Origin of the sequence: Caulobacter sp. AP07, from assembly GCF_000281955.1 — a bacterium.
Classification (GTDB): Bacteria; Pseudomonadota; Alphaproteobacteria; order Caulobacterales; family Caulobacteraceae; genus Caulobacter.
On record NZ_AKKF01000200.1, the window covers coordinates 1 to 40,545 of the forward strand.

At 70.2% G+C, this 40,545-nt stretch carries 33 protein-coding genes; 14 read left to right on the plus strand and 19 right to left on the minus strand.

Translation table 11 applies throughout. From position 1 onward, the window contains the following. Positions 1 to 252: 252 nt before the first annotated feature. Complete coding sequence (locus PMI01_RS17480; RefSeq protein ID WP_007671853.1) at positions 253 to 873, minus strand: TetR/AcrR family transcriptional regulator; 621 nt, start codon at positions 871 to 873, stop codon at positions 253 to 255. A 105-nt stretch (positions 874 to 978) separates the two neighbouring features. Between PMI01_RS17480 and PMI01_RS17485 the strand changes: the two genes are divergently transcribed. Next, positions 979 to 2,007 carry a saccharopine dehydrogenase family protein gene (locus PMI01_RS17485; RefSeq protein ID WP_007671855.1) on the plus strand — a complete coding sequence of 343 codons (1,029 nt, stop codon included), beginning with the start codon at positions 979 to 981 and terminating at the stop codon, positions 2,005 to 2,007. 33 nt (positions 2,008 to 2,040) lie between these two features. Here PMI01_RS17485 and PMI01_RS17490 read toward each other — a convergent pair whose 3' ends face one another. Then, on the minus strand, positions 2,041 to 2,760 hold the full coding sequence (locus tag PMI01_RS17490) for a M48 family metallopeptidase (protein ID WP_007671857.1): 720 nt from the start codon (positions 2,758 to 2,760) through the stop codon (positions 2,041 to 2,043). A gap of 106 nt (positions 2,761 to 2,866) precedes the next feature. Here PMI01_RS17490 and PMI01_RS17495 point away from each other — a divergent pair, with 106 nt between their 5' ends. Further along, positions 2,867 to 3,178, plus strand: a complete 312-nt coding sequence (locus PMI01_RS17495) for a hypothetical protein (protein WP_007671859.1) — start codon at positions 2,867 to 2,869, stop codon at positions 3,176 to 3,178. A gap of 10 nt (positions 3,179 to 3,188) precedes the next feature. Here PMI01_RS17495 and PMI01_RS17500 read toward each other — a convergent pair whose 3' ends face one another. Next, entirely contained in the window at positions 3,189 to 4,445 is a 1,257-nt protein-coding gene (locus PMI01_RS17500) for a polyhydroxyalkanoate depolymerase (RefSeq protein ID WP_007671861.1), read from the minus strand. 88 nt (positions 4,446 to 4,533) lie between these two features. Then, positions 4,534 to 5,127, minus strand: coding sequence for an SCO family protein (locus PMI01_RS17505; protein ID WP_007671863.1), 594 nt, complete (start codon positions 5,125 to 5,127; stop codon positions 4,534 to 4,536). A 54-nt stretch (positions 5,128 to 5,181) separates the two neighbouring features. On the opposite strand from PMI01_RS17505, the gene PMI01_RS17510 reads away from it, so the two are divergent. Further along, on the plus strand, positions 5,182 to 6,582 hold the full coding sequence (locus PMI01_RS17510; protein WP_007671865.1) for an ActS/PrrB/RegB family redox-sensitive histidine kinase: 1,401 nt from the start codon (positions 5,182 to 5,184) through the stop codon (positions 6,580 to 6,582). 89 nt (positions 6,583 to 6,671) lie between these two features. After that, positions 6,672 to 7,229, plus strand: a complete 558-nt coding sequence (locus tag PMI01_RS17515; protein ID WP_007671868.1) for an ActR/PrrA/RegA family redox response regulator transcription factor — start codon at positions 6,672 to 6,674, stop codon at positions 7,227 to 7,229. A gap of 49 nt (positions 7,230 to 7,278) precedes the next feature. Here the strand turns inward: PMI01_RS17515 and PMI01_RS17520 are convergent, their stop codons facing one another. From PMI01_RS17520 to PMI01_RS17530, 3 genes are all read right to left on the minus strand, one after another. After that, positions 7,279 to 8,064 (minus strand): SDR family oxidoreductase, encoded by a 786-nt coding sequence (locus tag PMI01_RS17520; protein ID WP_007671871.1) that lies wholly within the window; start codon positions 8,062 to 8,064, stop codon positions 7,279 to 7,281. Between the two features lie 231 nt (positions 8,065 to 8,295). Then, on the minus strand, positions 8,296 to 8,583 hold the full coding sequence (locus PMI01_RS17525; RefSeq protein ID WP_007671874.1) for a 4a-hydroxytetrahydrobiopterin dehydratase: 288 nt from the start codon (positions 8,581 to 8,583) through the stop codon (positions 8,296 to 8,298). A gap of 29 nt (positions 8,584 to 8,612) precedes the next feature. Next, the gene (locus tag PMI01_RS17530; RefSeq protein ID WP_007671877.1) at positions 8,613 to 9,254 is read right to left on the minus strand and encodes an HAD-IA family hydrolase; all 642 of its coding nucleotides are present in this window, start codon (positions 9,252 to 9,254) and stop codon (positions 8,613 to 8,615) included. Positions 9,255 to 9,440: 186 nt separating this feature from the next. Here PMI01_RS17530 and PMI01_RS17535 point away from each other — a divergent pair, with 186 nt between their 5' ends. From PMI01_RS17535 to PMI01_RS17545, 3 genes are all read left to right on the plus strand, one after another. Then, positions 9,441 to 9,848, plus strand: coding sequence for a hypothetical protein (locus PMI01_RS17535; RefSeq protein ID WP_007671878.1), 408 nt, complete (start codon positions 9,441 to 9,443; stop codon positions 9,846 to 9,848). A 564-nt stretch (positions 9,849 to 10,412) separates the two neighbouring features. After that, the gene (locus PMI01_RS17540) at positions 10,413 to 12,416 is read left to right on the plus strand and encodes an AsmA family protein (RefSeq protein ID WP_007671880.1); all 2,004 of its coding nucleotides are present in this window, start codon (positions 10,413 to 10,415) and stop codon (positions 12,414 to 12,416) included. A 348-nt stretch (positions 12,417 to 12,764) separates the two neighbouring features. Further along, entirely contained in the window at positions 12,765 to 13,040 is a 276-nt protein-coding gene (locus PMI01_RS17545) for a YjhX family toxin (RefSeq protein WP_007671881.1), read from the plus strand. A gap of 210 nt (positions 13,041 to 13,250) precedes the next feature. Here PMI01_RS17545 and ybaK read toward each other — a convergent pair whose 3' ends face one another. The 6 genes from ybaK to PMI01_RS17575 form a co-directional block, all read right to left on the minus strand. After that, positions 13,251 to 13,730, minus strand: coding sequence for a Cys-tRNA(Pro) deacylase (ybaK, locus tag PMI01_RS17550; RefSeq protein WP_007671882.1), 480 nt, complete (start codon positions 13,728 to 13,730; stop codon positions 13,251 to 13,253). Positions 13,731 to 13,773: 43 nt separating this feature from the next. Next, positions 13,774 to 16,242, minus strand: coding sequence for a glycoside hydrolase family 3 protein (locus PMI01_RS17555; protein WP_007671883.1), 2,469 nt, complete (start codon positions 16,240 to 16,242; stop codon positions 13,774 to 13,776). A 373-nt stretch (positions 16,243 to 16,615) separates the two neighbouring features. Continuing rightward, positions 16,616 to 18,118 (minus strand): tryptophan halogenase family protein, encoded by a 1,503-nt coding sequence (locus tag PMI01_RS17560; protein WP_007671884.1) that lies wholly within the window; start codon positions 18,116 to 18,118, stop codon positions 16,616 to 16,618. Positions 18,119 to 18,183: 65 nt separating this feature from the next. After that, on the minus strand, positions 18,184 to 21,153 hold the full coding sequence (locus PMI01_RS17565) for a TonB-dependent receptor (RefSeq protein WP_007671885.1): 2,970 nt from the start codon (positions 21,151 to 21,153) through the stop codon (positions 18,184 to 18,186). A gap of 235 nt (positions 21,154 to 21,388) precedes the next feature. Beyond that, positions 21,389 to 24,841 (minus strand): glycosyl hydrolase 2 galactose-binding domain-containing protein, encoded by a 3,453-nt coding sequence (locus tag PMI01_RS17570; protein ID WP_007671886.1) that lies wholly within the window; start codon positions 24,839 to 24,841, stop codon positions 21,389 to 21,391. 50 nt (positions 24,842 to 24,891) lie between these two features. Continuing rightward, positions 24,892 to 25,812: an ROK family protein gene (locus PMI01_RS17575; RefSeq protein ID WP_007671887.1), complete on the minus strand. Its 921-nt coding sequence runs from the start codon at positions 25,810 to 25,812 to the stop codon at positions 24,892 to 24,894. A 170-nt stretch (positions 25,813 to 25,982) separates the two neighbouring features. On the opposite strand from PMI01_RS17575, the gene PMI01_RS17580 reads away from it, so the two are divergent. After that, complete coding sequence (locus PMI01_RS17580) at positions 25,983 to 27,206, plus strand: ROK family transcriptional regulator (RefSeq protein ID WP_007671888.1); 1,224 nt, start codon at positions 25,983 to 25,985, stop codon at positions 27,204 to 27,206. A gap of 224 nt (positions 27,207 to 27,430) precedes the next feature. Here the strand turns inward: PMI01_RS17580 and PMI01_RS17585 are convergent, their stop codons facing one another. From PMI01_RS17585 to PMI01_RS17600, 4 genes are all read right to left on the minus strand, one after another. Next, complete coding sequence (locus PMI01_RS17585; protein WP_157223805.1) at positions 27,431 to 27,910, minus strand: hypothetical protein; 480 nt, start codon at positions 27,908 to 27,910, stop codon at positions 27,431 to 27,433. 145 nt (positions 27,911 to 28,055) lie between these two features. After that, the gene (locus PMI01_RS17590; protein WP_007671890.1) at positions 28,056 to 29,651 is read right to left on the minus strand and encodes a flavin monoamine oxidase family protein; all 1,596 of its coding nucleotides are present in this window, start codon (positions 29,649 to 29,651) and stop codon (positions 28,056 to 28,058) included. A gap of 197 nt (positions 29,652 to 29,848) precedes the next feature. Beyond that, complete coding sequence (locus PMI01_RS17595) at positions 29,849 to 30,883, minus strand: aldo/keto reductase (protein ID WP_007671891.1); 1,035 nt, start codon at positions 30,881 to 30,883, stop codon at positions 29,849 to 29,851. 17 nt (positions 30,884 to 30,900) lie between these two features. Further along, the gene (locus PMI01_RS17600; RefSeq protein ID WP_007671899.1) at positions 30,901 to 32,067 is read right to left on the minus strand and encodes an MFS transporter; all 1,167 of its coding nucleotides are present in this window, start codon (positions 32,065 to 32,067) and stop codon (positions 30,901 to 30,903) included. A gap of 100 nt (positions 32,068 to 32,167) precedes the next feature. Between PMI01_RS17600 and PMI01_RS17605 the strand changes: the two genes are divergently transcribed. Continuing rightward, positions 32,168 to 33,097, plus strand: a complete 930-nt coding sequence (locus PMI01_RS17605; RefSeq protein ID WP_007671901.1) for a LysR family transcriptional regulator — start codon at positions 32,168 to 32,170, stop codon at positions 33,095 to 33,097. 16 nt (positions 33,098 to 33,113) lie between these two features. Here the strand turns inward: PMI01_RS17605 and PMI01_RS17610 are convergent, their stop codons facing one another. Then, complete coding sequence (locus PMI01_RS17610; RefSeq protein ID WP_007671903.1) at positions 33,114 to 34,031, minus strand: alpha/beta fold hydrolase; 918 nt, start codon at positions 34,029 to 34,031, stop codon at positions 33,114 to 33,116. A 235-nt stretch (positions 34,032 to 34,266) separates the two neighbouring features. Between PMI01_RS17610 and PMI01_RS17615 the strand changes: the two genes are divergently transcribed. Continuing rightward, complete coding sequence (locus PMI01_RS17615) at positions 34,267 to 35,637, plus strand: FAD/NAD(P)-binding protein (protein ID WP_007671905.1); 1,371 nt, start codon at positions 34,267 to 34,269, stop codon at positions 35,635 to 35,637. On the opposite strand, the gene PMI01_RS17620 is transcribed toward PMI01_RS17615, so the two are convergent. Then, complete coding sequence (locus tag PMI01_RS17620; RefSeq protein WP_007671907.1) at positions 35,609 to 36,442, minus strand: LysR substrate-binding domain-containing protein; 834 nt, start codon at positions 36,440 to 36,442, stop codon at positions 35,609 to 35,611. The genes PMI01_RS17615 and PMI01_RS17620 overlap by 29 nt on opposite strands. A gap of 130 nt (positions 36,443 to 36,572) precedes the next feature. Between PMI01_RS17620 and PMI01_RS17625 the strand changes: the two genes are divergently transcribed. Genes PMI01_RS17625 through PMI01_RS17640 form a run of 4 tightly spaced genes read left to right on the plus strand, consistent with a single transcriptional unit; the run spans position 36,573 to position 40,361 of the window. Further along, positions 36,573 to 37,382, plus strand: a complete 810-nt coding sequence (locus tag PMI01_RS17625; protein WP_007671909.1) for an ABC transporter permease — start codon at positions 36,573 to 36,575, stop codon at positions 37,380 to 37,382. Then, positions 37,379 to 38,218, plus strand: a complete 840-nt coding sequence (locus tag PMI01_RS17630) for an ABC transporter ATP-binding protein (protein WP_035036950.1) — start codon at positions 37,379 to 37,381, stop codon at positions 38,216 to 38,218. Before PMI01_RS17625 ends, PMI01_RS17630 begins: the two co-directional genes overlap by 4 nt. Then, positions 38,215 to 39,414 (plus strand): acyl-CoA dehydrogenase family protein, encoded by a 1,200-nt coding sequence (locus PMI01_RS17635; protein ID WP_007671913.1) that lies wholly within the window; start codon positions 38,215 to 38,217, stop codon positions 39,412 to 39,414. The genes PMI01_RS17630 and PMI01_RS17635 overlap by 4 nt, the downstream gene beginning before the upstream one ends. Continuing rightward, a complete protein-coding gene (locus PMI01_RS17640; RefSeq protein ID WP_007671916.1) occupies positions 39,411 to 40,361 on the plus strand; it encodes a D-isomer specific 2-hydroxyacid dehydrogenase family protein in 951 nt (316 codons plus the stop codon). Before PMI01_RS17635 ends, PMI01_RS17640 begins: the two co-directional genes overlap by 4 nt. Positions 40,362 to 40,545 lie beyond the last annotated feature (184 nt).

Genomic DNA, 40,545 nt, shown 5'->3' on the forward strand with positions numbered 1-40,545 from the left:
CGGGTTTTGGAGGGGAGGACCGGCGGGGTGTGGGTTGAGGGATTTCAGCGGGTTGGGCCAAATCAGCGTGCGGGCCTGGACGAAACCCTCTCCCTTTGGGAGAGGGCTTCAGGAACGCGCCGCCCCAAAGACGCCCTGCACCGGACCCCCACCCGACCTCCTTCGGAGGCCACCCTCCCCCAGGGGGGAGGGAGTTTCCGTGAGGGAGGGAGAGGCCAGTGGTAGGGGGGCGAGCGCCCTTCTCCGATCCGCCTACGCCCCCGGATGATCGTTCCGCGCCGCCGCGACCAGGGCGCGCGTCATCTGGAGGAGGATCGACGTCGCGTCGTCGTCGGCCAGAACCTCGGAGCTGACGAACGCCCCATTGATGACCACCGACAACTGGGCCGCGAGGGTGTCGGGCCGGTTGACCCGAGCCCGCTCGGCGATGCCCCGCAGGCGGTGGCGTAGCTGCTGCTTGTGCGATCGGGCCACCACCCGGGCGGGGTGATCCTCCTCCGGAAACTCCGCGGCGACGTTGAGCTGGGGGCAGCCGCGATAATGGGGCCGGCCGACCCGCTCGCCGATCCAGGCCATGTGCGCCTCGAGCTCGGCCTCGCCGTCCTGCGCGTGGCGCGCCGCCACGCCGTCCCAGTGCGCCCAGAAGTCCTCGTCCTCCCGCCGCAGGAACGCGGCGATGAGGTCGTCCTTGGTGCGGAAGTACCGATAGAGGCTGGTCTTGGCGACGCCGGCCGCCTCGACGACCGTGTCGACGCCGACCGCGCGCACGCCCCGGCGGTAGAAGAGGTCGGAGGCGGTCTCGAGAATCCGCTCACGTACGTCGACCTGGCCTGGTTCCTCGCCAGGCCGCCCGGCCTCCTGCTCCGTCCTCATGCGCTGTTCTCCTTGCATGGACGGAGAATAGCAGGTCTCGGCTTGACGCGCTACAGACCTGTCTGTATCTGATGCGAACAGACAGGTCTGTAGCGCGAGGATATCATGAACGATCACCCTTCAACGGCAGGGAGCGTCCGGCCCACGGTCGCGGTTTACGGGGCGTCCGGCCATACGGGCCGCTTCGTGGTTGCGGAGCTGTCGCGACGCGGGTTCGCGGTCATCGCGATCGGACGCGACGCGGCGAAGCTGGCGGGGGCGGACTTTCCGGCGGACGTCAGGCGAGAGGTCGCCGACCTCGGGGACGTCGCCGCGCTGGCTCGCGCCCTCGACGGGGCCGGCGCGGTCATCAACTGCGCCGGGCCGTTCCTCGACACGGCCGAACCCCTGGTTTCGGCGGCGTTGCGGGCGCGCATCCACTATCTCGACGTGACGGCGGAGCAGGGCAGCGCCCAGGCGGTCTTCGAGCGCCATTCGGCGGCGGCGGAAGAGGCCGGCGTCGTCGTCATTCCGGCCATGGGCTTCTACGGCGGCCTGGGCGACCTGCTGGCGACGGCCGCGATGGGCGACTGGACCCGCGCCGACGAGGCCCGCGTCGGAATCGCCCTGGACAGCTGGCAGCCGACCGAGGGGACGCGCGTCACCGGGCGGCGCAACACGGCCCGTCGCCTGACGCTCTCCGAGGGGGAGCTGCGGCCGCTGGCCGACCCGGCCCCCAATATCGTCTGGTCGTTCACCGGATCCTTCGGCGCGCAGGAGATGGTCGAGTTGCCGTTCACCGAGACGATCCTGATCGGCCGCCATCTCCAGGTGTCCGAGCTCCACAGCTACCTGAACACCGCGCCGCTGCGCGAACTTCGCGACGCCGCCACGCCGCCGCCGGTCCCGGCCGACGCGTCCGGACGTTCGGCGCAGACGTTCCGCGTCGAGGTCGAAGTCCGCCAGGGAAGCACGGTGCGCCGGGCGGCGGCCCACGGGCAGGACATCTACGCGGTCACCGCGCCCCTGGTGATCGAGGCCGTCGAGAGAGTGCTGAACGGTTCGACGGCGCGGGGCGGCGTCTTCGCGCCGGGCGCGCTGTTCGACGCCCGGGATTTCCTGGCGGCGCTGGCCCCCGATATCCTGTTGTCCTGATCGCCGATCGCACCGGCCGAGCTGCACGCCATCTCAGGCGGAAATGGCGTGCAACTCGGCCGCGTGGGCCCGCAGCCAGGCCCGGTGCGGGGCCGGATCGCCGGCCAGCCGCTCGCACAGCGCCCAGAACCTTGGCCCGTGGTTGGCCTCGATCAGGTGGGCGCATTCGTGGGCCGCGACATAGTCGGCGACCGCGTAGGGCGCGAGCACCAGCCGCCAGCTGTAGCGGATCGCCGCCGGCGCGCCGGCGCGGGCCGGGCGGCAGGAGCCCCAGCGGGCCTTGGGGTCGGCGATGGCCACCGACGGCGTCGGACGGTTCAGGGCGGCGGCGTGGTGGGCGGTGCGTTCGGTCAGGCGGGCCAGGGCCTCGCGCTTGGCCAGGCGCAGGATGCGCAGGGACCAGGCCGCGTCGTCGGGAGCGATCAGCGCCTCGTCGGTCATCCTGGGCCGGCCGGGGCCGACCTCCAGGCGGTAGGGCTTGCCCAGCAGGCGCAGGGTTCCGCCGGGTGCGATGACCTGGCGGCCGGGCAGGGCGGCCAATTGGCCGGCGATCCACTCGGCCTTCTCGTGGGCGAAGGCCACGGCCTCGGTCAGGCGGCGCGGGGTGGGGGCCAGGGCCACCACCTCGGACTTGGCGCGGTCGACCCGCAGCGAGATCCGCCGGGCCCGGCCGTCGACCTTCAGCCGCACCGCGCAGCCGCGCACGTCCAACCGGTCACCGTCGGCGTAGCGCTGCGGGCGGAAGAGATTCATGTCCTCTAGATCGCCCCTCGCCGTGCATCGCGCAAGACGCGCGATCTTGACCAGACCCCAGTATGCCCGATGATCCGTCCCGCGATGCCGGGCCGTGGAGACGAGGATGGCGGCGATCGATCCCGACAGCGCCAGGGCGCGCGCCAGGCGCTGGCGCTTGACGGTCTGGTATCTGGTCTGCGCCCTCAGCGCCCTGCACGTCTATCTGCATTGGATCGACTGGCCGTCCCGCCCGATCTGGGAGCCGCAGGCCCCGCTTTGGCGCGCGCAGCTGATCGTCAGCCTGTTCCTGGCCGTCCTTGCCATCGGGCTCAGGCCCGGGCTCGGCGGTTTCCTGGCCGGCCTGGCGCTGAACCTCCTGCTGGCCGGCGCCATGCTGTTGGCGCTCGGCGCGGCGATCGTGGCGGGGTTCAGCTGAGCCGCGAGCCTCAGCTCTGGAAGTTCGGGTCGTTCTTGCGGATGAAGTCGCGGACGCGCGGATAGATCTCCTCGCGGAAGCGGCGACCGTTGAACACCCCGTAGTGGCCGACGTTCGGCTGGACGTAGTCTTCCTTCATGGCCTCGGGCAGGGCCGAGCACAGAGTGTGCGCCGCCTGGGTCTGGCCGATACCGGAGATGTCGTCGTTCTCGCCCTCGACGGTCATCAGGCCAATGTCGGTGATCGCCTCGGGGTTCACCAGCCGGCCGCGATGGGTCAGCTCGCCCTTCGGCAGCAGGTGCTGCTGGAAGACGATGTCGATGGTCTGCAGGTAGAATTCCTCGGTCAGGTCGAGCACCGACAGATATTCGTCGTAGAATTCCAGGTGCTTGTCGGCGCTGTCGCCGTCGCCCTTGACCAGGTCCTGGAAGTAGCGGCGGTGGGCGTCTTGGTGCTTCTCGGCGTTCATGCTCATGAAGCTGGCCAGTTGCACGAAGCCCGGATAGACGCGCCGGCCCATGCCCGGATAGGGCGCGGGCACGGTGTAGATCATGTTGGACTGGAACCAGGCGAAGGGCTTTTCCTCGGCCAGGTTGTTGGTCACGGTCGGCGACAGGCGCGCGTCGATCGGCGAGCCCATGAAGGTCATGCTGGCCGGACGCGAGGGATCGTTGTCCTCGGCCATCAGGGCGGCGGCGGCCAGGACCGGCGGTCCGGGCTGGCAGACGGCCACGACATTGGGGCGCGGGCCCATGACGCCCAGCATCTGGCGGATGTGGTCGATATAGTCGTGGAAATCGAAGCGGCCCTCCAGCACCGAGACCTCGCGGGCGTTGACCCAGTCGACGATGAACACCGCGTGGTCAGGCAGGAAGGCCTCGACCGTGCCGCGCAACAGGGTCGCGTAGTGACCCGAAAGGGGCGCGACGATCAGCACGGCGGGGTCCAGCGAGAACTTGCCGGCCCGGCGCATGTCGGACATGTCGCGGTCGAACTGGACCAGCCGCGCCCACGGGCTTTCCCAGACCACGGTCGGGCGCACCCGTACGTCGACCTGGCCGACCTTGACGGTGTCGATGTTCCAGGCCGGCTTGCCGTAGCGGCGGGTGACGTTCGAGAACAGATCGGCGCCGGCGTGGATGCGGCGGCCCAGATCGCTGTTCGCGGCCGGGTTCAGGGCCGAGCCCCAGAAGTCACGGGCGGCGCGGGCCGCCAGGCGAAGGGGCGTGGAGGCGTAGAAACTCGCCTCGTGCAGGGCGTACAGCATGGGAGATCCAGTATGTTGCGATGCAGCATAACATGCCGCAGCGCCAGAAAGTACCGCCTTCCGGTAGAGCTATGAGGTCGTCTCCCGGCTACCGCCCCGCCATCGCGTCCTTGATCTGCCGGGCGATCTCCTCGGGCGGCAGATTGTAGGCGATCACCCGGTCGAAGCGGCCCTTGGGGTCGACCAGATAGACCGCCGTCGAGTGGTCCATGCTGTAGTCGGGACCGTCGCCGACCTTCTTGGCGTAGACGCGATAGGCCTTGGCGGCGGCGGCCGCCTGCTCGGGCGTGCCGGTCAGGCCCAGGGTGTTCCTGGGCAGGTAGTCGCCCGACAGGTAGGTCTTCATCTGGGCGGGGGTGTCGCGGCCCGGATCGACCGAGATCATGACGATCTTCAGGTCCTTGGCCTTGGGACCCAGCTGGTCGCTGGCGGCGGCCAGGGCCTGCAGGGTGCCGGGGCAGACGTCCGGGCAGTAGGTGAAGCCGAAGAACACCGCGTTCCACTGGCCTTTCAGCGCCGCTTCGGTGGTGGGGCGTCCGTCCTGGTCGACCAGCGAGAACGGCCCGCCGACCGCCGCCGGCGGCGGGGCGGACTTGAAAACGCCGGCCTTGAAGATCAGGCCGCCGGCCAGAAGCACGGCCGCCAGGCCGGCCAGAATGGCGATTACGCGATGACGCGGCATGGCCTTGAACCTTTCGCTCTCGCCAGACGGGAAAATCTAGCTCTATGGTGCGACATGGCAGACGCTTCTTCCAGGAATGCGCCGCATGACTCGCCTCGGACCGGGCTCGATAAGCCCGACGCGGAGACGGCGCAAGACGAGGACTGGTCGTGGGCGGGACCCGGGCTGCGCCGTGGCCGCCTGAGGGTTCGCACCCTGATCGCCCAGCGCTGGCTGATGGTGGCCGGCCAGACCATCGCCGTGCTGTTCGCCGGCGTGGTGCTGGACCTCAAGGTGCCCTACGCCCTGTGCTTCAGCCTGATCGCCCTGTCGGGCTGGCTGAACGTGCTGATCGGCCTGGCGTTCGGCGGCCAGCGCATGGCCCGCGAGGGCGAGGCCACGGCCCAGATCGCCTTCGACATCCTGCAGCTGGCCGGGATGCTTTACCTGACCGGCGGGATCATCAATCCGTTCTCCCTGCTGCTGATCGCGCCCGTGACCCTGGCGGCGGCCACCCTGCCGGCCCGGTTCGCCGCGGCGATGGGCGTCCTGGCGGTGGCGGTCTGCGTGATCCTGGCCTTCGTCCACATGCCGCTGCCCTATCGGGCCGCGGCGGGCCCCGGCGCGGTTCCGGGCTTCCTGACCCAGATGACCATCGTGCTGTCGCGGGTGCTGGGGATCGCCCTGACCGGCGCCTATGCCTGGCAGGCGGCGACGGAGTCGGCGCGGATGGAGCTGGCGCTCAACGTCACCGAGACGGTGCTGGCCCGCGAACAGCGGCTGTCGGCCCTGGGCGCCCTGGCCGCCGCCGCCGCCCATGAGCTGGGCACGCCCCTGGCCACCATCTCGGTGGTCGCCCGCGAGATGGTCCGCAACGCCCCCGACGCGCAGACCCGCGAGGACGCCGAACTGATGATCGGCCAGGCCGCCCGCTGCCGCGAGATCCTGCAACGCCTGACCGAGATGCCCGAGGCCAAGGACGCCGTGCACGAGCGGATGAGCCTGGTCCAGCTGGTCCACGAGACGATCGAGCCGCACATGATCCACGGGGTGCGGGTCGAGGCGGTGGTCAACGGCCCGTCCGGCGAGGCGGCGCCCGACATCTGGCGGCGGGCCGAGATCATCCACGCCCTGACCTCGATCGTCGAGAACGCCGTCGATTTCGCCCGCGCCGAGGTCATCGTCATCGCCCGGTTCGACGCGAGGGCGGTGGTGATCGAGGTGCGCGACGACGGCCCCGGCTTCTCGCCGGAGGTGCTGGCCAAGCTCGGCGAGCCCTATGTCACCTCCCGTCCGGGGGCGGAAGGCTCCAGGACGGGCCACATCGGCATGGGCCTGGGATTCTTCATCGCCAAGACGCTGTTGGAACGAACTGGCGCCACCGTGGATTTCAAGAACGGTCGACGTGGCGGCGCGGTGGTCGCGGCGCGTTGGCCACGATCGGCGCTTGAAGCGCCGGGCTTCATGGGTGCGTGACATGAAAGACTTGCAGCGATCCGGAATCGGGCGACAAGATGCCCAGTACGACACCCGGTTGAGTATTGGCGCGGGGAGGCGCTGAATTCATGGCGGACATCGGTGAACTGGTTTCGGCCCTGCCGGACAAGAGCTTGCTTCTGCTGGACGACGACGCGCCCCTTCGGACCCGTCTGGGCCGGGCCCTCGAACAACGAGGGTTTTCGGTGACGCTCTGTGCTTCGGTCGCCGAGGCGATGAGCTCCCTGCGAAGTCATGCCCCGGCCCACGCCGTGCTCGACATGCGTCTCGAGGACGGCACCGGCCTCAAGGTCGTCGAGGCGGTGCGCGACGCCCGCGCCGACGCCAAGATCATCATGCTGACCGGCTACGGCAACATCGCCACGGCGGTGGCGGCCGTGAAGGCGGGGGTGGTCGACTATCTCTCCAAGCCGGCGGACGCCGACGAGGTGGCCCGCGCCCTGCTGGCCGCCAAGGACGCCGCGCCGGTCCCGCCGGAAAACCCGATGAGCGCCGACCGCGTGCGGTGGGAGCATATCCAGCGGGTCTACGAGATGTGCGGCCACAACGTTTCCGAGACGGCCCGCCGTCTCAACATGCACCGACGGACCCTGCAGCGGATCCTGGCCAAGCGCGCGCCGCGGTAGCGCTTGCCTATGGGGACATGCGCATGCGCATGTCCCCAAGCGTTGTTCCTCACATCGCCGAGATGCCGCCGTCGACCTTGATCTCGGCGCCGGTCATGAACTTGCTCTCGTCGCTGGCCAGGTAGAGCACGGCGTTGGCGATATCCAGGGGCTCGCCGATGCGGCCCAGTGGGACCTGCCGGGCCAGCTTGGCATGGGCCTCCTCCTTGCCGAATCGCGCCGTGAACCCGTCGAGGATCGGGGTGTCGATGAAGGTCGGGTGGATCGAGTTGGAGCGGATGTCCAGCTTCTGCTTGGCGCAGTAGAGGGCGATGTTCTTGCTCAGCAGCCAGACCGCCGCCTTGGAGGCGTTGTAGGCCGGCGAATTGCCGTTGGCGATCAGGCCGGCGATCGAGCTGAGATTGATGATCGAGCCCGGCTGGTGGGCGCGCATGTGGGTCAGGGCGTGCTTGGCGCCCAGGAACACCGAGTCGACATTGACCGACATCACCTTTTTCCAGAGGCCGAAGTCGAGGCTCTCCAGCGGGCCGTCGCCGCCGATCCCGGCGTTGTTGACCAGCACCGACAGGCCGCCCATGGCCTGCGTCGCCTCTTCCAGCACCTCGATCCACTGCTCTTCGCTGGTGACGTCCAGTTCGAAGGCGAAGGCCGTGCCGGCCCCGTGGGCGGCGTTGATCTCGGCCGCCACGGCCTGGGCCCCGGCCAGGTTGATGTCGGCGACGCAGACCTTGGCGCCTTCCCCCGCCAGCCGCCTCGCGGCCGCGGCGCCCAGGCCCTGGGCCCCCCCGGTGATGAAGGCCTTCTTGCCGGCGACCCGGCCCGTGCTCTGCGCCATGCGGCGTCCTCCCGATTATAATTCAAACGATAGTTTGAACTGGATGGGGGCGGAGCGGAAGGGGGAAACGGTGGGCGGCGCACCAAGGTCCTCCCCCTGTGGGGGAGGGGTCGGCGCAGCCGACGGAGGGGGGAGTGATGGGGAGATTGCCACAGCCCGGATCGACGATCCGTAACTCCCCCCACCGATCGCTACGCGATCGCCTCCCCCACAGGGGGAGGGACTAGAGGATCAGCCCGCCACGCCGTCCATGAACCGCGCCATGGTCACGTCCAGCTCGCTGACCCCGTCGGCGTCGTGGGTGGTCAGCACCACCTCGACCCGGTTGTAGACGTTGAACCATTCGGGATGGTGGTCGAGCTTGTCGGCCATCAGGGCCACGCGGGTCATGAAGCCGAAGGCGGCGTTGAAGTCGGCGAACTTGAAGGTCTTGCTGATCGCGTCCTTCTCGGACACGGCGGCCCAGCCTTCGAGCTGGGCGAGGGCGGCGGGCGCGCCGATCTTGGCGGGGCGGGACATGGCGGCTCCTGCTTCGAGGTTTTCTCCAGTCAGAACGCCAAACCGGTCGCCGCCGCAAGGTCCTCGAGCGCCTGGGCCTCGGTGGAGACCTTGATGGCGGTCATGCCCAGGGCCGCCGCCGGCTTGCAGTTGACCCCCAGGTCGTCGAGATAGACGCAAGACCCGGGCGCGACCTTCAGCGCCTCGCACATCATCAGGTAGATGCGCGGATCGGGCTTTCGCACCCCGACCTTGGAGCTTTCCAGCACCACCTCGAACGCGCCGATGATCTCGGCGACGGCCGCCGCCTTCTCGGCCGAGCCCGCCATGCCGGTCCCGTGGCCGGTGACCACGTTGTTGGTGATGCAGCCGACCTTGAAATGCGCCTTGCAGGTCTGCAACGCCGCCACGACGCGCGGCCGGATGTCGCCCGACAGCAGGGGCAGCACCTCGGCGCCGGCCAGGGGATGGCCCAGGCGAGTCGATTCCTCGAGGAACATGGCGTCGAAGCCGGCGGCGTCGATCTCCGAGCGCTCGAACAGCGCCCAGGCGTTGGTGTCGGGATCGGTGGCGTTGACCGCGCGGATGAAGTCGGCGGGCAGGCCGCGCCGCGCCTCGAACCGCCGGAAGGCCTCGAAGGGCGAGGTGGTGAACACCCCGCCGAAATCCCAGATCACCGCTTCGATCGCCATGGTCGCCTCAAACAACTGTTTGATCGCACGCTAGAGCATCGTGCGGAAAAGTGGAGACCGGTTTTCCGCAAAAGCGATGCGAAAACAAAAACCCGGAGCAACGCCGATGGCGCCGCTCGCGTTGCGGGTGAAACCGGCGGCGCATCGAACCGGCCTCTGGTTTGTTAACCTTCTGGAGTGTTCGCCATGGTCCGCCGCCGCATCGTCGCCCTGGTCCTGATCCTCGCCGCCGGCCTGGGCGGCGGCGTCATGGCCCATGATCGTCCGGGCCTCTATCTCGATCCCCAGTTGCTGCCGGCCGACACCCGTCCGGGCGAGTGCGTGGTCCGCCGGGTCACCGGCCCCGGCGGCGCCTATCGCTGGGAGCGCATCGAGTGCGAGGGCGGGTGGAGCGACTTCGACCGCTGGGGTTATGGCCGCCTGCCGCTCGACGTCGAGGAGGGCCCACCGCCGCGCGGCGATCGCTACGGCGGCCGCTACGACGGCCCAGCCCATGGCGGCGAGGGCCGTGGGTACTGGCCGCCCTACCCGACCTACCGCGTGGCCGGCCGCGACGAGGCCGGCTTCCTGGTCTGGCCGGGCAAGCGGCCGTAGAGCGTTTTCGAACGAAGTGGATACCGGTTCGCGTGAAGAAAATGCGCCAAAACAAAAGGCTAGAGCGCCCGGCCTGATGCAGTCAGGTCGGGAAGCGCTCTAGAGCATTTTCGAGTGAAGTGGATTCCGGTTCGCGTGAAGAAAATGCGCCAAAACAAAAATCTAGAGCCCCGGCCTGATGCAATCAGGTCGGGAAGCGCTCTAGAGCGTTTTCGGGCGGGGTTTTGGCCCGGAGATTGCGGCAAGCGGGGGCTTGCGCATCAAATCGGGACGGGGGACTACCATCATGCGATCGCCTAATGGGCCGCTTTTCAAGACCTACGAGGTCGTCGCCATCGTGGCCTTCCTGCTGGCGGCGGTGGCCGTCGGCAGCCTGAGGCTCGTCTACTAGGGGGGGCGAAGGGCCGGGTTCGGGACACTAGGACCCCCTCCACGCGTTGTGGAGGGGTAGCCGGAGGTTCCGCCCTGTCGTCCCCGTCGCCAACGTCAGCACCCGCCGCCGCGCCCTGGCATGGCAGGGTCGCGGCGCGTTGGCGCGGCCTGCCGCCCGGCGCGCGTTGGGGGATGATCGGCGCGACGCTGCTGTTCGCCGTGACCGTCGCCTTCCTGATCCTCTTCGACTGGAACTGGCTCCGCGGACCGGTGGGCCGGATGGCCTCGGCGCGCCTGAACCGCGAGGTGGTGATCGCCGGCGACCTGAGGGTCCATCCCTGGTCGTTGTCGCCCGAAGCCGAGGCCCACGGCGTTCGCATCGCCCAACCCGACTGGGCGGCCCCCAAGACCGGCGATCCGAAGACTGGCGAGGGGGCCGGCAAGCCGATGGCGGCGGTCGATCGCATCGCGGTGCGGATCAAGCTGCTGCCCCTGCTGAGGGGCGAGGTGATCCTGCCGCTGCTGGTCGTCGACAAGCCCGACGTGCGCCTGCTGCGCGACGCGTCGGGCCGCGCCAACTGGGTGTTCGGCGACCCCAAGGCGCCGCCAAGGCCCCTGAAGTTGCCGGCCATCCAGCACTTCGTGATCAATGACGGCGCGCTGCGCTACGACGACCGGCGGCGAGACATCTTCTTCCTCGGCACGGTCAGTTCCAACGAGCAGGCCACCGGCGACGGGCGCGGCCGGTTCGTGCTGGAGGGCAAGGGCCAGCTGAACCGCGCGCCGTTCGCCGCCGTCGTCACCGGCGGCCCGCTGCTGAACATCTCGCCGCGCCGACCCTATCCGTTCGACGCCCGGGTCGAGGCCGGCTCGACCCGGGTGCTGGCCAAGGGCCGGGTCACCAGGCCGTTTGACCTCGGCCGCTTCGACGCCCAGGTGACCGTCTCGGGCGCCGACCTGAACCGCCTCTACGCCCTGACCGGCCTGGCCCTGCCCAACACCCCGCCCTACCGGATCAACGGCCACCTGACCCGCGACGGCCAGCGTTTCGACTTCAGGAAACTGACCGGCCGGGTCGGCGACAGCGACGTTGCGGGCGACCTGTTCGCGCTGATGGGACGCCAGCGGCCCTATCTCGAGGCCGACCTGCGGTCGCGCCGCCTCGACTTCGACGACGTGGGCAGCCTGGTCGGTGCGGCTCCAGCCACCGGGCGCGGCGAAACCGCCTCGGCCGGCCAGAAGATCGAGGCCAGTCAGCGCGAGGCCACCCAGCGCCTGCTGCCCGACGCCACCCTGCAGGTCGAACGGGTGCGGGCCATGGACGCCAAGGTCAGGTACCGCGCCCTGGCGGTCAACGCGCCCAACCTGCCGCTGAAGAAGGTGCGCGTGGACCTGACGCTCGAAAAAGGCGTGCTGACCCTGGACCCGATAGCCTTCACCTTCTCGCGCGGCGACCTGGCCGGAAAGGTGCGGCTGGACGCCAATCCCGGGACGCCGCGCACCGATCTCGACCTGCGCCTGACGAACGCCAAGCTGGAGGACTTCATTCCGATCCGCAGCGGTGGCCAGCCGGCGATCGAGGGCGGGGTGATGGCGCGCGCCCGGCTGACCGGCTACGGAAATTCGGTGCATCGCGCCGCCTCCAGCGCCAATGGCCAGGTGACGATCGTCTCGCCGAGGGGCGAGATTCGCCAGGCCTTCGCCGAGCTGCTGGGGGTCAATGCCTCCAAGGGCCTGATCCTGCTGCTCAGCAAGGACAACCGCCAGACCAGCGTCCGCTGCGCGGTGGCCGATTTCAGCGTCAAGGACGGGGTGATGCGCGCCAATCGGATCGTCGCCGACACCGGCGTGGTGCTGGCCAAGGGCAGCGGCGCGATCGACCTCCGGAACGAGCGGCTCGACCTGCGGATCGAGGGCGACAGCAAGAAGCCGCGCCTGGTGCGGCTGTTCATCCCGATCCAGATCAAGGGGCCGCTCCTGGCGCCGAAGGTCGGGCTCGACAGCGGCGGCGCGGTGGCCCAGAGCGGCGTCGCCGTGGCGCTGGGGACGCTGCTCTCGCCGCTGGCCGCCATCCTGCCGTTCGTCACCGGCGGCGAGGCCAAGGACGCCGACTGCGCCAGCCTGATCGCCGAGGCGCGCGGCGACGGCGCCCCGGTCAGGGTGGCCCAGACCACGCCGGCCAAGGTGAAGAAGTAGGTCCGTCCCACTCTCGTCCGTCATCCCCCGCTTCATGCGGGGGACCCATGCGGCGTTGCCGTGCGGACACAGGCCGGCTCGGCCTGGGTCCCCCGAACACGTCGGGGGATGACGCGTGGTGAAGATGCGGTACGATCCGCATCTACCCTCCAACGGTGGTTTTATGTCCGAGATTGTGTGTGAGGCCCGGGCCTAAGGCTCCGAACCTCGGTTCGTAAGTCGATCAGGCCCCGATCCGTCCGCTTGCCGTGCCCGGACGCGCCTTTGGCGCGTCCAGACTTGAGGGCCCGGAGCCTCGTAGAGGCTCCAGAGCGAGCGTTCTCACGCCTCGATCCTCGGACCATTTCCTTGAACATTTCCAAGCCGCAGCAACGCACGCTGCACGCGCTGGCGCAGGGCGCCCGCATCGAACTCCTGCGCGACGACCAGGGCCGCGTCGTCGGCGTCGACTGCCTCACCCGCGAGGGCTGGCGTCTGTCCGATTGCACGCTCGCCGTCTTCAAGGCCCTGAAGAAGCGCCGGTTCATCGCCAGTGCCGGCGGCGCGCCCTACCGGATCACCCGGTCGGGCGCGGTCAACCTGCGCTCCCAGCTCGACAACCGGGTGACCGCGCGCGGTTGGTAGCGTCTTGGGTTCGGACTCAATTGGCGCCCACCCACCTGTTGTCATCCCGGCCGTAGGACCGCGCAGCGGGCCGAAGCGCCGGGACCCAGGGCAACCGCATTGCGCCGGCCCCTGGGTCCCGGACAGCCTCTGCGAGGCTTCCGGGATGACAACTGTTATTGAGAGCTTTGACTTCGCTCAGGAATCCAAGCGTTCAATCGAGTACGGACCCTAGGACGCGGTCGAGACCGGGGCGGTCACGGCCTTGAGCAGGGACACGGCGACCTTCGGGTCGAGCCGCACCTGCAGGCCGCGCTGGCCGCCGTTGATGTAGACATAGGGTTGCGCCAGGGCGTCGGCCTCGATCACCACCGGCAGCGGCTTGCGCTGGCCGAACGGGCTGATGCCCCCGACCTTGTAGCCGCTGATCCGTTCGGCGTCGGCCGGCTTCATCATCGTCGCCGACTTGCCGCCGACCGCCGCCGCCAGCTTCTTCATGGCGACCTCGCGGTCAGAGGGCGCGACCACCAGCACCGGCTTGCCGTCGACCAGGGCCATCAGGGTCTTGAGCACCCGGCCGGGGTCCTCGCCCAGCGCTTCCGCCGCCGCGAGACCGATGCTCGCCGCATCGGGGTCGTAGTCGTAGGCGTGGACCGTGAAATCGACGCCGGCCTTGGCCAGGGCGAGCGTCGCGGGCGTGGTGCGGGACATGGCGTCACTATAGCCAAGCCCGCCGCACGCTCGCCAGACCCCTCTACTTCGGACAGACCGCGTCGCCCTCGTTGGACGCCAGCTTCACCTCGGCGACCGACAGGGCGAACGGTCCGTCCGTGCCGATCACGAACGGCGCGGTGACGTGGTCCATCTTCGCGCCCGCCGCCTGGAAGCAGGACAGCTTGATCTTGACGCTGCGCCACTCGGCCCCGGCGGACTTCACCATCAGCGGGGTGACGTCCAGCGTCCCGCCGCACGAGGCGTCGTCGCTGCATCCGATGCTCATCGTCACCGGCTTGGCGGGGCCGGTGTCGACGCGGTAGCGGACCTGGACCGCCATGTCCCCCGTCGTCTGCCGCGACAGGTCGGCCGGCGGTCCATGGATGGCCAGCATGCCCTGGCCGGTCCAGACGGCCTGGCGGGCGTTCTCCTGCGCCCCGGCGTCGACGGCCTTGACGCTGCCCGCGCCCAGGAAGTCGATCATCCACGGGGGCGGGGCGCGACCGGCGACGAAGTAGCGGTCGACGCTGCCGGCGGCCGCCACCTGGCCCGGGTCCTCCGGCAGGGTCGCGACCTGGCCGCCGTGGGCGTAGGATAGGCCGTAGCCATAGGCGAACTGCGGGTCATAGCCCGACTGGCCGCGGTTCAGCGGGCCCTGGTCGGCGCGCTTGGGCCAGGAGAAGCCCAGCTTGCCCTGGAAGTCGCGCTTGGGCTTGCCGTCCTTGCCGGCCACCAGCACGTCGGCCACGCCGCCGCCCTCGCTGCCCGGCAGCCAGGCGGCGACGAAGGCGTCCGAGGCGTTGATCTCGGGATTGGTCCACAACGGCCGGCCCGACAGGAACACCGAGACGACGGGAATGCCCTGGGCCTTGAGCGCCTTGAGCAGGGCCAGGTCGGTCTTGTCGGCGAGCTGGTAGCCCAGGTTGGCGACGTCGCCCTGGAACTCGGCGTAGGGGTCCTCGCCGAACACCACGATGGCGACGTCCGGCCGGGTCTTGAACTTGCCGTCCGGCGCCAGCTCGGCCTGGCCGCCGCTGGCCGCCACCGCTTCCGACAGGCCGGCCCAGATCGACTGGCCGTGCGGGAAGTCGCTGTTCTTGTTGCCCGTGCCCTGCCAGGTCAGGGTCCAGCCGCCGGCCGCCTTGCCGATGTCGTCGGCGGCCCCGGCCACCAGCACCCGGGCTCCGGGCTTGATCGGCAGCACGCCCTGGTTCTTCAGCAGCACCAGCGACTTGGCCACCGCCTCGCGGGCCAGGGCGCGGTGGTCGGGGGCGCCAAGCCGGTCGAACCGGCCCTGGGTCGTCGGGGCGACCCGCTCGAACAGGCCGGCCTTGACCTTGACCCGCAGGATGCGCCGCACGGCGTCGTCCAGCCGCGCCATCGGGATCTCGCCGGACTTCACCTGGGCCAGGGTGTTGTCGAACAGGCCCTTCCAGCTGTCGGGCGCCATGTACATGTCCAGGCCGGCGTTCATCGCCTGCGGACAGCTGGCGTTGGTGCAGCCCGAAAGCTGTCCGTGGGCGTTCCAGTCGCTGACCACGAAGCCCTCGAAGCCCATCCGGCCCTTCAGGACGTCGGTGATCAGGCTCTTGTCGCCGGTGATCTTCTGGCCGTTCCAGCTGGAGAACGAGGCCATGACCGTCAGGATGCCGGCGTCGATGCTGGGCGGGTAGCCCTGGGCGTGGACCCGGACCAGCTCTTCTTCCGAAATCCGCGCGTCGCCCTGGTCGCGGCCGCCCTCGGTGCCGCCGTCGGCCAGGAAGTGCTTGGCCGAGCCGGCGATATGGCCGGCGCCCAGGGTCTGGCCGGCCTTCAGCTCGCCCTGCAGGCCCAGGGTCATGGGCCCCGCATAGGACTTCACCACCTCGGGGTCCTCGGCATAGCCCTCGTAGCTGCGGCCCCAGCGGTCGTCGCGCGGCACGGCCACCGTGGGGCCGAAGGTCCAGTCGCCGCCGACCGCCGCCACCTCCTGCGCCGTGGCGACGCCGATGCGGCGGATCAGGTCGGGGTCGCGGGCCGCGCCCAGGCCGATATTGTGCGGGAAGATGGTCGCGCCGACGATGTTGTTGTGGCCATGCACGGCGTCGATGCCGAACAGGAGGGGGATCGGCGTGTGGCCAGGCCGCGCCGCCAGCGACTCCGCCCGATAGGCGTCGATCAGGTCGGTCCAGGCCTTGGGCGGGGCGCGGTCGTCGCCGCCGGGCGCCGAGTTGCCGCCGGCCAGGATCGAGCCCAGCGGATAGGTCCGCAGGTCTTCCGGCTTCATCGAGCCGATGTCGCCCTGGATGGTCTGGCCGACCTTTTCCTCCAGCGTCATCTTGCTCATCAGGTCACGGACGAAAGCCTCGGTCCTGGGGTCGGTGATGGCCGCCGGGCTATGAGCCTGGGGCCAGCGGGCCGGCGTGGCCACGGGCGACGCGGTCTGGGCCGAGGCCGCGACCCCGGCCAGGGCGGTCGAGGCCGCGAGGGCCACAGGCAGGACGCGACGGAGCGGACGGCGGACGATCATTCAACACCTTCGAGAGAGCAGCGCGGCGGTCGGCGCCGTGGCGAAAAAATCGGCGCGGCGAGGAGAACTTCGCCGCGCCGAAGGTTGGAGAGCCCCCGATGACAAGGGGTCCAGCCGCTTGCCCGCCGAAATCGGCCGGACAGGCGTCATCCCCGCCGCATGGCGGCGCTGGAGCGGGATGAAGGTCGATCCTGAACGCGCCCGCGACGCGCCATGCGGGCGCGACACGGGAGGCGTGAATGGTTTCCTTCCCTGTTCGACGGGGGCCTCTCGGTCCTCTCGTTGCGTGAAGCTCACCACACGCTGACAGCGCTGTCCATGTAAAAGGTACCGGTATCTTTCCAGAAATGCGAGTTCGGCGCTTCCTCCGGGGCTAGGCGGCGACGGACCGGCCCGCGTCGAGCGCCGCCTGGTGGGTGGGACTCTGCGCCACGACGGCGGCGACCTGCTGGGCCAGGCGCGGCAGGATCGCGCGGACCTGGCGGAAGTCGGAGGCGTCGACCAGCGGGTCGTGAGCCCGCGGCCGCAGGCCCATGCCCTCGAGCACGTAGAACCAGGACAGGTCGGTGAACAGCTCGCCGGGCCGGGTGTTGATCCGTCCGCAGGCCCGGTAGAGCTCCATCCGCTCGGCCAGGCTGGCCGGGACCGGCGCCTGGGCCCGGTGGCGCCAGAACGGCGTGTCGTCCCGCGCGGTGGCGCAGTAGTGCAGCACGATGAAGTCGCGGAAGGTCTCGTACTCGGCGATCAGGGCCTGGTTGTAGGCGGCGATGTTGGACGGCGCGAAATCCCGGTCCGGGAAATGGTCCAGCAGCTTGTAGAGGCCGCTGCACACCAGGTGGATGCTGGTCGATTCCAGCGGTTCGAGGAAACCCGAAGCCAGGCCCAGGGCCACGCAGTTGCGGTTCCAGAACGCCTTGCGCCGGCCGGTGGTGAACCGCAGCTTGCGCGGCTCGGCCAGGGGCTCGCCGATCGCCGCCAGCAGTTCGCTCAAGGCCGTCTCGTCGTCGATCGCCTGGCTGGCATAGACATAGCCGTTGCCCACCCGGTGTCGCAGCGGGATCTTCCAGCGCCAGCCGGCGTCCTGGGCGGCGGCCAGGGTGTAGGGCGCGGGCGGACCGGCGTGGGCGGTCGGCGCGGCGATGGCCCGATCGCAGGGCAGCCACTTCGTCCAGTCCTCGTAGCCGGTTTCCAGGGCCTGCTCGATCAGCAGGCCGCGAAAGCCGCTGCAGTCGATGTAGAAGTCGGCCTTGACCTGCCCGCCGTCGGTCAGGGTCAGGGCGTCGATGAAGCCGTCGTCGCGCAGGACGGCGCGGGCGACCTCGCGCTCCAGCCGCCGCACGCCGCGGCGCTCGGCGTGGTCGCGCAGGAACTTCGCCACCAGGGCGGCGTCGAAATGCAGGGCGTGGCGCAGGCCGGCCAGCGGGCCGCTGGCTCGCGGGTCGGGAGGCGCGAAGCGCCCGGCCTCGCCCAGGGCGGCCGCCAGGCTGAAATCCGCCACGGCCATGTCCAGGCCCTCGGCCCGCGCCTTGTGCCAGACATGGTGGAAGGGGCGGCGGTCGATCGACACGCCGAACGACCCGAACGGGTGCCAGTAGCTTTCGCCGACCCGGCTCCAGTCCTGGAACTTGATGCCCAGCTTGAACGTGGCCTGGGTGGCCTGGAGGAAGGCGTCGAGGTCGGCCTCGATCAGCTTCAGGAAGTCGAGGATCGGCGGAATGGTCGCCTCGCCCACCCCGACGATGCCGATGTCCGGCGACTCGATCAGGGTGATGGCGCAACCCGTTCCCCGCAGCGTCTGGGCCAGCAGGGACGCGGCCATCCAGCCGGCCGTGCCGCCGCCGACGATGGCGATGGACTTGATGGCTCTGTCGATCATGACGCGCTCCAGGGCGACAACGAGATCGGCGTGGCGACGGACGACCCGCCGCCACGCCAGCCCTGCTACATGCCGAACTTGAACCGCGCGCCCAGCACGATCCGGCGGTCGCCGGTGGCGTAGCGGAACGGCAGGTTTTCCCACTGCAGGTAGCGGCCGGTCTCTTCCTTGGTCAGGTTGATGCCTTCCAGCACCACCTTGATCTGGTCGTTGATCGCGTAGCCGACCTGACCGTCGAGCTGGCCATAGGCCCGTTCCCAGGTGCCCAGGGAGTGGGCGTCGTCGACGCCGCCGGTGGCGCTGTTGTCGACGCCGAAGGCGAAGTTGCCCTGGTAGCTCTTGTCACGCCAGGCGTAGGACAGGCGCGCCTCGAACCCGTGGCCCTCGTAATAGCCCTGGACGTTGAAGGCGTGCTTGGCCACGCCGGGGATCGGCAGGTTCTTGTCGTAGTCGTTGAAGTTGGACGACTTGGAGTCCGAGTAGGTGTAGTTGGCCGTGAAGCCGAAGCCGTTCGCGAACGCGTATTGCGCGGCCAGTTCGACGCCCCTGATGGTGCCGCCGTCGCCGTTGACCGGCTGGGTGAAGATTCCCGTCGTCGAGCCCGCCACCGAGCCGTCGGCCACCGTCCGCGAGACCGTGTCGGTCTGGATGAACGAGTCGACGTTCTTGTAGAAGAAGGCCCCCGAGAACAGACCTTGCGAGCCGACATAGCGCTCGTAGGCGATATCGAACTGCGAGGCGCGGTACGGGTCGAGTTCGGGGTTGCCGCCGCTGCCGTTGGTATAGAGGAAGCGGTTGAGGTTCGGCCCCGGGGTCGAGCTGCGGGTGAAGTTGTAGCTGGAGCCCGTGCCCAGCTGGAACAGGTTCTGACGCGACACCACCCGGGCGGCCGAGACCCGCACCTTGTCGGTGTCGTTGATGTCGAACACGCCGCTGACGCTGGGCAGGACGTCGGTGTAGGAGCGCGAGGTCGTGACGTTGTCCGGGTTGGCGATCACGCCGTTCCACGCGTCGGTGCCGTAGTAGTTGGGCACGGTCGGCGTGGCGCTGGAGTCGATGGTCAGCTCGGTCTTCACCACCCGCACGCCGCCGTTCAGGTGGTAGTTGTCATCCGCGCCGCCCGCGTCGGCCATCATGTAGCCGGTGGTGGTCTTTTCCTTGATCTTGAAGGACTGGATCGGGTCCCGATAGTACTTGAACGGTGTCGAGGGATAGAGCGCCGACAGCCAGCCGACCGGATTCTTCATCTGGTCGCGGTTCTGGAACAGGGCGGTGATGCCGCCGACGGTCAGGGTCTCGAAGCGTTCGGGGTTGGTCGCCGCCGTCTGGTACGGGGTGATCAGGGCCGGCGAGGCGCCGAAGCGGCCGTCGTCGGTCGGGGTCTGGCCGCAGTTGGGCCGTCCGGGCGTGCCGGCCGGCAGGCCGCACGACTTGAAGCCGATCGCGCCGTCCTGGAAGTAGCCCAGCGGCGTCCAGTCGCCCAGGCCCAGGGCGTGGGCGTCAAGCTCGCCCTTGCCGGAATAGTTGGCCAGCAGCTGCATGAAGTCGGAATCGACCTTGCGTTCGGCGTAGCGGGCGCCGGCGCTGATCAGCAGGTCGCCGTTCTCGCCGAATTCCGGACGATACTTGAAGTCGGCGCGGACCGAGGTGTTCTCGACGCCCGTGCGCTCGCCGAACACCCAGTGCGACTTGGCGAACACGCTGGTGGGGGTGGTGAACTGCGACGGGTTGGCCGGGGTGAAGGTCGGGTTCTCGCCGTTGGCGTAGGTGTAGGTGAAGGTCGCCGGGGCGGTGGGGTTGGGGACGAAGCCGGCCGCCGTGCCGTTACGCACCGTGTATTGCGTGTAGCGGACGTCGTTGTTGGCGCTGTCGCTGGTGTAGTCGCTCTTCGAATAGGCCCCGCGGACGCTGCCGGTCAGGCGGCCGCCGTTGTCCCAGTTGGCCGCCAGCTGGAAGTTGTCGGTCTTGGCCTCGGCGTTCTGCACGAAGGAGGTGCCTTCGGCCGAGTTGGCGGTGACCGTGCCGGTCTGCAGGACGCCGTTGGTGTCCTTCGAGAAGCCCGCCGCGGAATAGGTGGCGCCTTCGTTGGCGAACGGGAACTTGATCGAGGCTTCGCTGGTCAGGATCTTCAGGTCGGAGTGGAACCAGTCGGCCGTCAGCTGCAGCGAGTCGGTCAGGGCGAAGTCGACGTTGACCGAGGCGCCCAGGCGCTTGCGCGACTGGTCGCGATAGGTGGCGTAGCGGTATTCCGGCGACCAGACGTCGACCGTGCCGGCGCCTTGCGGACGGTTCTCATAGGCCCAGCCGCCGCGGTTCTCGCCGGCCAGCACGTCGGTGTGACTGTCGGTCTTGTCGTAGGACACCGTGCCCAGCACGGCGAAGCGGTCGCTGAACTTGTGGCCCAGGACCAGCGAGCCGGTCGGGGTCCAGTCGCCGTGCTGGCCCTTCTGGCCGCGGAGGTCGCCGGCGATCGTCGTGTCGTCCCGCAGGCTGAGGGCGTTGCGGGTCTTCAGGTTGATGATGCCGCCCAGACCGCCTTCCAGCAGCGAGGCGTCCGGCGACTTGTAGACGTCGACGCCGCCGATCAGCTGCGAGGGGATGCCCTCCAGCGAGTTGTCCTGGGCGATCTTGCCTTCGTAGAGGCGGAACAGCTCCAGGCCGCTGACGAAGATGTCGTTGTTCAGAACCGTGACGTTCTGGTCCAGGCCGCGGATGCGGACCTTGGTGCCCTGGCCGTTCTCGCGGTCGATCTGCACGCCGGGCATGCGCTGCAGGGACTCGGCGATGTTCTGGTCCGGGAACTTGCCCATGTCCTCGGCGGTGACCGACTCGATGATCAGGTTCGAGTTCTTCTTGAGGTTCAGGGCGTTGGCGAGCGAGGCCCGGAAGCCGGTGACGATGACCGCTTCAACCTCAGCGGGTTTTTCGGCGGGGGCCGAAGCGGTCTGCGCCGCGGCCTGGCCGGCGGCGAGCAGCACCAAGGCCGAGGCGGCCGAGAGTAAGGCCGTGCGTGATCGATAAGACGTTGTAGTCATTATGCATTCCCCTGATTTGCGGCAGCAGTTCTCGTTCTCGATCAGCGGAGCCGAGCGAGCCGAGACGCGGAGGTTGAGGGATGCCTGCGCATCCTCCCGTGGAAGTCCGGCTTTTTGGCATGCCGGTAGCTTCAACCTATGAGCACTAGACAGCGCTGTCAATCCGGGTCGATATCTTTCCTAAATTGACTTTCGTTATGGGGCTTTTGGGCCACGTCCCGGGGCCGGCCCGGCGTCACCGCACCGGGGCCACGGCCGGCGTCACGTTCCAGCCCCGCAGCGCCACCTTGGCCCCGACAACCGGGCCGGCCGGATAGCGGATCTCCACCGTCCGCCGTTCGCCGGGCAGCAGCGAGACGTAGTTGTCGGCGTAGTAGGCCGGCAGGATCCGCTGGCCCTCGCCGTCGACCAGGGTCAGCTTGCCGTTCAGGGCCGGGGCCGCGCCGGTGTTGGCCAGCGACACGGTGACCACCGTTTCGTCGCCCGCCCTGGCCGCGCTGGCCGCGATCGACACCGGTTGGGCGGTCATCGCCGACAACTTCCGGCTACCGGCCGCGTCGCGGGCCAGCCAGTAGAGATTGCTCGACAGCGGCGTCCCGTCGGCGGCGGCCAGATCCAGCCGCACGATCACCGCGCCCTGGTCGGCCAGCGGCCCGGCCAGGTCCAGGACCTCGCCCTGGGCGACGCTGTTGGCGGCGGCGTCGATCCGGCTCGAACGCTCGGCCAGCGGCTGGCCGTCCAGGCCCAACACCCGGGCTCGCAGGGTCGCCCCGGTGATCGCGGCGGCCCCGTTGTTGACCAGCTCCAGCCGGTGATCCGGGAAGTTCATCTGGACGTGGACGATCTCCGAGCCCTTCGCCGTCCCGTAGTACGAGGCGTGGGTGTCGTAGTCGTGGCTGAGGATCTGCCACATGGTGCTGGGCCAGGCCGGCTGGGTCATCCACAGCAGGCGGCCCGACGACTTGGTCCACAGCTCGGCGTTCATGCCCTCGAAGATCGCCCGGTGGGTCTCGTAGTTCATCAGCTGGGCCTTGCGCTCGAAGTCCTCGAGGCTGGTGGGCGCGCCCAGCTTGGCGGTCATGGCGTCGATGAAGCTCTTGGTCGCGCCGTTCCCGGTCGGGTGCCAGTCGTGATAGGCCCAGACGTCGCTGATCGGCCAGCGATCGGGGGCCGGCACGGCGGCCTCGAAGGCCTCCAGGGTCGGGAACGACGGCGTGCCGACCTCGACCGAGAAGCCCTTGGCGTGCTCGGTGTAGTAGGTCTCCGGCTCGCGGTAGTTATAGGGCCCGCTGCCCTGCAGGTTCACCCGGTTGGAGCTGCCGGTGTACCAGCGTGTGCCGTCCAGGTCGTGGACCAGCTTTTCCAGGCCTTCGTTGAGGATCGGCTGCGGCACCCCCTCGTTGCGGCCGAACCACAGGGCGATCGAGGGGTGGTTGCGGTAGCGGGCGATGACGTCTGCGGCGTTCTTCAGGAACAGCGGCACGTCCTGCGGTTCCAGCTGGTAGTCCTGGGTCGAGGCCCAGAAGTCGTTCAGCACCAGCAGGCCGTACTCGTCGGCCAGGTCGAAGAACACGTCCTCGGTGTTCTGCCCCACCCAGTTGCGGATGGTGTTGAGGTGGGCGTCCCGGTGCAGGCGGAAATAGGGCTCCAGCCGCTCCCGCGACACCCGCTTGCGCCAGTCGTCGGTGCCCCAGTTGCCGCCCTTGGCGGCGATCTTCACGCCGTTGACCTTGAGCACCAGGTAGGGCGTCAGGCCGGTGTCTGGCACGTCGCGCACGGCCGGCGAGGTTTCGCCTTCCGGGGTCAGCGAGGTGGCCCAGCCGTCGGTGACCTTGCGGACGCCCTCGTGGCTGCCGTCGGTGACGTCCTGACCCAGCTGGCGGGCCTTGGAAAAATCGACCTCGACCCGCCGCAGGTCGCCGTCGCTTTCCATCAGCGACAGCTCGTAGGTCATCTGGCGGATGCCGAAACGGCTGTCCTGCCGGTCGGACGCCGTGCCGTCGACCAGGGCCGACAGCCGCAACTCGTGCAGGGCCGGCTGGCCGTAGCCGTTGGGCCACCAGAGCTTGGGATTCTGGATCGACAATTGCGGGAACTCGGCGAGCGCGAAACGCACCTCGCCCGCGCCGGGCGCCAGGGTCACGACCTTCTCGACGGCCACGGCGTCGAAGGCGGCGCGGACCGTGGCCTGAACCGGCGACCCGGTCAGGTTCTCGACCGGCACGGTGATCTCGACCTCGGCGACGCTGTTGTCCGGTTTCGGAAGCGTGGTGACGACGTGCGAGTCGCCGATCCGCACCGGGCCGGTCGAGCGCAGCACCACGTCCTGCCACAGGCCGGTGTTGCGGTCGCGGACGCTGGGGATCCAGTCCCAGCCCTCGCTGGCGATGAAGGTCGGGCCGTCCAGGGCCTGCATTCCGCCGTTCTCGCCGACCCCGGCGGTCAGCGACTCCTCGTGGGCGATGCCCGGATGCGGCGGCGGCGAGACCCTGACGGCGATGGCGTTGCGCGCCCCGGGCTTCAGCTTGCCGGTGACGTCGAACTGGCCGCGAATGAAAGCGCCCTTCAGCTCACCCAGCTTCTCGCCGTTCAGCCAAATCTCGGCGGCGTAGTTGATCCCCTTGAAGATCAGCTGCTGGTGGCGGCCCTCCTGGCCGCCGGGCGCGTCGAACTCGGCGCGGTACCAGTAGTCCTGCTTGTTCAGCGACTCCGGGATGGCGGTGTTGTTGAGGGCGTAGTCCGGGTCTGGATAGACGCCGCGATCGACCAGGGTGGTCAGCACCGTGCCGGGCACGGTGGCGCGATACCAGGTCCGGGTGTCGAATCCCGGTTTGGACAGCGCTGTCTTTTCAGCCGTGACTTTCGGCGCCTCGGCCAGCGACCAGCTGGCCACGATCCAGGCCTGGTCGCCGCCGAACTCCGGGGCGGGGCGCAGGGCGGGACCGGCATAGGGGGCGACCGCGACCGGCCTGGAGACCGGGGCCTTGCTCTTCGGCCGGGTCCACGCCTCCTGCGGCGCGACCTGGCCGTACATCTGGCGCACCTGCACCGGCCAGGACGGACTGCCGGTCTCGAACACCGTCAGGTCGGGATCGGGCTTGGCGGCGGCCAGGGCCTTGAGCGCGGCGGCGCTCAGCGCCCGGCCTTCGACGGTGAAGCCGGCGATCTGGCCGCCGAACGGCGCGGTCCCGGCCAGCTTGCGCGGACCCAGCTGCACCGCCGTCGCCGCGCCGACGGCGCCCGTCGGGCCTTCGCCGACCTTGGCGCCGTCCAGATAGAGCGAGACTCTGCTTCCGTCCGACACCGCCGCGAGGTGACGCCAGACGCCGGGCTTCAGCGCGCCTTGGCCCTTCACCACCGACCCGCCGGCCGTCACGGCCGGGGCGCCGTCGTCCAGCACCAGGAAGCGGCCGCCGGCCGTCGTGTCGCCGACCCCGGCCACCACGACCCGCCCGATGGTCGACGCCGCCACCTTCACCCAGCCTTGCAGCGTCCACGGCCCTTCGGCGGGCAGGGGCGTGGGCGACGGGCCGGCCAGGGGCCTGGTCAGGCCGTCGCCGCCGCGCGGCAGGTCGGCGTTGTAAGGTCCGTAGACGGAAGATGTCTGGGCGTGGGCCTGAGCTGTCAGGAGCAAGGCGCAGGACGCCAGCAGCGACAGGCGTGAAATCCGGCGGGCGAAGGTGGTCATGACAGGGTCTCCTCCTCGGGGCCGGCCTCTATGGGCCGCTTGTCTTCAAGTCAGGCGTCGGCGGCTTGCGCCTCCGCCGTGGTCCACAGGCGCGCGGCGCCCCGCACGCCCGACGAGTCGCCCCAATGGGCGGGCGCCAGCCTGGCGCGCCAGCCGTCGGAGAACACGTGCGGTTCGATGAGACCCGGCAGCCGCTCATAGAGCTCGCCGACATTGGAAAGCCCGCCGCCGAACACGAAGGCGTCGGGGTCGGCGATGTCGCAGATCACCGCCAGGCCGCGGGCCAGGCGATCGAGGTAGCGGTCGAAACTGACCACGGCCTCGGCCTCGCCGGCCCGGGCGGCGGCGATGATCGCCTCGCCGCTCAGCTCGCGGCCGGTGCGCGCGGCATGGTCGCGGCGCAGGCCGGTGCCGGAGATCCAGGTCTCCAGGCAGCCATGCCGCCCGCACCAGCAGGCCGCCCCGGGGGCCTCATAGGTCTTCGGCCAGGGCAGGGGCGTGTGGCCCCACTCGCCGGCCACGCCGTTGGCGCCCTCGACCAGCTTGCCGTCGACCACCAGCCCGCCGCCGCAGCCGGTGCCGATGATCACCGCGAAGGTCACCTTCAGGCCCGCGGCCGCGCCGTCGACGGCCTCGGACAGGGCCAGGCAGTTGGCGTCGTTGGCCAGCCGCACGGGACGGCCCAGGCCGGCCTCCAGGTCCTCGCGAAAGCGGCGGCCGTTCAGCCAGGTGGAGTTGGCGTTGCGCATGACGCCGGTGCGCGGCGACACCGACCCGGGCGCGCCGACCCCGATCGAACCGCGCGCGCCGGCCTGCTGTTCGACCTGGGCGATCAGGTCGCGGACCGTCGCGATGGCGGCGTCATAGGATCCGGGATTGGGGGCGCGGACGCGGGCCAGGAAGTCGCCGTCCGGCGCCAGGGCGGCGGCCTCGATCTTCGTGCCGCCAAAATCAACGCCGACCTGGATCAACCCGCCGTCCTCCGCCCTTTCGGCGCGCGTGCTGTGGCGCGTCGCCAATTTCGCTCATAGCCAGGGACGGCGAATAAAGAAAGCTATTTAAATAATCCCACAGGACGCCGCTCGCTATCGCCGCCGGCCGAGGCGATGCTACTAGGAACGCTCTTGCTCAAGATCACCGGATGCCGCCCTTGGAAGCCCCGCGGAAGTCGAACCGGAAGCGCACCGCCGGCGCCAGCCTGTCGGGCGCCAACCTGGAGCGGGTCGGCGACCACAATCAGCGGGTCATCCTGCAGGCGATCCGGGTCGGCGGACCGATCACCCGCGTGGCCCTGGCCCAGATCAGCGGCCTGACGCCGCCGGCCGTCGCCAACATCACCAAGCGGCTGCTCGACGACGGGCTGATCCTCGAGGCCGGACGGGTCCAGGGCCCGCGCGGCCAGCCGGCGATGAACCTGACGATCAATCCGGACGGCTGCCTGTCGATCGGGGTCAATATCGACCGCGACCACATCACCGTCGTCATGCTCGACCTGCTGGGCGCGGTGCGGGCCCGCGCCAGCCAGGAGATCGAATTTCCGCTGCCGGACGACGTGGCCCGGTTCTGCAAGACTCAGATCCGCAAGATGCTGGCGGCCTGGAAGGATCGGCCGCCGCGCCTGGCGGGCATCGGCGTGGCCCTGCCCGACGACCTGGGCCGCGTGGACCTGCCGCACCGGCCGGAAAACTACGACGTCTGGAGTTCGGTCGACGTCGGCCAGCTGCTGGCCGACGTCCTGCCGTTGCCGGTGTTCCTCGAGAACGACGCCGCCGCCGCCGCCCTGGGCGAGCTGCAGTTCGGGCACGGCCTGCGCAAGCCCAGCTTCTTCTACGTGCTGATCTCGTCGGGCCTGGGCGGCGGCCTGGTGGTCGAGGGCAACTATTTCCGGGGCGCGCAAGGGCGCAGCGGCGAAATCGGCTTCCTGCCCGTCCGCTCGCCCAAGACCAAGGCGCGGTCGCTGCAGGAAGTGGTGTCGCTGTCGGCCCTCTACGCCCACCTGGCGGCCGGCGGCGTCACGGTCGGCCGCCCCGACCAGCTGGCCGGCCTGTCGCGAAAGGGCCAGGCCCTGGTCGAGGCGTGGATCGCGCTGAGCGCCAAGCTGCTGGTCCAGCCGTTCGTGGGGATCAGCTGCGTGGTCAATCCCGAGGCCATCTATATCGGCGGGCGCCTGCCCACCGACCTGATCGACCGGCTGGTCGAGGCGGTCAACGCCCGCCTGGCTCGACTCGAGGACCTGCCCGCCCTGGCCTCGGTCGAGCGCGCCGCGACCTCGGCCGACGGCCCGGCGGTCGGCGCGGCCCTGCTGCCGTTCATGGACCAGCTGCTGCCGTCCCGCGCCGCCCTGATGAAGACCAGCCAGGGGTGAGGGCTGGAGACCGGGATGACGGCACGCCCAGCTAGCGGGCCCCGGCCTGGGCGCACTGCTTCAACTCAAAAATTCCGTCATCCCCCGCTTTATGCGGGGGATCCAAGCGGCGTTGGACATAGCGTCAGGCGCCGCTTAGGTCCCCCGAACAAGTCGGGGGATGACGACTGTGGGTGGGCGTGGGCGCCGGAGTATCCGCGTGAAATCGCTCCACCGGGCGGCACTCACGGCCCCGGCTTGAACTGGCCCTTCTTGCCCGCCACGCAGTCCTGGCGCTGGTCGGCCAGCGACACGCCGCCGGCGTAGTAGTTCACCGTCGTCTCCAGGCCGTCATAGGGCCGCAGGCCGGCGCCGATCCCGTTCATGTTGGCCCTGATCCGGTCGGCCATCTCCTTGGGCATCTTGGCCAGGTATTCCGGCGACAGCGACGAGGCCGAGGGCGCCGCGAACCTGGCGCCCGTGCATTGCGCGACCTTCGGCGCGGGGCAGGCGCTCACCGGCCGGGTCTGGACCTCGCCATCGCCGCCGCCCAGGGCCGTCTTGCAGAACGACTGGGCCTTGGCCTCCGGCCACTTGGACAGGTCCCAGCACTCGTGGACCTCGACGGAGCGGTCGCCCAGCATGACGGTCGCCCGGTAGTCGCACGACGTCGCCTGGACCTGGCCGGCGAAGACGCCGGCGACGGAAAACGCGGAAGCCAACACCAGATGTCGCACGGGAACCTCACCCTCTGTTCGGCCGATCCTTGTGCTGACGACCCAGGACCGGCGCTCTACAACCCCAGGGAGGCTAGCGGGCGCGCCACGGGCGAGGCGAGTGAAATCTTCGCAACGCCCGGGCGCGCCGCGTTCAGATCACCCGCTGGGCGGTGACCGGCTGGGCCCTGCGGTGCTGGGCGTCGAGCATGACGATGGCGCGGTGGGCCGCGCGGATCGCGCCCTCCTGCCAGGCGCCGACATGGCTGAGATATTCGCCGGCGAAGTGGATCGGACCGTCCGGTTGGCCCAGCAGGTGGTAGTCGGGCTCGTCGTCGCTGGCCCAGCCCACGCCGATGCCCAGGGTGTGGGGCACCGCGGCCCACTGCACCTGCAGGGGCTTTTCCAGCAGCTGACCGCAGCCGGGGTGCATGGCCTCGATGACCTTGCGGGTGTGCTCGATCTGGGCGGGGCGCGACATCTTCATCATCTCGGCGGCGCCGGGGCCGCCGGTGTAGCAGCCCAGGATCACCCCGGTCTTCGAATGCAGGCCATAGCTGGGGTACCAGACCATGTTGCTGGGCCCCTTCACGAACGAGAGCCCGCCATAGATCTGGTACTTGGGCCCCTCCCAGAAGCGCGGGGCCTGCCAGGCGATCTTGATGCTGTCGCGATAGGGCGTGCGGGCGATGGCGGCCTTGTAGGCGGGGCTGAAGTCGGCGTCGATCTTGGCCAGCACCGGCAGGGGGATGGTCGAGATGCAGTAGTCGGCCTCGATCGTCATGTCGGCCTTGGCCGCCATGTCGCGATAGGCGATCTTGACGCCGTTTCCGGTCTTGCGGATCTGGCGCACCTCGCAGCGGCGCTTGATGATCTTGGGGCCCAGGGCCTTGGCGAAGGCGTGGGGGATGGCGTCCATGCCGCCCTTGGGCTGGAACATGGTGGCCTGCATGTCGATGGTCTCCTCGAACAGCACGCCGTTCCAGAGGTTCTCGTCGAGCAGCACGCTCATATCCAGCGGATCATGGGGCGCGCCCACCTCGCGGCCGGCGCCGGGCTCGGTCTTCAGGCCGGCCCGCTCGGAGCCCTTGTAGAAGAGGTCCGGCGACAGGTCGCCATAAGTCTTGAGGAACGCGACCATCCGCTCCTTGTCCTGCGGGGTCAGGTCCTGGTCGAGGGCGCCGGCGTTGATCGCCTTGGCCAGCAGTTCGGAGACGTGGCCGCGGGTGTCGTTGATCGCCGTGCGCATCTGGATCGGCTTGCCGCCGTTGGCCTCGGGATTGAGCAGCAGGGCGCTGCGGCTGGAATTGACCTCGACCTCCAGCTCGACGCCCAGCTCGCGGCAATAGCCCAGGACGATCTGGTGGTGGCTGGGCAGGCGCGCGGCGCCGGCGTTCATGTACTGGCCCTCGTCGAACTGGCAGACCTGGCGCGAGCCGTCGGTCATCTCGATCGCGTCGCCCTTGCGCACCGTCCAGACGCGGCCGCCGGTGCGGGCCCGGGCCTCGAGGATCGTGCAGTCGTAGCCGGCCTTGCCCAGTTCCCAGGCCGCCGCCATGCCGGCCACGCCGGCTCCGAGGATCACCACCTTGGCGCCCTTGCCCCCGCCGCCCTTGGCCAGGTCCGGCGGCGCGCCGGCGAAGGCCGTGCTCGGCGTCAGCAGGCCCAGGGCCTGCATGGCGGTGAAGGCGGCGCTGTAGCCGCCGGCCGCGCCAATGGCGTGAATGAAACTGCGACGGCTGACCGGCATGCCTACCCCTGGGCTCGATGAACTGGGCGGTATGCGAAAGGGCCGGTTCCGAGGCGTCAATCAAAGACGGCGGCGCCGCGCGATTGCCCGCGAGGCGCCGCTGACGCTTGCAATCCGCGCCGCATTTCGCGGCGACGGGGCCCGGAGGCGTGCACGCTCAGATAAGTCATGAGCGCCTCCGGACAAGTTTGGCGCGTCTAGACCGGCGGCGGATTGACCGCCTTGAATCCCCCTTCGCGCCAATAGGGATAGTGGGGATAGGCCGGGGTCACGGCGCTGGCGGCGTCGAGGCGAGCGACCTGTTCGGGGGACAGGGTCCAGCCGACCGCGCCGAGGTTCTGGCGCAGTTGCGCCTCGTCGCGAGCCCCGACGATCACGCTGGAGACGGTGGGCCGGCGCAGCAGCCAGTTGATGGCGATCTGCGGCAGGGTCTTGCCGGTCTCGGCGGCGATCGCGTCCAGGGCGTCGACCACGGCGTACAGCTTTTCGTCATCGACCGGCGGGCCGATGTCGGCGGTCTCGTGCAGGCGGCTGACGGCGGGCAGGGGCTGGCCGCGACGGATCTTGCCGGTCAGCCGGCCCCAGCCCAGCGGGCTCCAGACCATGGCCCCGACGCCCTGGTCGATCCCCAGCGGCATCAGTTCGTGCTCGTAGTCGCGGCCGACCAGCGAATAATAGGCCTGGTTGGCCACATAGCGCGGCCAGCCGTGACGGTCGGCGGCGGCCAGCGACTTCATCAGCTGCCAGCCGGAGAAGTTGGACGCGCCGACATAGAGCACCTTGCCGGCCCGAACGAGGTCGTCCAGCGCCGACAGCACCTCCTCCACCGGCGTGAAGGCGTCGAAGGCGTGCAGTTGCAGCAGGTCGATGCGGTCGGTGCGCAGGCGCTTGAGCGCCGCCTCGACGCCGCGCGTCAGGCGTAGGCGCGAGGTTCCGGCGTCCAGCGGCCCGTCGCCCATCGGCAGGCCCAGCTTGGTGGAGATCAGCGCCTGGTCGCGGCGGCCTTGCAGGGCCTCGCCGAGGATCTCTTCCGAGGCGCCGTTCGAATAGACGTCGGCGGTGTCGAACAGGGTGACCCCGGCCTCCAGGCAGATGTCGATCAACCGCCGGGCCTGGGCGACGTCGGTGTCGCCCCAGGCGCTGAACAGCGGGCCCTGGCCGCCGAAGGTGCCGGCGCCGAAGCTGAGGGCGGGGACCCGAAGGCCCGATTTTCCGAGTTGGCGGTATTCCATGACCAGATCTCCTTTGGTCAGACGGCGACGCGCGGCGCGCGGCGCTCGAGGGAAAGGCTCAACGCCGCCAGCCCCAGGGCCGACAATGGCACGACGGCGGCGATCAGGGGCACGGCGGACAGGCCGGGTCCATGGGCGATCACCGCCCCGCCCAGCCAGGCGCCGAAGGCGTTGCCGAGGTTGAAGGCGGCGATGTTGAGGCTGGAGGCCAGGCCCTGGCCCGCGCCGCCGGCCTGCTGCAGCACCCGCATCTGCAGCGGCGCGACGGTGGCGAAGGCGGCCGCGCCGAGCAGGAAGGCGGCGATCACCGCCCCGACCCGGTCGTGGAAGCCGAAGGCCGAGGCCGCCATCACCAGGGTCAGCAGGCCCAGCGATCCCAGCAGGGCCGGGGCCAGGGCCTTGTCGGCCCAGCGCCCGCCGACCAGGTTGCCGCCGACCAGGCCGGCCCCGAACACCAGCAGGATGGGCGACACCGCTGCCTTGGAGAAGCCGGCCAGTTCGGTGAGAATCGGCTGGATGTAGGTGAAGACCGCGAACACGCCGCCGAAGCCCAGGACGGTCATCAGCAGGCCCATCTGCACCTGCGGCCGGGCCAGCACCGTGAACTCCTCGCGCAGCGGGCCGGGTTCGGCGACGTCGTTGTCGCGCGGGACCAGGGCGGCCAGCACCACGAAGGCGACCAGGCCGATCGCGCCCACCGCCCAGAAGGTGGAGCGCCAGCCGAAGGCCAGGCCCAGCCACGAGCCGAACGGCACGCCCAGCAGGGTGGCCAGGGTCAGGCCGGTGAACATGATGGCGATGGCCGAGGCCTTGCGCTGCGGCGCGACCAGGCTCATCGCCACCAGCGACCCGACCCCGAAGAAGGTCCCGTGAGCCAGGGCGGTGACGATCCGCGCCGCCATCAGCAGGCCGTAGCTCGGGGCCAGGGCGGCGGCGACGTTGCCGACGGTGAAGATCGCCATCAGCACCAGCAGGGTGGTCTTGCGGGGCAGGCGGCGGGTGGCGATGGTCAGGATCGGCGCGCCGACGAAGACGCCCAGCGCGTAGCCGGTCATCAGCAGGCCGGCCTTGGGGATCGAGACGCCGAGATCGGCCGAGACCTGCAGCAGCAGGCCCATGATCACGAATTCGGTGACGCCGATGCCGAAGGCGCCGACGGTCAGGGCATAGAGGGCGAGGGGCAAGGGAGGGCTCCGCTGGCGATGTCGAGCCGCGAAGATGGCGCCGCCGCGCCCTGTGAATTAGACTGGCGGAAAGATGCACACCTGTGAGTTCGGATCATAGATGGCCCGACTGGACGTCAATCGCTCCGGCGAAATGGAAGTCTTCGCCCGCGCGGTGGAGCTGGGCGGCTTCTCGCCGGCCGCGCGGGCCCTGAAGATGACGCCGTCGGCGGTCAGCAAGCTGATCAGTCGGCTGGAAACCCGTCTGGGCGCCCGGCTGCTCAACCGCTCGACCCGCAAGCTGCTGCTGACCGCCGAGGGCGAGGCGTTCCACGAACGGGCCCTGCGGGTGCTGGCCGACATCGACGAGGCCGAGTGCGCGGTCGCCGCCAGCCAGGCCCCGCGCGGCCGGGTGCGGATCAATTCCAACGTGCCGTTCGGCCTGCACCACCTGCTGCCGCTGGTCCCGCGCTTTTCCGCCGCCTATCCCCAGGTCACGCTGGACATCGTGCTCAGCGACACGGTCGTCGACCTGATGGACGCCCGCACCGACGTGGCCATCCGCGTCGGACCGATGCGCGCCTCGCAACTGATGGCCCGCAAGCTGGGCGAAAGCCCCATGGCGGTGGTGGCTTCCCCCGCCTACCTGGCCCGCCACGGGGCGCCGAAGACGCCGCGCGACCTGGCCGGCCACAACTGCATCGGCTTCAACTTCGCCCGCCATTGCGACAAGTGGCCGTTCGTTTTCGAGGGCGAGCGGCTGTCGCTGCCGATCCACGGCGACGCCACCGCCGGCGATGGCGAGACCTCGCGCCAGCTGGTGCTGGTCGGCCAGGGCCTGGCCCGACTGTCGCACTTCCACATCGGCGGCGACATCGCCGCCGGCCGGCTGGTCCCAGTGCTGGAGGCCTGCAATCCCGGCGACGTCGAGGAGATCCACGCCGTCTATGTCGGCCACGGCGGTCAACTGCCGATGCGGGTGCGGGCGGTGATCGACTTCCTGGTCAAGGAGGTCGACCTGACCCGGCCGCCGGCGATCGCCGTCCTCTAGGCGAACGCCGGGCCGCTCAGACCGGCTTGTCGAGGAAGGCCCGCACCAGGGCCACCGTCGCCTTGGGGTTCTCCTCCATGATCCAGTGGCCGGAGTCCGGCACCACCCCGGTTTCGACATTGCTGGCCGCGAAGGTCATCACCTGGCCCATGGTCGTGCCGAACGACTTCTCGCCGCCAAGACCGAGCACCGGCATGGCCAGCTTGCCCTGGGCGAGGAAGGCCTTGTTGTCGACGGCGTCCTGGTCGAAGGCCGCGAACTGGGCGAAGCCCGAATGCATGGCGCCGGGCTGGGCGTAGAGCGTGGCGTAGTGCTGGCGCGAGGCCTCGGTGAACCGGGCCGGGGTGGCCGAGAACTCGTTCCAGAAGCGGTCGAGATAGATCCGCTCGCGGCCGGCCACCAAGCGCTCCATGTCGGGGCCGCCGAACCTGAAATGCCACAGCAGCGGGTTCTTGAGGATCTCGTCCCACGGCCCGACGCCGGGCAGCGGCGCGTCGATCAGCACGAAGCGGGTGACGCGGTCGCGGTGCTCGGCGGCGAAGGCGTAGCCGACCATGTTGCCGATGTCGTGGGTGACCAGGTCGGTCTTGCCGATCTTCAGGGCGTCCAGCACCCCGGCCACGTCGCCGCCTTGCGTCTTCTTGTCGAAGCCGCCGGCCGGCTTGGAGGACAGCCCCATGCCGCGCAGGTCGGGCACGACGACGGTGTGGTCACGGGCCAGGTCGGTGGCCAGCGCGCCCCACATGTCGCCGGTCTCGCCATAGCCGTGCAGCAGGACCACCGCCGGCCCGTGGCCGCCGACCCGGACATGGATCGTCGTCCCGTTGGTGGTGATCTCCTGGGTGCGGAAATCCTTGGGAAAGGGCGCGATCTGCGCGAGGGCTGGCGAGCCCAGCCACAGCACCGCGAACGCCAGGGCGATCGATCTGAACATGGGCAGTCTCCGACAGGGCTCGAGAGGATCTGGCTCTGGTCCTGCGCACTGGCGCCCCGCGCCCGCGCGCCGTCAAGCACGGGGCGCCGATCGGGCAAAGGATTGAGCGGGTTCCTGAAAACCGCGGCCGATCCGAACAAGAACCAGGGTCCGCGGAATCCTGCCGTCCTTATCGCTTGCCTGACCCCGTGCGCCGCGCGATGAACTCCTACTCATTATGTAGGGTTTAGTCGTCGTGAGTTCCTCCCCGCCCGTGATCGCCGTGATCGGCGCCGGCTTCAGCGGCGTCATGACCGCCCTGCACCTGCTGCGCCAGCCGTGGCCGGTGAAGGTGGTGCTGGTCGAGCGGCGCGGTCCGATCGGGCTCGGCGCGGCCTATGCGACCGACGACCCGGCCCATCGCCTCAATGTGCGGGCCGGCAACATGAGCGCCTGGCCGGACCGGCCCGACGACTTCGTGGACTGGCTGGCCGGCCGGGGTCGCGAGGTCGGTCCGGGCGGGTTCGCGACGCGCGGCGACTATGGGCGCTATCTGCAAGGCCTGCTGACGGCGTTGGCCGAGGGCCCGGCCGCCGTCGGCCGCCTGGTGATCACGCCCGACGAGATCACCGCGATCACCCGCGCCGGCCAGGGCTGGACCCTGACCTGCGGCATGGGCCGCGCGTTCGAGGCCGACGCCGTGGTCCTGGCCCTGGGCAATCCGCCGCCTCGCCCGCCCGAGGCGATCGGCGCCGACCTGGCCGGCTCGCGCGCCTATGTCGCCGACCCCTGGCGCTGGGACCCGGCCGCCCTGCCGCCCGGCGAGGGTCCGATCCTGGTGCTGGGAACCGGCCTGACCATGATCGACGCGGCCCTGTCCCTGGCCCGCACCGCGCCCGGACGGCCGCTGATCGCCCTGTCGCGCCGAGGGCTGACCCCGCGCGAACACCAGGGCGCCCCGCCTTCGCCCTTGCCGGACCCGCCTTCGCCGTCCCTGACCCCGGCCGGCGCGCTGGCCTGGCTGCGGACGGCCACGGAACGTCACGGCTGGCGCACGGCGATCGACGCCCTGCGGCCGGCGACCCAGGCGCTGTGGCGCGGCTGGAGCGTCCGCCAGCGCGGCGCCTTCCTGCGCCATGGCCGGGCGTTCTGGGACGTTCACCGCCACCGGCTGTCGCCGCAGGTCGCCGAGCAGGCGGCCTTGATGCGGGCGGAAGGCGGGCTGCGGATCCTCGCGGGGAAACTGGAACGCGTGGACTTCCTGGAGGGCCAGGGGATCGACGTGGCGTGGCGGCCGCGCGGAACACGCCAGCAGCGCCGGCTGCGGGCCGACCTGATCGTCAACTGCACCGGTCCCTCGGCCGACGTCGAGCAGTCCGTCGAACCGCTGATCGCCTCCCTGGCCGGTCAGGGCCTGATCCGCGCCGATCCGCTGCGCCTGGGTCTGGACGTCGACGCCGGCCATCGGGTGCTCGACGCCCAGGGCCGCGCGCACCCGACGCTGCTGGCCGTCGGGCCGATCACGCGCGGCGCGCTGTGGGAGATCAACGCCGTGCCCGACATCCGCGTCCAGGCCGCCGAGGCGGCGGAGGAGGTGCTCAGAGCTCTAGCGCCGCGGCGTGCATGAGGTCCGACAGCTTGGCGATCGACGGATGCGGGGCCGGGCCGACCCGGCGCACATAGGCCACCTGCGGCACCACCGGCAGGCCCGCCTCGATCGGCGTGGTCAGGGGCCGGAACAGCGCCGTGCGGCAGGTGACGGCCAGGCCGGCCTCGACCGCCGCCCGCAGCGCCGAAAGGCTGGGGGTTTCCAGGGCGACGCGGAAGGGCCGGCCGTCGCGCTCCAGGGCCGTCAGGGCCGCGTCGCGGAACCGGCAGGGCGGCTCCAGGATGGCCAGGGGCAGCACCGGCCGCTCGGCCAGTTCGGGATCGCCATGCCAGACCATCGGCGCCACGCGCACGGCGGCGGCGTCCTCCGGCGCGCCCATGCACAGCACCACGTCCAACCGGTTGCCGTTCAGCAGGTCCAGCAACTCCGGCGACCCGGCCACCCGCACCTGCAGCTGGACCTCGGGATTGAGCTGGGCGAAGCGGGCCAGCACGCCGGACAGCAGGGTCTCGGCGAAGTCCTGCACCAGCCCCACCCGCACCGGCCCGACCAGGGCGTCGCCGGTCAGGGCCACCACGGCGCGGTCGTTGAGGGCCAGGATCTCGCGGGCGTGACCCAGCAGGGCCGTGCCGGAGGGCGTCAGGGTCAGCCGGCGGCCGTCGCGGTGGAACAGCGGTGTCAGCACCGTCTCCTCCAGACGCTTCATCTGCAGGCTCAGCGCCGACTGGGTGACGAACACCCGCTCGGTCGCCTTCAGCATCGAGCCGGAGTCGACGATGGCGACGAAGCTGCGCAGCAATTCGGTCGGCAGGTTAGTGGCCATGAGGCATGCCTATAAGAAACTCTGATATGACCCCTGAGGATAAGTCTATTGATCCAGTAGGGTTTCAACGCCTTTCTCTGTGGAGCAAAGGCGCTCGCGCCGCAACGGTTCACGGGACGGCACACCCTCAATGTCTCTGGCGGTCACCCACAGAATTTCTCTAGCGTCGCCATGGTCTTGGCCGCGCTGGTCGAGCGCGCGCTGGCTGTCGCCCGTGGCGCTGCTGCTGCTCTGGGAGCTGGGCTCGCGGCTTGGCGTGATCCCTGAACGCATCCTGGCGGCGCCCTCGACGGTGGCCGAAACCTTCTGGTCGATGATCGTGTCGGGCGAGCTTCCGGGCAATCTGGCGGTCTCGCTGGGACGGGCCGCGACCGGGCTTTCCATCGCCCTGGTCGTCGCCGTGACCCTGGGCCTGGTCTCGGGCCTGTCGCGCTGGGGCGAGACGCTGGTCGACCCGCTGATGCAGATCAAGCGCACCTTGCCCGTCGTCGCCCTGACCCCGCTGTTCATCGTCTGGTTCGGCATCGGCGAGACGCCGAAGATCGCCCTGATCGCCACGGCGGCGGTGTTTCCGCTGTATCTCAACCTGTTCGCCGGCATCCGCGGCGTCGACGTGCGGCTGGTCGAGGCGGCGCGCAGCTTCGGCCTGCGCGGCCGCGAACTGATCCTGAACGTCATCCTGCCCGGGGCCCTGCCGTCGTTCTTCGTCGGCCTGCGCTATTCGCTGAGCATCAGCGTGATCATGCTGGTCATCGCCGAGCAGATCAACGCCCAGGCGGGCCTGGGCTACCTGATCAACAACGCCCGCGACTTCATGCGCACCGACATCATCGTCGTCTGCCTGCTCGTCTACGCCCTGCTCGGCCTCGCCGCCGACGCCCTCGTCCGCACGCTGGAGCGCAAGGCGCTGGCGTGGCGGCCCAGCCTCGTGGAGCAATGACCATGGCCCAGCCCCGTGTCCGCAACCGGGCCTTCGTCGCGCCTTCGGAAACGTCGGCGTCCGAAACCCCCACCGTCCGACTGAACGGCTTCACCCGCCGGTTCGGCGACAACGTGGTGATCGACGACCTGGACCTGACCATCGCGCCGGGCGAGTTCGTCGCCCTGCTGGGGGCCAGCGGCTCGGGCAAGACCACCCTGCTGCGCACCCTGGCGGGCCTGGACCCCGCCGCCGGCCAGGACGTCACCACGCCCGACGCCCGCGCCGTGGTCTTCCAGGACGCCCGCCTGCTGCCGTGGAAGAAGGTCTGGCGCAACGTCGCGCTGGGCCTGAAGGACAACTCCAAGAAGGGCGGCGACATCCGGGCCCGCGCCGAGGCGGCGTTGAAGGAGGTGGGCCTGGGCCATCGCCTCGACGCCTGGCCCGCCACCCTGTCCGGCGGCGAGGCCCAGCGCACCGCCCTGGCCCGGGCCCTGGTCCGCGAGCCGGCCCTGCTGCTGCTGGACGAGCCGTTCGCGGCCGTCGACGCCCTGACCCGGTTGAAGATGCACGAGCTGGTGCTGACGCTGTGGCGCGAGCATCGGCCGGCGGTGCTGCTGGTCACCCACGACGTCGACGAGGCCATCGCCCTGGCCGACCGGGTGCTGGTGCTCGATCGGGGCAAGATCGCCGCCGAGGAGCGCATCGTCCTGGAGCGTCCGCGCCAGCCCGACGCCCGTTTCCACGCCATCCGCCGCCGCCTGCTGGGTCATCTGGGCGTCGACACCCCGGCGCCGCAAACCGCGCCGGTGGAGCGGGCCCTGGTCGCCTTCCCGACCGGCGAGGTGGTGCTTTGACCGCCGCCGCCCTGCGCCTTGACCCGGGGCCCCAGCTTCCGGACCTCGACGCGATCCTGCCCGGCCTGACCGCCGCCTTCGCCGCCACCGCCGGCCAGCACGACCGCGAGGCCAGCTTCCCGTTCGCCAATTTCGAGGCCTTGCGGCAGGCCAACCTGCTGGCCCTGACCGCGCCCCGCCGCCTGGGCGGGCTGGAGGCCGACCTGCCGACCGCCCTGAAGGTGATCTCGGCCGTCGCCCGGGGCGAGCCGGCCACCGCGCTGGTGCTGGTCATGCAGTACCTGTTCCACGCCTCGGTCGAGGGCCGCTCCGGCTGGCCCGAGCATCTGAAGTCGCGGGTGATCGGCGAGGCCATCGACAAGGGCGCGCTGATCAACGCCCTGCGGGTCGAGCCCGACCTCGGCACCCCGGCGCGCGGCGGCCTGCCGGGAACGGTCGCGCGGCGTACGCCGGAAGGCTGGCGGATCAGCGGTCGCAAGATCTATTCCACCGGCTCCACCGCCCTGACCTGGTTCGTGGTCTGGGCCCGCTCCGACGACAGGCCAGATCAAGGGGGGCCGCTGGTCGGCGGCTGGCTGGTCCGCGCCGACACCCCCGGGATCACGATCGAGGAGACCTGGGACCATCTGGGCCTGCGGGCCAGCGCCAGCCACGACGTGGTCTTCGAGGACGTGCTGGTCCCGCTCGACCACGCCCTGGACCCGCAGCCGGTCGGCGCTCCGCCGCCCTATCCGGCCAGCTTCGCCGCCTGGTCGGCGGTGCTGACCTCGGCGATCTACGACGCCGTGGCCCGCGCCGCCCGCGACTGGCTGGTGGATTTCCTGTCGAACCGCAAGCCGGCCAACCTGGGCGCGGCGCTGTCGACCCTGCCCCGTTTCCAGGAGGCGGTCGGCGACATCGACGGCCTGCTGCTGTCCAACCGCGTCCTGCTCGACACGGCCGCGCGCGGCGAGGTCGGCGGGGTCGAGGCGGGCCTGGTCAAGCACCTGGTCACCGAGAACGCCATCAGCGTGGTCGAGAAGGCCCTGAAGCTGACCGGCAATCCCGGCCTGACCCGCCACAACCCCCTGGAGCGCCATCACCGCGACGTGCTGTGCGGCCGGGTCCATACCCCGCAGTCCGACGTGGTGCTGAGCAGCGCCGGCAAGACGGCGTTCGCGGCCCATGCCAGCGAGATCGGCGAGGCCGGCCAATGAGCCGCCTGGTCGTCGCCAGCCAACTGCCGGAGCTGTTCAACAGCGTCTTCGCCCAGCATGTCGGCGACGCCGAGATCATCGCCGTGCCGCCGGGCCTGACCTCGCCTCTGCCCGACCACGCCAAGGTCCTGGTCGCCGCGCCGTTCCGCAAGGCGGGCGGCGTGCTGCCCGCCAAGGCGCCGGCCGGCTGGCCCTACGACGTCCAGTGGGTGCAACTGGTCTCGGTCGGCATCGACTTCTATCCCGACTGGCTGTTCGACGGTCCGGTGGTGACCTCGGCGCGCGGTTCCTCGGCCGTGGCCCTGGCCGAGTTCGCCCTGGCGGCCATCCTCTCCGAGGCCAAGCGCCTGCCGGAAATCTGGATCGACAAGGCCGAACGCTGGGCGCCCCAGCCCCTGAAGCTGATCGCCGGCACCACCCTGGGCCTGGTCGGGTTCGGGGCGATCGGCGAGGCCCTGGCCCCGCGCGCCCAGGCCCTGGGCCTGAACGTCGTCGCCACTCGCCGCTCCGACAAGCCGATCCCGACGCCGGGCGTCGAGCGCGTCGCCGACCTGGTCACGCTGTTCGCCCGCAGCGACCACGTGGTGCTGGCCGCCCCGGCCACGCCCGAGACCCGTCAACTGATCGGCCGCGAGGTGCTGGCCGCCGCCAAGCCCGGCCTGCACCTGATCAACATCGCCCGCGGCGCGCTGATCGACGACGACGCCCTGCTGGCGGCGCTGGACGACGGCCGCCTGGCCCGCGCCAGCCTCGACGTCACCCATCCCGAACCGCTGACCGAGGGGCATCCCTACTACAGCCATCCCAAGGTCCGGCTGTCGCCGCACACCTCGGTCCACACCCCCGACACCCGCATCAACCTGGCCACCCGCTTCGCCGAGAACCTGGCCCGGTTCCGGTCCGGCGCGCCCCTGGCCGACGTCGTCGACCTGTCGCGCGGCTACTGAAGGACATCCCATGACCGCCATCAGCCCCGCCCGGGCCTTCCAGACCCAGGGCCCCCATCCCGCCAAGATCGAGACCGTGCTGCCGGAGTTCGGCGCCAAGGCGCTGCCCGTCCAGCCGACCCACGAACAGGAGCGGCTCTATCGCAAGCAGCGCCTGGCGGCCTCCTACCGGCTGTTCGGCCGC

What these genes read in the sequence shown, in the direction of transcription:
- PMI01_RS17480 (WP_007671853.1), bottom strand. Translation starts at nt 873, where the DNA reads ATGAGGACGGAGCAGGAGGCCGGGCGGCCTGGCGAGGAACCAGGCCAG.
- PMI01_RS17485 (WP_007671855.1), top strand. Translation starts at nt 979, where the DNA reads ATGAACGATCACCCTTCAACGGCAGGGAGCGTCCGGCCCACGGTCGCG.
- PMI01_RS17490 (WP_007671857.1), bottom strand. Translation starts at nt 2,760, where the DNA reads ATGAATCTCTTCCGCCCGCAGCGCTACGCCGACGGTGACCGGTTGGAC.
- PMI01_RS17495 (WP_007671859.1), top strand. Translation starts at nt 2,867, where the DNA reads ATGGCGGCGATCGATCCCGACAGCGCCAGGGCGCGCGCCAGGCGCTGG.
- PMI01_RS17500 (WP_007671861.1), bottom strand. Translation starts at nt 4,445, where the DNA reads ATGCTGTACGCCCTGCACGAGGCGAGTTTCTACGCCTCCACGCCCCTT.
- PMI01_RS17505 (WP_007671863.1), bottom strand. Translation starts at nt 5,127, where the DNA reads ATGCCGCGTCATCGCGTAATCGCCATTCTGGCCGGCCTGGCGGCCGTG.
- PMI01_RS17510 (WP_007671865.1), top strand. Translation starts at nt 5,182, where the DNA reads ATGGCAGACGCTTCTTCCAGGAATGCGCCGCATGACTCGCCTCGGACC.
- PMI01_RS17515 (WP_007671868.1), top strand. Translation starts at nt 6,672, where the DNA reads ATGGCGGACATCGGTGAACTGGTTTCGGCCCTGCCGGACAAGAGCTTG.
- PMI01_RS17520 (WP_007671871.1), bottom strand. Translation starts at nt 8,064, where the DNA reads ATGGCGCAGAGCACGGGCCGGGTCGCCGGCAAGAAGGCCTTCATCACC.
- PMI01_RS17525 (WP_007671874.1), bottom strand. Translation starts at nt 8,583, where the DNA reads ATGTCCCGCCCCGCCAAGATCGGCGCGCCCGCCGCCCTCGCCCAGCTC.
- PMI01_RS17530 (WP_007671877.1), bottom strand. Translation starts at nt 9,254, where the DNA reads ATGGCGATCGAAGCGGTGATCTGGGATTTCGGCGGGGTGTTCACCACC.
- PMI01_RS17535 (WP_007671878.1), top strand. Translation starts at nt 9,441, where the DNA reads ATGGTCCGCCGCCGCATCGTCGCCCTGGTCCTGATCCTCGCCGCCGGC.
- PMI01_RS17540 (WP_007671880.1), top strand. Translation starts at nt 10,413, where the DNA reads ATGATCGGCGCGACGCTGCTGTTCGCCGTGACCGTCGCCTTCCTGATC.
- ybaK (WP_007671882.1), bottom strand. Translation starts at nt 13,730, where the DNA reads ATGTCCCGCACCACGCCCGCGACGCTCGCCCTGGCCAAGGCCGGCGTC.
- PMI01_RS17555 (WP_007671883.1), bottom strand. Translation starts at nt 16,242, where the DNA reads ATGATCGTCCGCCGTCCGCTCCGTCGCGTCCTGCCTGTGGCCCTCGCG.
- PMI01_RS17560 (WP_007671884.1), bottom strand. Translation starts at nt 18,118, where the DNA reads ATGATCGACAGAGCCATCAAGTCCATCGCCATCGTCGGCGGCGGCACG.
- PMI01_RS17565 (WP_007671885.1), bottom strand. Translation starts at nt 21,153, where the DNA reads ATGACTACAACGTCTTATCGATCACGCACGGCCTTACTCTCGGCCGCC.
- PMI01_RS17570 (WP_007671886.1), bottom strand. Translation starts at nt 24,841, where the DNA reads ATGACCACCTTCGCCCGCCGGATTTCACGCCTGTCGCTGCTGGCGTCC.
- PMI01_RS17580 (WP_007671888.1), top strand. Translation starts at nt 25,983, where the DNA reads ATGCCGCCCTTGGAAGCCCCGCGGAAGTCGAACCGGAAGCGCACCGCC.
- PMI01_RS17590 (WP_007671890.1), bottom strand. Translation starts at nt 29,651, where the DNA reads ATGCCGGTCAGCCGTCGCAGTTTCATTCACGCCATTGGCGCGGCCGGC.
- PMI01_RS17595 (WP_007671891.1), bottom strand. Translation starts at nt 30,883, where the DNA reads ATGGAATACCGCCAACTCGGAAAATCGGGCCTTCGGGTCCCCGCCCTC.
- PMI01_RS17605 (WP_007671901.1), top strand. Translation starts at nt 32,168, where the DNA reads ATGGCCCGACTGGACGTCAATCGCTCCGGCGAAATGGAAGTCTTCGCC.
- PMI01_RS17610 (WP_007671903.1), bottom strand. Translation starts at nt 34,031, where the DNA reads ATGTTCAGATCGATCGCCCTGGCGTTCGCGGTGCTGTGGCTGGGCTCG.
- PMI01_RS17620 (WP_007671907.1), bottom strand. Translation starts at nt 36,442, where the DNA reads ATGGCCACTAACCTGCCGACCGAATTGCTGCGCAGCTTCGTCGCCATC.
- PMI01_RS17625 (WP_007671909.1), top strand. Translation starts at nt 36,573, where the DNA reads ATGTCTCTGGCGGTCACCCACAGAATTTCTCTAGCGTCGCCATGGTCT.
- PMI01_RS17630 (WP_035036950.1), top strand. Translation starts at nt 37,379, where the DNA reads ATGACCATGGCCCAGCCCCGTGTCCGCAACCGGGCCTTCGTCGCGCCT.
- PMI01_RS17640 (WP_007671916.1), top strand. Translation starts at nt 39,411, where the DNA reads ATGAGCCGCCTGGTCGTCGCCAGCCAACTGCCGGAGCTGTTCAACAGC.